The sequence below is a fragment of the Nonomuraea dietziae genome, from assembly GCF_014195505.1.
In the GTDB taxonomy this organism is placed as follows: Bacteria; Actinomycetota; Actinomycetes; order Streptosporangiales; family Streptosporangiaceae; genus Nonomuraea; species Nonomuraea roseola.
Map to the genome: position 1 here is coordinate 4,988,264 of NZ_JACIBV010000001.1, position 54,560 is coordinate 5,042,823.

58 protein-coding genes and 3 tRNA genes (2 of these 61 running past the window's edge) are annotated in these 54,560 nt (G+C 69.7%); 25 read left to right on the plus strand and 36 right to left on the minus strand.

The annotated features are described in order from the left end of the window. The 3 genes in view from FHR33_RS23690 to FHR33_RS23700 are tightly spaced (at most 48 nt apart) and all read right to left on the minus strand, a layout consistent with a single transcriptional unit that may run on beyond the window. Positions 1-770 carry the 5' portion of an ABC transporter permease gene (locus FHR33_RS23690; protein WP_183651659.1) on the minus strand. 157 nt of this gene lie to the left of the window's left edge, so the window shows 770 of its 927 coding nt (coding positions 1-770); the start codon lies at positions 768-770; its stop codon lies off the left edge, out of view. 48 nt (positions 771-818) lie between these two features. After that, positions 819-2,381 carry an ABC transporter substrate-binding protein gene (locus tag FHR33_RS23695; protein ID WP_221241214.1) on the minus strand — a complete coding sequence of 521 codons (1,563 nt, stop codon included), beginning with the start codon at positions 2,379-2,381 and terminating at the stop codon, positions 819-821. Further along, on the minus strand, positions 2,378-3,601 hold the full coding sequence (locus FHR33_RS23700) for a C45 family autoproteolytic acyltransferase/hydrolase (RefSeq protein ID WP_312896012.1): 1,224 nt from the start codon (positions 3,599-3,601) through the stop codon (positions 2,378-2,380). Before FHR33_RS23700 ends, FHR33_RS23695 begins: the two co-directional genes overlap by 4 nt. Before the next feature lie 15 nt (positions 3,602-3,616). Between FHR33_RS23700 and FHR33_RS23705 the strand changes: the two genes are divergently transcribed. Beyond that, positions 3,617-4,501 carry a MurR/RpiR family transcriptional regulator gene (locus FHR33_RS23705; RefSeq protein ID WP_221241215.1) on the plus strand — a complete coding sequence of 295 codons (885 nt, stop codon included), beginning with the start codon at positions 3,617-3,619 and terminating at the stop codon, positions 4,499-4,501. Between the two features lie 37 nt (positions 4,502-4,538). Then, positions 4,539-5,363, plus strand: coding sequence for an undecaprenyl-diphosphate phosphatase (locus FHR33_RS23710; RefSeq protein WP_312895691.1), 825 nt, complete (start codon positions 4,539-4,541; stop codon positions 5,361-5,363). On the opposite strand, the gene FHR33_RS23715 is transcribed toward FHR33_RS23710, so the two are convergent. Together FHR33_RS23715 and FHR33_RS23720 are read right to left on the minus strand one after the other, a co-directional pair. Further along, on the minus strand, positions 5,326-5,682 hold the full coding sequence (locus tag FHR33_RS23715) for a hypothetical protein (protein ID WP_183651665.1): 357 nt from the start codon (positions 5,680-5,682) through the stop codon (positions 5,326-5,328). The two genes, FHR33_RS23710 and FHR33_RS23715, sit on opposite strands and share 38 nt — an antisense overlap. Before the next feature lie 22 nt (positions 5,683-5,704). Continuing rightward, positions 5,705-6,850: an MFS transporter gene (locus FHR33_RS23720; protein ID WP_183651669.1), complete on the minus strand. Its 1,146-nt coding sequence runs from the start codon at positions 6,848-6,850 to the stop codon at positions 5,705-5,707. Between the two features lie 65 nt (positions 6,851-6,915). On the opposite strand from FHR33_RS23720, the gene FHR33_RS23725 reads away from it, so the two are divergent. From FHR33_RS23725 to FHR33_RS23735, 3 genes are read left to right on the plus strand one after another with little or no spacing between them, the layout of a single operon-like run. Continuing rightward, on the plus strand, positions 6,916-7,224 hold the full coding sequence (locus tag FHR33_RS23725) for an ArsR/SmtB family transcription factor (protein WP_183651672.1): 309 nt from the start codon (positions 6,916-6,918) through the stop codon (positions 7,222-7,224). Further along, positions 7,224-9,746, plus strand: a complete 2,523-nt coding sequence (locus FHR33_RS23730) for an ATP-dependent RNA helicase (RefSeq protein ID WP_183651674.1) — start codon at positions 7,224-7,226, stop codon at positions 9,744-9,746. Before FHR33_RS23725 ends, FHR33_RS23730 begins: the two co-directional genes overlap by 1 nt. A 9-nt stretch (positions 9,747-9,755) precedes the next feature. Then, entirely contained in the window at positions 9,756-10,610 is an 855-nt protein-coding gene (locus FHR33_RS23735) for a helix-turn-helix domain-containing protein (protein WP_183651677.1), read from the plus strand. A 109-nt stretch (positions 10,611-10,719) separates the two neighbouring features. Here FHR33_RS23735 and FHR33_RS23740 read toward each other — a convergent pair whose 3' ends face one another. From FHR33_RS23740 to FHR33_RS23780, 9 genes are all read right to left on the minus strand, one after another. Beyond that, positions 10,720-12,108: an MFS transporter gene (locus FHR33_RS23740; RefSeq protein WP_183651680.1), complete on the minus strand. Its 1,389-nt coding sequence runs from the start codon at positions 12,106-12,108 to the stop codon at positions 10,720-10,722. 84 nt (positions 12,109-12,192) lie between these two features. Then, positions 12,193-13,272, minus strand: coding sequence for an amidase family protein (locus FHR33_RS23745; protein WP_183651682.1), 1,080 nt, complete (start codon positions 13,270-13,272; stop codon positions 12,193-12,195). 55 nt (positions 13,273-13,327) lie between these two features. Further along, entirely contained in the window at positions 13,328-13,483 is a 156-nt protein-coding gene (locus tag FHR33_RS23750; protein WP_183651684.1) for a type II toxin-antitoxin system antitoxin, read from the minus strand. After that, positions 13,476-14,327: an SPFH domain-containing protein gene (locus tag FHR33_RS23755; RefSeq protein WP_183651686.1), complete on the minus strand. Its 852-nt coding sequence runs from the start codon at positions 14,325-14,327 to the stop codon at positions 13,476-13,478. Before FHR33_RS23755 ends, FHR33_RS23750 begins: the two co-directional genes overlap by 8 nt. Positions 14,328-14,442: 115 nt before the next feature. Further along, entirely contained in the window at positions 14,443-15,288 is an 846-nt protein-coding gene (locus FHR33_RS23760; protein WP_183651688.1) for an aldehyde dehydrogenase family protein, read from the minus strand. After that, positions 15,285-15,461 (minus strand): hypothetical protein, encoded by a 177-nt coding sequence (locus FHR33_RS23765; protein ID WP_183660644.1) that lies wholly within the window; start codon positions 15,459-15,461, stop codon positions 15,285-15,287. The genes FHR33_RS23760 and FHR33_RS23765 overlap by 4 nt, the downstream gene beginning before the upstream one ends. Beyond that, on the minus strand, positions 15,451-16,866 hold the full coding sequence (locus FHR33_RS23770; protein ID WP_183651689.1) for an aldehyde dehydrogenase family protein: 1,416 nt from the start codon (positions 16,864-16,866) through the stop codon (positions 15,451-15,453). The genes FHR33_RS23765 and FHR33_RS23770 overlap by 11 nt, the downstream gene beginning before the upstream one ends. 5 nt (positions 16,867-16,871) lie before the next feature. Then, positions 16,872-17,813, minus strand: coding sequence for a deoxyribose-phosphate aldolase (gene deoC / locus FHR33_RS23775; protein WP_183651692.1), 942 nt, complete (start codon positions 17,811-17,813; stop codon positions 16,872-16,874). Between the two features lie 81 nt (positions 17,814-17,894). Then, complete coding sequence (locus FHR33_RS23780; RefSeq protein WP_183651695.1) at positions 17,895-18,935, minus strand: hypothetical protein; 1,041 nt, start codon at positions 18,933-18,935, stop codon at positions 17,895-17,897. Between the two features lie 164 nt (positions 18,936-19,099). Here FHR33_RS23780 and FHR33_RS23785 point away from each other — a divergent pair, with 164 nt between their 5' ends. After that, a complete protein-coding gene (locus FHR33_RS23785; RefSeq protein ID WP_183651698.1) occupies positions 19,100-19,252 on the plus strand; it encodes a hypothetical protein in 153 nt (50 codons plus the stop codon). A gap of 101 nt (positions 19,253-19,353) precedes the next feature. After that, entirely contained in the window at positions 19,354-22,221 is a 2,868-nt protein-coding gene (locus tag FHR33_RS51865; RefSeq protein WP_312895693.1) for an ATP-binding protein, read from the plus strand. Positions 22,222-22,228: 7 nt separating this feature from the next. Here the strand turns inward: FHR33_RS51865 and FHR33_RS23795 are convergent, their stop codons facing one another. Then, positions 22,229-22,795: a TMEM165/GDT1 family protein gene (locus tag FHR33_RS23795; protein ID WP_183651704.1), complete on the minus strand. Its 567-nt coding sequence runs from the start codon at positions 22,793-22,795 to the stop codon at positions 22,229-22,231. Positions 22,796-22,982: 187 nt separating this feature from the next. On the opposite strand from FHR33_RS23795, the gene FHR33_RS23800 reads away from it, so the two are divergent. Further along, positions 22,983-23,363, plus strand: a complete 381-nt coding sequence (locus FHR33_RS23800; RefSeq protein WP_183651707.1) for an ester cyclase — start codon at positions 22,983-22,985, stop codon at positions 23,361-23,363. On the opposite strand, the gene FHR33_RS23805 is transcribed toward FHR33_RS23800, so the two are convergent. The 3 genes from FHR33_RS23805 to FHR33_RS23815 form a co-directional block, all read right to left on the minus strand. Further along, positions 23,360-24,379, minus strand: a complete 1,020-nt coding sequence (locus FHR33_RS23805) for a UDP-N-acetylmuramate dehydrogenase (RefSeq protein ID WP_183651710.1) — start codon at positions 24,377-24,379, stop codon at positions 23,360-23,362. The genes FHR33_RS23800 and FHR33_RS23805 overlap by 4 nt on opposite strands. A gap of 11 nt (positions 24,380-24,390) precedes the next feature. Beyond that, a complete protein-coding gene (locus FHR33_RS23810; protein WP_183651713.1) occupies positions 24,391-25,482 on the minus strand; it encodes a glycosyltransferase family 2 protein in 1,092 nt (363 codons plus the stop codon). 228 nt (positions 25,483-25,710) lie between these two features. Continuing rightward, a complete protein-coding gene (locus tag FHR33_RS23815; protein ID WP_183651716.1) occupies positions 25,711-29,049 on the minus strand; it encodes a S8 family serine peptidase in 3,339 nt (1,112 codons plus the stop codon). A gap of 369 nt (positions 29,050-29,418) precedes the next feature. On the opposite strand from FHR33_RS23815, the gene FHR33_RS23820 reads away from it, so the two are divergent. Together FHR33_RS23820 and FHR33_RS23825 are read left to right on the plus strand one after the other, a co-directional pair. Then, complete coding sequence (locus tag FHR33_RS23820) at positions 29,419-31,008, plus strand: FG-GAP-like repeat-containing protein (RefSeq protein WP_183651719.1); 1,590 nt, start codon at positions 29,419-29,421, stop codon at positions 31,006-31,008. A 64-nt stretch (positions 31,009-31,072) separates the two neighbouring features. After that, positions 31,073-31,843 (plus strand): AfsR/SARP family transcriptional regulator, encoded by a 771-nt coding sequence (locus FHR33_RS23825; RefSeq protein WP_183651721.1) that lies wholly within the window; start codon positions 31,073-31,075, stop codon positions 31,841-31,843. Positions 31,844-31,858: 15 nt separating this feature from the next. Here FHR33_RS23825 and FHR33_RS23830 read toward each other — a convergent pair whose 3' ends face one another. The 5 genes from FHR33_RS23830 to FHR33_RS23850 all read right to left on the minus strand — a co-directional run bounded on the left by FHR33_RS23830 (position 31,859) and on the right by FHR33_RS23850 (position 35,928). Further along, positions 31,859-33,460: an ABC transporter ATP-binding protein gene (locus FHR33_RS23830; protein ID WP_246453055.1), complete on the minus strand. Its 1,602-nt coding sequence runs from the start codon at positions 33,458-33,460 to the stop codon at positions 31,859-31,861. 253 nt (positions 33,461-33,713) lie between these two features. Further along, positions 33,714-34,232, minus strand: a complete 519-nt coding sequence (locus tag FHR33_RS23835; RefSeq protein ID WP_183651727.1) for a MauE/DoxX family redox-associated membrane protein — start codon at positions 34,230-34,232, stop codon at positions 33,714-33,716. A gap of 303 nt (positions 34,233-34,535) precedes the next feature. Continuing rightward, the gene (locus tag FHR33_RS23840) at positions 34,536-35,030 is read right to left on the minus strand and encodes a S26 family signal peptidase (RefSeq protein WP_183651730.1); all 495 of its coding nucleotides are present in this window, start codon (positions 35,028-35,030) and stop codon (positions 34,536-34,538) included. Then, a complete protein-coding gene (locus FHR33_RS23845; RefSeq protein WP_246453056.1) occupies positions 35,027-35,545 on the minus strand; it encodes a TlpA family protein disulfide reductase in 519 nt (172 codons plus the stop codon). Before FHR33_RS23845 ends, FHR33_RS23840 begins: the two co-directional genes overlap by 4 nt. Before the next feature lie 191 nt (positions 35,546-35,736). Beyond that, on the minus strand, positions 35,737-35,928 hold the full coding sequence (locus tag FHR33_RS23850; protein ID WP_183651736.1) for a hypothetical protein: 192 nt from the start codon (positions 35,926-35,928) through the stop codon (positions 35,737-35,739). A 103-nt stretch (positions 35,929-36,031) separates the two neighbouring features. Here FHR33_RS23850 and FHR33_RS50505 point away from each other — a divergent pair, with 103 nt between their 5' ends. Both FHR33_RS50505 and FHR33_RS23860 read left to right on the plus strand, forming a co-directional pair. Then, a complete protein-coding gene (locus FHR33_RS50505) occupies positions 36,032-36,154 on the plus strand; it encodes a helix-turn-helix domain-containing protein (RefSeq protein WP_183660255.1) in 123 nt (40 codons plus the stop codon). Continuing rightward, the gene (locus FHR33_RS23860) at positions 36,151-36,720 is read left to right on the plus strand and encodes a site-specific integrase (RefSeq protein ID WP_183651739.1); all 570 of its coding nucleotides are present in this window, start codon (positions 36,151-36,153) and stop codon (positions 36,718-36,720) included. The genes FHR33_RS50505 and FHR33_RS23860 overlap by 4 nt, the downstream gene beginning before the upstream one ends. 110 nt (positions 36,721-36,830) lie before the next feature. Here the strand turns inward: FHR33_RS23860 and FHR33_RS23865 are convergent, their stop codons facing one another. Beyond that, entirely contained in the window at positions 36,831-37,322 is a 492-nt protein-coding gene (locus tag FHR33_RS23865; RefSeq protein ID WP_183651742.1) for a YajQ family cyclic di-GMP-binding protein, read from the minus strand. Between the two features lie 142 nt (positions 37,323-37,464). Between FHR33_RS23865 and FHR33_RS23870 the strand changes: the two genes are divergently transcribed. Continuing rightward, positions 37,465-37,546, plus strand: a tRNA-Tyr gene (locus tag FHR33_RS23870). Positions 37,547-38,046: 500 nt separating this feature from the next. On the opposite strand, the gene FHR33_RS23875 is transcribed toward FHR33_RS23870, so the two are convergent. Genes FHR33_RS23875 through FHR33_RS51870 form a run of 4 tightly spaced genes read right to left on the minus strand, consistent with a single transcriptional unit; the run spans position 38,047 to position 40,569 of the window. Continuing rightward, on the minus strand, positions 38,047-38,493 hold the full coding sequence (locus FHR33_RS23875) for a DUF6640 family protein (protein WP_183651745.1): 447 nt from the start codon (positions 38,491-38,493) through the stop codon (positions 38,047-38,049). A gap of 54 nt (positions 38,494-38,547) precedes the next feature. Beyond that, a complete protein-coding gene (locus tag FHR33_RS23880; protein ID WP_183651748.1) occupies positions 38,548-39,651 on the minus strand; it encodes an FAD-dependent monooxygenase in 1,104 nt (367 codons plus the stop codon). A 38-nt stretch (positions 39,652-39,689) separates the two neighbouring features. Next, positions 39,690-40,439, minus strand: coding sequence for a siderophore-interacting protein (locus FHR33_RS23885; protein ID WP_183651751.1), 750 nt, complete (start codon positions 40,437-40,439; stop codon positions 39,690-39,692). A 1-nt stretch (position 40,440) separates the two neighbouring features. Next, a complete protein-coding gene (locus tag FHR33_RS51870; RefSeq protein WP_281388178.1) occupies positions 40,441-40,569 on the minus strand; it encodes a hypothetical protein in 129 nt (42 codons plus the stop codon). Between the two features lie 94 nt (positions 40,570-40,663). On the opposite strand from FHR33_RS51870, the gene FHR33_RS23890 reads away from it, so the two are divergent. Beyond that, entirely contained in the window at positions 40,664-41,407 is a 744-nt protein-coding gene (locus FHR33_RS23890) for a TetR/AcrR family transcriptional regulator (protein ID WP_183651754.1), read from the plus strand. A 61-nt stretch (positions 41,408-41,468) separates the two neighbouring features. On the opposite strand, the gene FHR33_RS23895 is transcribed toward FHR33_RS23890, so the two are convergent. The 3 genes from FHR33_RS23895 to FHR33_RS23905 all read right to left on the minus strand — a co-directional run bounded on the left by FHR33_RS23895 (position 41,469) and on the right by FHR33_RS23905 (position 44,497). Continuing rightward, a complete protein-coding gene (locus FHR33_RS23895; protein ID WP_183651756.1) occupies positions 41,469-42,050 on the minus strand; it encodes a hypothetical protein in 582 nt (193 codons plus the stop codon). 403 nt (positions 42,051-42,453) lie between these two features. Then, on the minus strand, positions 42,454-43,824 hold the full coding sequence (locus FHR33_RS23900; RefSeq protein ID WP_183651760.1) for a phenylacetate--CoA ligase family protein: 1,371 nt from the start codon (positions 43,822-43,824) through the stop codon (positions 42,454-42,456). A 43-nt stretch (positions 43,825-43,867) separates the two neighbouring features. Continuing rightward, positions 43,868-44,497 carry a TetR/AcrR family transcriptional regulator gene (locus FHR33_RS23905; protein ID WP_183651763.1) on the minus strand — a complete coding sequence of 210 codons (630 nt, stop codon included), beginning with the start codon at positions 44,495-44,497 and terminating at the stop codon, positions 43,868-43,870. Between the two features lie 124 nt (positions 44,498-44,621). On the opposite strand from FHR33_RS23905, the gene FHR33_RS23910 reads away from it, so the two are divergent. Continuing rightward, the gene (locus FHR33_RS23910; RefSeq protein ID WP_183651766.1) at positions 44,622-45,452 is read left to right on the plus strand and encodes a hypothetical protein; all 831 of its coding nucleotides are present in this window, start codon (positions 44,622-44,624) and stop codon (positions 45,450-45,452) included. A 56-nt stretch (positions 45,453-45,508) separates the two neighbouring features. Here the strand turns inward: FHR33_RS23910 and FHR33_RS53345 are convergent, their stop codons facing one another. The 3 genes from FHR33_RS53345 to FHR33_RS23925 all read right to left on the minus strand — a co-directional run bounded on the left by FHR33_RS53345 (position 45,509) and on the right by FHR33_RS23925 (position 47,532). After that, positions 45,509-45,892, minus strand: a complete 384-nt coding sequence (locus FHR33_RS53345) for an imine reductase family protein (protein ID WP_344841114.1) — start codon at positions 45,890-45,892, stop codon at positions 45,509-45,511. Between the two features lie 165 nt (positions 45,893-46,057). Further along, positions 46,058-46,444, minus strand: a complete 387-nt coding sequence (locus FHR33_RS23920) for a DNA-binding protein (protein ID WP_312895694.1) — start codon at positions 46,442-46,444, stop codon at positions 46,058-46,060. Between the two features lie 431 nt (positions 46,445-46,875). Further along, on the minus strand, positions 46,876-47,532 hold the full coding sequence (locus FHR33_RS23925; protein WP_183651775.1) for a TetR/AcrR family transcriptional regulator C-terminal domain-containing protein: 657 nt from the start codon (positions 47,530-47,532) through the stop codon (positions 46,876-46,878). A 129-nt stretch (positions 47,533-47,661) separates the two neighbouring features. On the opposite strand from FHR33_RS23925, the gene FHR33_RS23930 reads away from it, so the two are divergent. After that, on the plus strand, positions 47,662-48,645 hold the full coding sequence (locus tag FHR33_RS23930; protein ID WP_183651778.1) for an NAD(P)-dependent alcohol dehydrogenase: 984 nt from the start codon (positions 47,662-47,664) through the stop codon (positions 48,643-48,645). Between the two features lie 17 nt (positions 48,646-48,662). Here the strand turns inward: FHR33_RS23930 and FHR33_RS23935 are convergent, their stop codons facing one another. Continuing rightward, entirely contained in the window at positions 48,663-49,199 is a 537-nt protein-coding gene (locus tag FHR33_RS23935) for a GNAT family N-acetyltransferase (protein WP_183651781.1), read from the minus strand. Positions 49,200-49,308: 109 nt separating this feature from the next. Here FHR33_RS23935 and FHR33_RS50515 point away from each other — a divergent pair, with 109 nt between their 5' ends. The 9 genes from FHR33_RS50515 to FHR33_RS23980 all read left to right on the plus strand — a co-directional run bounded on the left by FHR33_RS50515 (position 49,309) and on the right by FHR33_RS23980 (position 53,337). Continuing rightward, positions 49,309-50,322, plus strand: a complete 1,014-nt coding sequence (locus FHR33_RS50515) for a lysozyme (RefSeq protein ID WP_312895695.1) — start codon at positions 49,309-49,311, stop codon at positions 50,320-50,322. Between the two features lie 35 nt (positions 50,323-50,357). Next, positions 50,358-50,801, plus strand: a complete 444-nt coding sequence (locus FHR33_RS23945) for a C40 family peptidase (protein ID WP_183660646.1) — start codon at positions 50,358-50,360, stop codon at positions 50,799-50,801. A 146-nt stretch (positions 50,802-50,947) separates the two neighbouring features. Next, positions 50,948-51,148, plus strand: coding sequence for a transposase (locus FHR33_RS23950; RefSeq protein WP_183651783.1), 201 nt, complete (start codon positions 50,948-50,950; stop codon positions 51,146-51,148). Between the two features lie 49 nt (positions 51,149-51,197). Then, a tRNA-Thr gene (locus FHR33_RS23955) sits at positions 51,198-51,273 on the plus strand. Positions 51,274-51,448: 175 nt separating this feature from the next. Then, positions 51,449-51,522, plus strand: a tRNA-Met gene (locus FHR33_RS23960). Between the two features lie 69 nt (positions 51,523-51,591). Then, positions 51,592-51,756, plus strand: coding sequence for a 50S ribosomal protein L33 (rpmG, locus tag FHR33_RS23965; RefSeq protein WP_181616146.1), 165 nt, complete (start codon positions 51,592-51,594; stop codon positions 51,754-51,756). 236 nt (positions 51,757-51,992) lie between these two features. After that, entirely contained in the window at positions 51,993-52,442 is a 450-nt protein-coding gene (locus tag FHR33_RS23970) for a MaoC family dehydratase N-terminal domain-containing protein (protein ID WP_183651786.1), read from the plus strand. A 2-nt stretch (positions 52,443-52,444) separates the two neighbouring features. Further along, positions 52,445-52,873, plus strand: a complete 429-nt coding sequence (locus FHR33_RS23975) for a MaoC family dehydratase (RefSeq protein WP_183651790.1) — start codon at positions 52,445-52,447, stop codon at positions 52,871-52,873. Between the two features lie 2 nt (positions 52,874-52,875). Next, complete coding sequence (locus FHR33_RS23980; RefSeq protein WP_221241218.1) at positions 52,876-53,337, plus strand: NUDIX hydrolase; 462 nt, start codon at positions 52,876-52,878, stop codon at positions 53,335-53,337. Here the strand turns inward: FHR33_RS23980 and FHR33_RS23985 are convergent. Further along, positions 53,312-54,560, minus strand: the 3' portion of a protein-coding gene (locus FHR33_RS23985; protein WP_183651792.1) for a hypothetical protein. Its footprint extends 236 nt past the window's final position; the window shows 1,249 of its 1,485 coding nt (coding positions 237-1,485); its start codon lies off the right edge, out of view; its stop codon occupies positions 53,312-53,314. The two genes, FHR33_RS23980 and FHR33_RS23985, sit on opposite strands and share 26 nt — an antisense overlap.

Consider the following 54,560-nt stretch of genomic DNA (forward strand, 5'->3'; position numbering starts at 1 on the left):
CTCAGCTGGAAGGCGCTCTCGACGGTCACCGTGCCCGCGAGCAGGCCCGCGGTGACCAAGCCGCACATCGTGACGATGGGCCCGAGCGCGCCGCGGAAGACGTGGCGGACCACGATCAGCCGCTCGGACAGCCCCGAGGCGCGGGCGACGGTGACGTGGTCGAGCTCGCGCTGCTCGACCATCGCCTGGCGGGTCACCCTGCTGATGATGGCGAGCGCGCCGAGCGCCAGCGTGATCGCCGGCAGCGTGAGGTGCCACAGCGACCCTCCGCCGCCGACGGGGAACCAGCCGAGCTGCACGCCGAACAGTGAGATCAGCGCGGTGGCCGCCACGAACGGCGGCACCGAGGTGGCGAACGTGGTGCCGGCCACGACCGCCGCGTCGGTGCGGCCGCCGCGCACGGCGGCCAGCACGCCGAGCGCGACGCCGAACACCACGAACAGCACCGCCGCGTAGGCCACCAGCCCGAGCGTGGTCGGCACCCTGGCCGTCAGCAGGTCGCCCACCTGGTCGTTGTACTTCAGCGAGCGGCCGAGGTCGCCGGTGACCGCGTCGCCGAGCCACCTGAGGTACTGCACGAGGAAGGGGTCGTCCAGGTGGTACTGCGCCCTGATCGCCGCGAGGTACTCGGGGGTGAGGTTCTCCTTGCCGCCCGCCAGGAACGTGACGGGATCGCCGGGGGCGGCGTAGGCGGCCCCGAAGATCACGAACGACGTGGCCAGCAAGGTCGCCACCAGGCCCGCCACCTTGCGGGCCACGCGTGTCACCATGTCAGCCCTTCGCCCCCAGGTCGACGGCCCACGGGTAGCCGAAGTACGTCATGGAGGCGGGCGGGGCCCCGTCACCTTGCCGCCGAGCACGACCGTGGAGGGCACCTCGACCAGCGAGATCCACACCATGTCGGAGGTGAAGCGCTGCTGCAGCTCGATCACCTGCCTGGCGCGGGCCGCCGCGTCGGTCGTCTCCAGCGCCTTGGCCACCAGCGCGTCGTACTCGGGCGAGCTGAAGCCGACCCAGTTGTTCGACGAGCCGCTCAGGCCGTTGTCGTAGAAGCCGATGGGGTCGTTCTTGGTGATGTACCAGTCGTCGGGCACCAGGTCGACCTGTGCCCGCTTGTCCTTGTCGGTGTAGAAGGTGCCGAACTCGGAGCCGGGAATCGTCTTGATCTCCGCCTTGAGCCCGATCTTCGTGGCCGCGTCGACGACCGCGTTGGCGATCACCGAACGGGCCTGGTCGCCGTCGGAGGCGACGACGATCGGGGTCTGCGGTGCGCCCGCCTCCTGCACGAGCTTCTTTGCCGCCTCGAGGTCGGGCGCGGCGGGCGCGCCCTGGAGCTGGTCGTAGGCGCTCTGGAAGCTCTGCTTCTCGTAGGACCATGCGCCCGCGCCGACGGGCACCTTCCACGGCCTGGCCAGCCCGGCGAAGCCCGACTTGGCGATGCCCGACCTGTCGACGGCCAGCGAGAGCGCCCTGCGGATCTTCGCGTCCTTGAGGACGCCCCGATCGGTGGGCAGCAACACGAACACCCTGGTCGTCGGCCCGTAGGCGACGTTGACCGCCGGGTTCTTCGCCAGCGCGACGGCGGGGCCCGTCTCCGCCAGGTAGGCGCCGTCGGCCGCTCCCGTGGTGAGGCTGTTGACCATGGCGCCGTCGTCGGCCCACCTGAAGGTGACGGCCTTGGTCAGCGGCTTGACGTCCTTGTTCCAGTAGCCGTCGAAGCGGTCGATCGTGATCTCGGTGCCCGACTTCCACTCGGCGAGCCTGTAGGGCCCCGAGCAGGCGTCGGGGTGGCCGGGCGTGCCGTAGTCCTTGCCGAGCCCGTCGACGACCTTCTTGTTGAGCACGATGCCCGCGTCGCCGGCCATCGCCTGGATGAACAGCGCGTTGGCCTTCTTGAAGGTGACCTTGACCTGGTCGTCGCCGACCTTGGTGACGGCGTCGACGTCCTCGAACTCGTCGGACTCGTTCATCCCCTCACCGGCGTGCCGCTGGAGGCTCCACACGACGTCGTCGGCCGTCAGCGGGCTGCCGTCGTGGAAGGTGACGCCCTTCCTGACCGTGAACACGAGGGTCTTGGGGTCGGGCTGCTCGGCCTTCTCCGCCAGCCATGGCTTGATCGTCATGTCGGGCTGGGTCTGCATGAGGCGCTCGCAGACGTTGGCCATGATCGTGCGGTTGGGCGTGCCGCCGTCGCTGTCGAGGTCGAGGGTGCCAGGCTCCTCACCCAGCAGCCATGTGGCCTTCTCCAGCGCGCCCTTGGCCTTGGGGGTCTGGTCGACCAGGGTCAGCTTGGCCACGTCGGGCGCCTTCGTCGTGGCCGCGGGTGCGCCACAGGCGGCGGTGACGCCGATCAGGCCCACGAGGGCGAGAATCTTCTTCACAGGGTGTCTCCGTCGTAGAGGTTCCATGGGACGCGCTCGTACTCGTGGTCGCAGGGCGTGCCCGCAGCGATCAGGTAGTCGCCCGTGGTGAGGTCGACGCAGCTCGACAGCAGGGTGGCCCACCGCTTCACGGCGGGCTGGCCCTCGTCGGGGTGGGTGCACAGCGACTCGGGGTGGCCGAGGTGGTCGGACATCGCGGTGTGGATGAGCTTGCGCGCCTCGTCGCGACCCGAGGCGTGCCGTACGGCCCGCAGCCCCGCCTCCGCGCGAGGCACCCGGTAGAGGGAGTCGGCCGAGCCCGGCCTGTAGGTGGCGGCCAGTTGCGGCGGCATGAACGCCTGGTAGTGGTTGCCGTGGACGAGCAGCCCCTCGGCCGGGTACATCCAGCCCACCGCGCCGGGCGTCGTCTCCAGGTCGATGGCGAAGCCGTCGCGGTGGGTGACCAGCGCGTTGCTGGCGATGTGGGCGCGCGACCTCGTCAGAGCCTCGAGCGCGGCGTTGAGGTTGTCGCTGTCGAGCACGCGCCGCCTGACGAGCGTCTGCGGCACCCCCACGGAGTCGTCGAACCTGCCGCCGAGCCCGTTGGCGTTGAGCGCGATGCCCGCCGAGTTGGCCCCCTGCCGCCCGACCTGCCCCGCCTCGACGTGCATGATGACCGTCGGCCTGCCCGGCTGGACCACGCGCAGGACCATGACGGTGTCGGCGACGCCGTAGCGCCAGTCCCAGTTCTGGCCCGCGTAGACGTGGCCGTCGCCCGACGCCTCGGGCAGCAGGGCGAAGGAGGTGCAGCCGTCGGGCTCCATCGAGCCGAACGTGCTGTCGTAGATGATCTCGCCGCGCGCGTTGAGCGCCAGGATGTCGAGGAAGGAGAGGGCCCCGCGCCCTCGGCGATGCCCTCCATCTCCTCCACCAGCTCGGGGGCGAAGGCCCTGGACGGCGCGACCCAGCGCCCCGCTCGCTGCGTGACCTGCTCCCAGGTGAGGCCGCTGGAATGGGCGAACGCCTCCGCGTAGTAGGCCAGCGCCCTCTCGATCAGCTCGCGCGTCTGCTCGCCGTACTGGCGGCCGCGTTCTCGCGGTGCGCCCGAGATCTCGACGAGGGGCAGAGAGGTGAGGCTCAATGGTGCTCCTTGGACCTGGCAGGCCATGTAATGTGCGTTCCAGAGACCGCAGAACTCTGTAACGCGGGTTTCTGAAGCCAGGGTAATGAGGGTTACGCAGGAGTCAATAGCCGTAATGGAAAATTCACAGAGTCCGATCGAGCAGCTCAGAGCGGTGGTCCGGCAGGTGTGGGAGGAGCTGTCCCCCGCCGAGCGCGCGGTCTGCCACTACCTGATCTCCGCGGCGCCCGAGCAGATCCTCTTCGCCAGCGCCGCCGAGCTCGGCGCCGCCACGGGCACCAGCAACGCCACCGTGATCAGGACCATGCAGCGGCTCGGCTTCGGCGGCCTGCCCGGTCTCAAGCGGGCGCTGGCGGCCGAGTTCAGCTCGGCCGTCGCCCCCGACATACGGCTGCAGCAGCGCATCAGCCACGTCGGCCACGACCTGTCCGACATCTGGGCGAGGGTCTTCGACGAGGCCTTCGAGCGCATCGAGCACTGCAAGCGCCTGTTCGACCAGGAGGCCTTCACCCGCGCGGTCTCCGTCGTGGCGGCCGCGGGCTCGGTGCTCGTCTACGGCGCAGGGGCCTCCGAGCCCGCCGCCCGCCACCTGGCGCTCAAGCTCGGCCGCCGCGGCCACCGCGCCCGGCCCAGCTCGGCGACCGGCTTCGCGCTGGCCGACGAGCTGCTCTGGCTCGGGCACGGCGACGCCGTGGTCATCTTCCAGCCGGGGCGGCGGCTGCGCGAGATCGAGGTGCTGATCGACAGGGCCCGCGCGGTCGGCGCGGGCGTCGTGCTGGTCTCCGACGAGCTGGGCGCGGCTTTCTCCGGCAGCGTCGAGGCGGTCCTTTCGGCGCCCCACACCCCCACCGGCATCACCGCCGAGCCGCTGACCGGCATGATCGTGGCCGACGCCCTGCTCCTGGCCATCGACTCCCTCGACGAGAACCGATCGGTGGAGTATTCGCACCAGTTGACCGCTCTGCGAGAGCAGCTCCTGGGCCCCCGTAAGGTCCAGTAGCCTCACCTCGTCGTCTTTTCAACGGAAGGTGCGTCTCGTGATCGGCTGGTTCGAAGCGGTGGTCCTCGGGTTGCTCCAAGGGCTCACGGAGTTCCTGCCGATCTCGTCGAGCGCGCACATCAGGGTCGTCTCGGCCTTCTTCGGGTGGGACGACCCTGGAGCCGCGTTCACGGCCGTCATCCAGCTCGGCACCGAGGCCGCGGTCCTCATCTACTTCCGCAAGGAGCTCTGGGAGATCATCTCCACCTGGACCCGCTCCCTGTGGACGCCCTCGCTGCGCGGCGCCTTCCCCGCGCGCATGGGCTGGTACGTGATCGTCGGCACGCTGCCCATCGCCATCCTCGGGCTCACGTTCAAGGACCAGATCGAGACCGTCTTCCGCGACCTGCGCCTGATCGGCACCACGCTGATCGTCTTCGGCGTCATCCTGTGGATCGCCGACCGCACCGCCCGCACCAAGCTGACGCTCGACAAGCACCTGTCCTTCACCCACGCCCTGCTCTTCGGCCTGGCGCAGTCGCTCGCGCTCATCCCCGGCGTCTCCCGCTCCGGCGGCACGATCACCGCGGGGCTGCTGCTCGACTACCGCCGCGAGGAGGCCGCGAAGTACTCCTTCCTGCTGGCCATCCCCGCGGTGCTCGCGTCGGGTGCGCTGGAGCTGTTCGAGATCGGCGGCCACGGCACCCCCGACTGGGGCCCGACCATCCTGGCCACGGTCATCTCGTTCGTGGTGGGCTACGCGGCGGTGGCCTGGTTCCTGAAGTACATCAGCACGCACAGGTTCACCGGCTTCGTCATCTACCGCATCCTGCTGGGCGTCTTCGTCATCGCCGCGGTGTCGTTGGGCTGGATCCCAGCGTGACCCTGCTCGCCAGGCAGAAGATCACCGCGAACAGGGCCCAGGCGGCCACGTAGGCCACCGGCTCCCCCACCATCTGCCGCCCCTCGAAGTACACGACCAGGCCGACGACGGCGCCGGGGATCGCGCCCCACCAGCGCCGCCACCACACCTCGTGCACGACGACCTCGAACGCCACCAGGGCGATCGGCCCGAACAGCAGGATCTTCGCGTTCAGCTGCTGGGGCAGGAAGTGGTCGAGCGCCATCACCGCCACCGCCGACAGCGTCGTCAGCAGCACCACTGCGCCGAACGGGGCGGGCTCCTCACGTGGATCGGTCACGCTCTCATTCTGGGCAGGAGCCTCACACGGCGACATCCGTCTTTGGTCTACGCGTGACGGCCGGGTAGGTGGCCATCGTGAACAGCAGCGTCACCACGCCGAGGGCGCTGGCCAGCACGATCACGCCCGTCCTGCCGTACCACTCGAGGGCGAGCCCTCCGGCGATGCCCGCCACGAACAGTCCCAGATACTGGCTCGAGGCCAGCAGCCCGAGCCCGACCGGGACGTTGCCAGGCACCGCGGCGACCGTCCTGTACTGCTGCGAGGGACCGATCAACCAGCCGAGCGCACCCCAGACGAAGGCCCACACGAGGGCGACGCCGAGGTTGAGGTTGGCCACAGGGAGCAGGGCCATCAGCACGGTCGCCCCCGCGATCCCGAGGAAGACCATGCGGCGGGGACCGTAGGCGTCGGTGAGGCGTCCGCCGACCGCGTTGCCGACCACGCCGCCGACCCCCCACGCCCACAGCACCGCGGCCAGCGGCAGATCGATCAGCGAGCCGAGGTAGGTGTAGGCGCTGAAGCCCCCTGCGAAGATCAGCAGCTGCGTCAGCAGGACGGCCAGCACACCGCGGTCGGCCAGCGGCGTGAAGCGATCCCTGATCCTGGTGGAGGCGGGCAGGCGCACGTCGGGAACCACCAGGGCGACGGCGGCGAACCCGACGGCGGCCAGGCCGACCACCAGCCACAGCGCCGAGCGCCATCCCGCCACGTCGCCCATCCAGGTGCCGAGCGGGACGCCGATCGCCGAGGCCACGGTCAGCCCGCCCATCACCAGCGCGAGCGCGCGGCCCCGCCGTTCGGGGCCGACCAGGGCGGTGGCGACGGCGGAGGCCACAGGGGTGACCATCGCCGCGCCCGCCGCGGCGATCACCCTGGTGCCCAGCATGAGGCCGAAGGTGGGCGAGAGCGCCGTCAGCGCGTTTCCGGCGGCGAGCACGCCGAGGCCGATGAGCAGCAGCCGCCGCTTGGACAGCTTCGCGGTCAACGCCGCCAGTACGGGTGAGAGCAGGGCGTAGGCCAGGGCGAAGACGGTCATGAGCTGGCCGGCGGCCGACGGCGAGATGCCCAGGTCGCCCGCGATCGGCAGGACCAGCCCCGCCGTGACGAACATGCCGGTGCCCACGGCGAAGTTCCCAAGGGCCAGGGCGTAGAGCTTGGGGGTCATGAGGACCAAACTCGCCTATTGTTGGACTGTTGTCAAACTTTCAAATCGAGAGGCAGGCTGGAGAGATGCGCGTGTTCCCACAACCGGCGACCGAGGACATCCAGCTCACCGAGGTGCTGCACGCGCTCTCGGATCCGGCGCGCCTCGAGGTCGTCACCCGCCTGGCGGTGGAGCGGGAGCTCACGTGCAGAGGGGTCGGCGACGAGATCGGACTGCACAAGTCGACGATGTCCCACCACTACCGGGTGCTGCGCGAGTCGGGGGTCGTCTCGAGCCGTCAGGAGGGCAGGCAGAAGTTCATGACGCTGCGCAGGGACGACCTCGACGCCCGCTTCCCCGGCCTGCTCGACTCGATCCTCGGCGCCACGCTCTGATGCTGCCCATCCACGCGGCCCTGCCGGACCTGATCGACGTGCTGGACAAGGGCGGCTGCGCCGTCCTGACCGCTCCGCCCGGCACCGGCAAGACGACCGTGGTCCCGCTCGCGCTGGCCGATGCGGGGCTGCGCGTCGTGGTCGCCGAGCCCAGGCGGCTGGCCGTACGGGCCGCCGCGCACCGGATGGACGTCGGCTACACCATCAGGGGCGAGCGCCGCACGGGGGCCAGGAAGGGCGTGGAGGTCGTCACGACGGGCGTGCTCCTGCAGCGCCTCCAGCGCGATCAGGAGCTTCCCGGCGTCGACGTGGTGATGATCGACGAGTGCCACGAGCGGCACCTCGACGCCGACACCGCGCTGGCGTTCCTGCTGGACGTCCGCGAGACGCTCAGGCCCGATCTGCGCCTGGTGGCCGCCTCCGCGACCGCCGACACCGCGCCGTGGTCGCGGCTGCTCGGCGACGCCCCCGTGGTCTCCGCCTCCGGCGTCACCCACCCCGTCGAGATCGTCTGGGCGCCGCCCGCCCGTCCTGTCGCGCCGCCGCACGGCCTGCGCGTCGATCCCGCGCTGCTGGCCCACGTCGCCGACGTCGTACGGCGGGCGCTGGCCGCCCACGAGGGCGACGTGCTGTGCTTCCTGCCGGGAGTCGGCGAGATCACCAGGGTCGCGGGGATGCTGCAGGACCTCAACGTCCTCCAGGTGCACGGCCAGGCCCCCGCCCGCGTCCAGGACGCCGTGCTCAGGCCCTCCTCCACGCGCAGGGTCGTGCTCGCCACCTCCGTCGCCGAGTCGAGCCTCACCGTGCCCGGCGTCCGCGTGGTGGTGGACTCGGGGCTGGCGAGGGAGCCGAGGACCGACCACGCCAGAGGGCTCGGCTCGCTGACCACCGTGCACGTCTCGCGGGCCTCCGCCGACCAGCGGGCGGGACGGGCAGGACGCGAAGGCCCCGGCACCGTCTACCGGTGCTGGACGGCCGCCGCCCACGCCCGCCTCGCGCCGCACGCGCCCCCCGAGATCGCGCTGGCCGACCTGACGGGGTTCGCGCTGCAGGCGGCCTGCTGGGGCGCGCCAGGCGCCACCGGCCTCGCGCTCCTCGACCCGCCCCCGCGCGCCGCGATGTCCGCCGCCACTCGCACACTGCTCACCCTCGGCGCCCTCACCCCCGTCTCCGCCACCCCTGTCCCCGCCACCCCTGTCCCCGCCACCCCTGTCCCCGCCGCCCCGGCACCCGAGGCGCCTTCCGAGAGGGCAGCCTCTCCGGCAGGAAACGCGGGCTCTCCCGCCGAGGAGGCCTTCGGGGCCGCGGGAGGCGGGCCCGCGGGCGACGACGTGACAGCGGTGCGGGTGACCGGGAGGGGGCGGCGGATGGCGCTCGCCGGGGTGCATCCCCGCCTGGCCAGAGCCCTCATCGACGGCGGCCCCCGCGCCGCCGAGGTCGTCGCGCTCCTGTCCGAGCAGCTGTCCCGCGACGCGGGCGACGACCTCGTCGAGATCTGGCGCAGAGCCAGGCGCGACAACGACCCTCGCTGGCTCCGCGAGGTCAGACGCCTGACCAAGGAGCCCGTCAAGGGGCCTGACGACGCCGCCGCCGGGCTGGCCGTCGCGATGGCCTTCCCCGAACGCGTGGCCCGCAGGAGGGGCGGCGGCTACCTCATGGCCTCGGGCACCCAGGCCCAGCTCCCTGAGGGCTCCAGGCTCGCCACCGCCGAATGGCTGGCCATCGCCGTCGCCGACCGTCCCACCGGCGCCGCCTCCGCCAGGATCAGGCAGGCCGTCGTCATCGACGAGCCGACCGCCAGGCTGGCCGTGCCGGTGACCGTACGCGAAGAGGTCGCCTGGCGCGTGCCGCCGGGCGAGCGGCGCGGCGACGTCTCCGCCCGCGTGATCGAGCGCCTGGGCGCCATCGAGCTGTCGGCGACCCCGCTGAGGAACGCCGACGTCCGCGCGGCCCTGCTGGAAGGGCTGCGCACCGAGGAGATCCTCACCTGGACCCGCGAGGCCGTCGCGCTCAGGGACAGGATGGCCTTCTGCCACCGCGCCATCGGCGAGCCCTGGCCCTCCATGGACGACCTGATCGGCCTGGCCGACCGGTGGCTCGAGCCGGAGCTGTCCAGGGCCCGCCGCCGCGCCGACCTCGAACGGCTCGACGTGGTGGCGGCCCTCAAGCGCCTCGTCCCGTGGAGCCGGCGGCTGGAGGACGACGCGCCCTCGCATCTGGAGGTGCCGAGCGGCTCGCGGATCCGCCTCGACTACTCGGGCGAGCAGCCGGTGCTGGCCGTCAAGCTGCAGGAGCTGTTCGGCTGGCAGGAGGCCCCGCGCATCGCGGGCGTCCCTCTGCTGATCCACCTGCTCTCGCCCGCGGGCCGTCCCGCGGCCGTGACCGCGGACCTGGCCTCGTTCTGGCGCGAGGGCTACCGCTCGGTCCGCGCCGAGCTGAGGGGCCGCTATCCCAGGCACCCGTGGCCTGAGGACCCGCTCACCGCGACCCCGACCCGCCGGGCCAAACCCCGCCAGGGCTAGAAAGGAGGCATGTATCCAAGCTCCGCCCTCGGCGAGTTCCTGCGTTCGCGCCGCGCGAGGGTGACCCCCGAAGCGCTGGGCCTGCCTGAAGGCGTCAGGCACCGCAGGGTCCCCGGCCTGCGCCGCGAGGAGCTGGCCCCGCTCGCCGGTGTCAGCGTCGGCTACTACACCCGTCTGGAGCAGGGCCAGAGCCCCAACGTGTCGGCCGAGGTGCTCGACGCCATCGCCCGCGTGCTCGGCCTCGACGACGACGAGCTGGCCCACCTGCACCGCCTGGCCCGCGCGGCGGCCTCGGGTCCCAGGAGGGCCGCGCCCGAGCGGCTGCGCCAGGGGATCAGGCTGATGGTGGAGTCCATGACCGAGGTGCCGGCATGGGCGGTGGGCCGCAGGGGCGACGTCCTGGCCTGGAACCGCCTCGCCCACGCCCTCTTCGCGCCGCACCGGGAGTTCGAGGGCCCCGAGCTGCCGAACTTCGTCCGCATGGACTTCCTCGACCAGGAGTTCACCCGCGGCCTCTACGCCGACTGGACGCGGAAGGCGCGCGACGACGTCGCCTACCTGCACGGCTCACTCGGCCGCTTCCCCGGCGACGAGGGCCTGACCGCCCTGGTCGACGAGCTGCTCGAGCTCAGCCCCGACTTCGCGCGCCTGTGGACCGAGCACCCTGTCAGCAACTGCGCCTCCATCGCGCGCGACCACCTGCATCCCGAGCACGGCGTCCTGTCGCTCACCGCCGAGTTCCTCCGCACGCCCGACGACGAGGGCCAGGGCGTCACGCTCTTCCAGCCCGCCCCCGGCTCTCCCTCCGCCACCCGCCTCCGCGCCCTCGCCGCCGAGCTGACCCGCTCAGCCGCCCGCCCCTGAGACCGCCCGACGCTGAGGCCGCCCGATCCTGGGACCGCCCGCCCCTGAGGCCGCCCGATCCTGGGACCGCCCGACCCGCTCACGGCTGACCCGCTCAGGCTCGATCCGCTCAGGCCGTCACGGGCCGGTCGGCGGGGCGGGCGAGCACCAGCGGAGCCACGAGAGCGCCCAGCAGCGCGACCGCCCCCGCCACCAGGAAGGCCGCGTGCAGTCCGCCGAGCGTCGCCAGTGACGCCGGGGCTTCGGGCGCGAGCGCGGCCGAGCGGGCGGCGGCGACGGCGGTCAGCCCCGCCACGCCGATCGCCCCCACGAACGTGGGCATCTGCGCCAGGCTCCCCGCCACCCCCTGATCGTCGTCGGAGAGCCCCGAGGTGATCGTCGTGATGGTGGCCACCACGGCGAGCACGTGCCCGAACCCCATCGCGGCCGACGTCGCGAGCAACACTCCGACGCCACCGCTGACCGGCAGGAACGCCATCGCGGCCGTTCCCACGGCCTGGACGGCCAGCCCCGCGGTGAGCACCCGCACGGTGCCGATCGTGGACATCAGCCGGGCCGCGACGGCCCCCGCCGCCAACGCCGCGACGCCCTCCCCGAGGAAGCCCAGCCCCGTCTGCAGCGCCGAATACCCCAGGACGTCCTGCATGTGGATGCTGAGCAGCAACGTCGCCCCTCCGCACATCCCGAACGTGACGAGGCCGAGCGCCATCCCCCACTTCACCGTCGTACGGCGCAGCAGCCCGAGCGGCACGAGCGGGGCGACATGCCTGCCCTCGGCCACCAGGAACAGGCCGAGGAGCACGACAGAGGCTCCCACGGAGAGCCACGAGCCCGCCGAGATGCCGTAGACGAGCGCGAACAGCCCTGCGCTCGCCAGGAGGGCGCCGGGCACGTCGAGCCTGGCGAGGCTCCTGCTCTCGCTCTCCCGCACGACGCTCACCGCGCCGAGCAGCACGAGGGCGCCGATGGCCATGAGGATCAGCATCGTCCATCGCCAGTTCAGTCCGGAGGTGATGAGGCCGCCGCCGATCGTGCCGATCACGAAGCCGAGCGAGAGCAGCGCGCCGTTCACCCCCATGGCCCTGGCCCTCCTCGGCCCCTCGGGAAAGGCGGAGGTCATCAGCGCGAGCGAGGTCGGGCCGATCATGGCCGCGGCCACGCCCTGCCCCGCCCTCGCGGCGACCAGCACGCCGGGGAGCTCGGCGAGCGCCGCCACCAGGGAGAAGGCCATGAAGGCGACCACCCCTGCCATGAACAGCCTTCGCCGTCCCACGACGTCGGAGGCCCTGCCGAACAGCGGCATCAACGCCGCCGTGGGCAGCAGGCAGGCCGTCACCACCCACTGCAGCCCCGAAGCGGTGGCGAAGCCGAGGTCCCTGCCGATCGCGGGCAGCGCCACGGTGATGATCGAGTAGTCGAGTCCTGTCATGAAGGTGGCGCCGCACAGCGTGGTGAGGACCAGCCGGCCGCGGGCGCCCAGTGAGGTGTCGTCCGTCATGCCGGCCAGCGTGGTGCGGACGCGATCGGCCGACCAGCGCCCTGCTGGAGGTACACCTGTCAGGTGCAGGCTGCCGTCCGGGGGTCAGGCGAGCTGGGCGGCGAGCAGCAGCAGGTGCGGCTCGGAGCCCGGAGGAGCGACGAGTTGCACGCCCCCAGGACGGGCGCCGAAGGGCAGGGAGAGCGCGGGCCAGCCCGACAGGTTCCACGGAGCCGCGACGGCGATGTCGCGCAGGCGGGTCCTGCCCTCGGGCAGGGGAAGGGCGGCGAGCGCGGGCACGATCAGCACGTCGGCGTCGCCGAACCACTGGTCGGCGCCGTAGTCGCGCCAGCGCTCGCGACGACGGCGTCCCGGCCTGCCGTCCCTTTCTCGCGCGCGGCCAGGGGAGCCCCCGCCGGCGATCGTGGCGAGGACGAGGAAGGAGGGCAGCCTGGCGGGATGGTCGACGACCGTGTGCCCCGCCTCCCGCAGGCGTTCAGCTGCCGCCACGACCGCCGCCCTGAAGCCGGCTCGCACCCCGAGCCCTCGAGGCAGCGGCTGGGGAGCGGCGGCGACGCGCAGCCCCGAGCGCCTGGGCGGGACGCCACGGGGCGGCCTGAGCAGCCAGTCGTCGTCCTCGAAGTCGGGAAGGCCCCACTGCCCTGCGGGGCCGGGATCGCGCCAGGCCGAGGCCAGCTCGGGCTCGCCCGCGAGCACCGACAGCACCAGCGCCAGGTCCTCGGCCGTGCGGGCGAGGGGAGCCCACTCCCGCCACTCGCCGGTGGCCTCGGGGATCACTCCCCTTCCCGGCTTGAGCGCGAGCACCCCGTGACAGGCGGCCAGGGTGCGCAGCGAGCCGAGCTCGTCGCTCCCGAGCGCGAGCGGCACCAGCCCCGCCGCCACGTCCTCCGCGCAGGGCCGCCCCGTCTCGACGAGCAGCGCGCCCGCCGCCCGCAACCTCGCGTGCGCGGGCCGCTCCCCGGCCGACGAGACGGCCACGGGCACCCCCGCCAGCGGCAGCTCATCGAGATCGGCCCTCTTCTGTAGGGCACGCGCCTCGTCGGCCAGGCGCTCGCCGCCCGCGCCGACCGCGCGGAGAAGGTCGTCGGCGATCGCGGCGGCCGTGGCCTCCCCCTGGCGTACGGCCTGCGCGATCTCGATCGCGGACCTGCCTGCCCACACCATGAACCGATTCTGGCCCCACGGGGAGGCGTTCACCAGAGGCCGGGGCCAGGCCCGATCAGGATCTGGGCTCCCTGCCCGCCTGTTTGAGCGCGGCGCGCAGCGCGTACTCGATCTGCGCGTTGACGCTTCTGAGGTCGTCGGCGGCCCACTTCGCGATCGCCTCGTAGACCGCGGGGTCGAGGCGGAGCAGGAGCTTCTTCTTCTCAGGCATACAGGCTGCCGGCGTTCACCACCGGCTGGGTCGCCCGGTCACCGCAGAGCACGACCAGGAGATTGGAGACCATCTGCGCCTTGCGCTCCTCGTCGAGGTCGACGACCCCCTCGGCGGCGAGCCTGTCCAACGCGAGCTGCACCATGCCGACAGCGCCCTCCACGATCTTCGTGCGAGCCGCGACGACCTGGGCGGCCTGCTGGCGCACGAGCATAGCCTGAGCGATCTCGGGGGCGTAGGCCAGATGCGTGATGCGGGCCTCCAGCACCTCGACCCCCGCCAGCTCCGTGCGGTCGCGCAGCTCGGTCGTCAGCTCGGTGGCGACCTCGGCGCCGTCACGCAGGCTGGTGCGGGCCGGCTCGTGCGAGTCGTAGGGGTGGGTGGTGGCCAGGTGCCGCACGGCGGCCTCCGACTGGATCGCGACGTACTCCTCGTAGTCGTCGACCGAGAACGTGGCGCGCGCGGTCTCCACGACCTTGTAGACGACCACCGCGGCGATCTCCACCGGGTTGCCGTCGGCGTCGTTGACCTTGAGCTTGGTGGTCTCGAAGTTGCGCACCCTCAGCGTGATCTTGCGCTTGCTGGTGAAGGGCAGCACCCACTGGAAACCCGCCTCGGCCACCGAGCCGACGTAGCGGCCGAGGAACTGCACGACCTTGGCCTCGTTCGGGTTGATCACCGTGAAGCCCGTCAGGATCACCACGGCGAGCACCACCCAGGCCAGGCCCAGGCCCATCAGCGCGATCTCGCCCGCGTTGACGCCCACGAGGCCGGCGGCCACGCCCAGCACGATCAGCACGGCGAGGACGAGGAACCCGTTCAGCCGGAAGGCCCTTTTCTCCATCGTGTCCCCTTGCTATTGAAGTGATATCACTACGATAGCCCATGAAACCGGCGGAGAGAACGCCGAAGGGGACCGGCGGCGCCAGAGACGCCGCCGATCCCCTTCGATGTGTCGATCAGACCCCGGCGGGATGCCAGACGGTCTTGGTCTCCATGAACGCCGTCATCCTGCCGATGCCGGGATCGGCCGACCAGTCGGGCGAGCTCGGGCGGATGACCCGCTTGAGGTTCTCGGCCGCCTCCTGCTCGCACCTCAGCGCCAGGTCGGGATCGGCGACCCCGGTGAGGTCGAGCCCGTTGACGTCCATGTGCGCGGCCAGCCACGGCGCCAGCTCGGCCTGGTGCCCCGTCAGGATGTTGACCACCCCGCCCGGCAGGTCGGAGGTGGCCAGCACCTCGGCCAGCGTGATGGCGGCGAGCGGCGAGCTCTCCGAGGCCACCACGACCGCGGTGTTGCCCGTGACGATGACGGGAGCCACGGCCGAGACCAGCCCGAGCAGCGGATCCGAAGGTGCGATCACGGCCACCACGCCCGAGGGCTCGGGCGTGGACAGGTTGAAGTACGGCCCCGCCACGGGGTTGGCCGATCCGCGGACCGAAGCGATCTTGTCGGACCAGCCCGCGTACCAGACCAGCCTGTCGATGGCCGCGTCGACCTGCTCGAGCCCCGCCTTCTTGCCTAGAGGCAGCTCCTCGGCGAACTGGCCTCGGCGCCCCTCCAGCATCTCGGCGATCCGGTAGAGGATCTGCCCCCTGTTGTACGGCGTGGCCCCCGACCATCCGGGGAACGCCTTGCGCGCCGCCGTCACGGCGTCACGCGCGTCCTTGCGCGACGCCCTCGAGGCGTTGGCCAGGAAGTCGCCCTTCGGGGACGTCACGACGTACGACCTCCCGCTCTCGGAGCGCGGGAACGCCCCTCCGATGAACAGCTTGTAGGTCTTGCGCACGCTGAGCCTGCTCATCGCTTCTCCTCCGCCGGCCGTACGGTAACGAAGATCTGGCCGCAGCGGCTCACCCCGCAGCGGTGGGCGAACCAGCCGGTCCTGGTCGGGCGCCCGGTACGGGCGTAGGCGTGGCCACGGGTGGCCTGGGCGCGCCTGGTCCGCCTCCTGGTCAGGCGATGATCACACGTCAAGGTAGGCCTCCAGCCCCGCGAGCCCGCCTTCCCGGCCGTAACCGGACTCCTTGTAGCCGCCGAAGGGGGACGTGGGGTCGAACCTGTTGAAGGTGTTCGCCCAGACGACCCCGGCGCGCAGCCGGTCGGCCATCCAGAGGATGCGCGAGCCCTTCTCGGTCCAGACGCCCGCGGACAGGCCGTACGGAGTGTTGTTGGCCTTCTCCACGGCCTCGGCAGGCGTGCGGAAGGTCAGCACCGACAGCACGGGACCGAAGATCTCCTCGCGCGCGATGCTGTGCGACTGCGCCACGCCGGTGAAGATCGTCGGCGGGAACCAGAAGCCCTTCTCGGGCAGCTCGCAGGCGGGAGACCAGCGCGAGGCGCCCTCCTGCTCACCGAGGTCCGACAGCTGCCTGATCCTCGCCAGTTGGTCGGCGGAGTTGATCGCGCCGATGTCGGTGTTCTTGTCCAGCGGGTCGCCGAGCCTCAACGTGCTGAGACGCCTGCGCAGGGAGTCGAGCAGCTGGTCCTGCACGGACTCCTGCACCAGCAGGCGCGAGCCCGCGCAGCACACGTGCCCCTGGTTGAAGAAGATGCCGTTGACGATGCCCTCGACCGCCTGGTCGATGGCGGCGTCCTCGAAGACGATGTTGGCCGCCTTGCCGCCCAGCTCCAGCGTGAGCTTCTTGGACGTGCCCGCGACGGTCCTCGCGATGATCCTGCCGACCTCGGTGGAGCCGGTGAAGGCCACCTTGTTGACGTCGGGGTGCGCGACGACCGCGGCGCCCGTCTCGCCCGCGCCCGTCACGATGTTGACCACGCCGGGCGGCAGGTCGGCCTGCTGGCAGATCTCGGCGAACAGCAGGGCGGTCAGCGGCGTGGTCTCGGCCGGCTTGAGCACGACCGTGTTGCCGCAGGCCAGCGCCGGAGCGATCTTCCACGCGAGCATGAGCAGCGGGAAGTTCCACGGGATGACCTGGCCCGCCACGCCGAGCGGCCGGTCGCCGAACCCGGCGTAGGCCAGCTTGTCGGCCCATCCGGCGTAGTAGAAGAAGTGCGCGGCGACCAGCGGCACGTCCACGTCCCGCGACTCGCGGATGGGCTTGCCGTTGTCGAGCGATTCCAGGACGGCCAGCTCGCGGGCGCGCTCCTGGATGATGCGGGCGATGCGGAAGAGGTACTTGGCCCGCTCGGCCCCCGGCATCGACGACCAGACCCCGAAGGCCTTGCGCGCGGCCTGGACCGCGCGGTCCACGTCGTCGGAGGAGGCGACGGCCACCTCGGCCAGGACCTCCTCGTTGGCGGGGTTGACGGTCTTGAAGGAGGAGGAGCCGGGGACGAACTCGCCGTTGATGAACAGCCCGTAGGACGGCTTGATGTCCACGACATCGCGCGACTCGGGCGCAGGTGCGTACTCGAACATCTCGATCAGTCCAGGGTGAAGTAGTCGGGACCGGCGTACCGGCCTGTGGCGAGCTTCTGGCGCTGCATGAGCAGGTCGTTCAGCAGGGAGGAGGCGCCGAGCCTGAACCAGTCGGGGCTCAGCCAGTCGTCGCCGACGGTCTCGTTGACCAGCACCAGGTTCTTGATGGCGTCCTTGGTGGTGCGGATCCCGCCCGCGGGCTTCACGCCGACCTGGCGCCCCGTGACGTCACGGAAGTCGCGCACGGCCTCGAGCATGATCAGGGTGACGGGAAGCGTCGCGGCGGGCGACACCTTGCCGGTGGAGGTCTTGATGAAGTCGGCGCCGGCGATCATCGCCAGCCACGACGCCCGCCGTACGTTGTCGTAGGTCGCCAGCTCGCCCGTCTCGAGGATCACCTTCAGGTGCGCCTCGCCGCAGGCGGCCTTCACCGCGACGATCTCCTCGAAGACCTTCTGGTAGTCGCCCGACAGGAAGGCGCCCCTGTCGATCACCATGTCGATCTCGTCGGCGCCGGCCGCCACGGCCAGCGCGGTGTCGCTCACCTTGACCTCGAGGGAGGAACGGCCGCTGGGGAAGGCGGTCGCCACCGAGGCGACCTTCACCCCCGAGCCCTTCAGCGCGGAGACGGCGACGGCGACGAGGTCGGGGTAGACGCAGACGGCGGCCACCCGGGGCGCGCCCTCAGCGGTGTGCATCGCCTTGGCGCACATCGCCCGGACCTTGCCGGTCGTGTCGGCGCCCTCCAGGGTGGTGAGGTCGACCATCGAGATGGCCAGGTCGATGGCCTGAGCCTTGGCGGTCGTCTTGATGGAGCGGGTGCCGAGCATCGCCGCCCGCTGGTCCGCGCCCACCCGGTCGACACCTGGAAGGCCGTGCAGGAAGGCCCGCAGCGTGGCGTCCGAAGAGGCCACGTCCGCGAGCGAGGTAGTCACAGTTGACACCATCACAGCATCGCCGACCGGGATGGGTACTTCCAAACCGGAGCTGCCCGAATGTTCGCTCGTTTTTCGTCAGCATCATCTGTTTCACCTGTAGGTAAGCACCGCGCTCGTGCCGCCGGCGTCGACCGTGGCCCACATCTGGGAGGTGCCGGGAACGTTGGCCAGCCCCCGCACCTCCGCGTGCGTGGAGCCCTCGGGCAGGACGGAGATCTGCGACCAGGAGCCGTCCACGAAGCGCACGAGCGCGCCGGGGAGCCCCGTCCGCGCGGCGGCCAGCCACATCCCGCTGCCGCCGTCCGTGGTCACGTGGGTGTAGGCGGTCGCCGGGGGACGGTGAGGCAGCCGCTCCCACGCGACGCCGTCCCAGCGCAGCACCACCGCCTCCAGCGGCGCGCCGCCCACCGTGATCGCCCCCACCGCGTAACCGAGACCGGCGTACGGCATGGCGAGGTCGTTGAGTTCCAGGTGGCCGCCCTCGGGCAGCGCGATCGCCGGGATCGGGGTGCGCAGCCACTCCCCGTCCGTCCAGCGCAGGATCGAGGCGGCGCGCTCGCCCCCGTAGCCGAGGTTGGACACCCCCGGGCTGCTGAGCGCCCAGACCTGCCCGTCTGGAGCCGCGGCGAGGTCGCTGATCGGCAGCGGGGCGGCGACCGGGCGCCACGCCTGCCCCTCCCAGTGCCAGAGCCCGTCGGTCATGCCCTCGCGCGAGAGCCTGAGCCCCGCCGCCCAGCAGTCGTCGGCCCCCGTGGCCGCCGCCGCGGTCACGTGCGCGGACTCGGCCTCGATCGGCAGCCTGCTCCACCGGCCCTCCGCCATGCGCCGCACGTCCACGCGGGCGGGACCGTCGGTGAAGGTCCAGGTCACGCCCTGCCCCGCCTGCCTGACCAGGTACGGCCCCGCCTTACCCGTCGCGCCGTGCCACTCCGCGCCGTTCCACCGCAGCGGCGGCAGTCCCGCGCGCATCACCCACGCGTCCTGCGGCCCGCCGGAGGAGACCTCGCGAAAGCCGCCCCACATACCGGTCTCGCCGACCAGCGATACCTGCCACCCATGCCTGTGAGCTGCGGCGGGAGCGTCCGCGATGAGGAGCACGCAGGCCGCCACGATGATCGTCCATAGCTTCACGGCGCACCATCGTCGCCGGTCTAAGGCGGCCCCCAGGCGTGTCCTAGGTAGTCGTAAGCCGATGGTTCGGCAGAGATAGGGCATCCGCCTGATGTGGCGGGGTGGGCCTTAGCCGGATTCTTGAACATGTCAGCAAGTCGCATGAAGAAACAGGAGATCCGGCCGTGAACCCGGAAATTGAGTACCAGCTCATGCAGTCCCATGCCAAGGAGCTTCGTCAGGCGGCGGCCATGCACCGCCGAGTACGCGAGGCGCAGAAGTCGGGTGAGTCCGAGCGTCGCCACCGCTCGCTCTTCAGCAAGTTCAGGAAGTCGTGACCGCCCCCAAGGAGCCCGGCCGCATCCTCCCTCGCGGCCGGGCCCCACAGCCCCCCTAAACCGGTCGTAACCTCTCTAAAGGGCATGCCATGCTTGAGGACGTGATAGGTCGATCGGTCAGTCCCGTCTTCGTGGGGCGGGAAGCTGAGCTGACCGTCCTGACAGAGTCCTTCGACGAGGCGCGTAAGGGCGCGGCCACCGCCGTCCTGCTGGGCGGCGAAGCAGGGGTCGGCAAGACCAGACTGGTGCAGAGCTTCGCCGAGCGCGCGGCGGCCGACGGCGCGCACGTGCTGTTCGGCGGCTGCGTCGAGCTCTCCAGCGACGGCCTCGCCTACGCTCCGTTCACCGCCGCGCTCCGCCAGCTCGTCAGAGAGATCGGCACGGCCAGGATCGGCTCGCTGCTGCCCGAGGGCGCCGAGCGCGACCTGGCCAGACTGCTGCCCGAGTTCGGCGAGCCGAGCGCGGACGGCGACACCAACACCGGCAGGGCCAGGCTCTTCGAGCAGTTCCTCACCCTGCTCGAACGGCTGGCAGAGCCGCGGCCCGTGGTGCTGGTCGTGGAGGACATCCACTGGGCCGACAGGTCCAGCCGCGACCTGATCGCCTTCCTCAGCCGCAACCTGCGCGAGTCGCAGGTGCTCATGGTGCTGACCTACCGCTCGGACGACCTGCACCGCCAGCATCCTCTCCGCCCCGTCCTGGCCGAGCTGGGCCGGGTGGCGGGCGTGCTCAGGCTCGATCTGCCGCGCCTGTCGCGCGACGAGGTCGCAGGGCAGATGGCAGGCATTCTCGGCGTCCCGCCGCTCTACTCCCGCATCGAGACCGTCTACCAGCGCAGCCAGGGCATCCCGCTGTTCGTCGAGGCCCTGATGGAGTGCGACGACGGCGCGGGCGAGGTGCCCGACTCCCTCACCGACCTGATCCTCGGCTCGGTCGAACGCCTTCCCGAGGAGACTCAACGCGTCCTGCGCATCGCGGCCGCGGGCGGCATCCGGGTCGGCCACGCCCTGCTGTCGGCCGTCAGCGGCCTGTCGGAGCTCGACCTCGAGGCCGCGCTGCGCCCCGCCATCGCGGGCAACGTCCTGCAGATCGCCGACAACCGCGCCTACGTCTTCCGCCACGCGCTGATCCGCGAGGCCGTCCACGACGAGCTGCTGCCCGGCGAGCACCAGCGCCTGCACGGTCGCTACGCCGAGGAGATCTCCCGCGACCGCACCCTCGTGCCCCCCGGCAGGGCGGCGGTCGAGATCGCCCACCACTGGTACGGCGCGCGCGACGACCACTGGGCGCTGATCTCGGCGTGGGAGGCGGCGCAGAAGTCGTTCAAGGCCTTCGCCTACACCGAGGCCATCCCCCTGCTCGAACGCGTCCTCATGCTGTGGGACAAGGTGCCGGGCGCCTGCGGCGACATCGGCGTCGACCACACGGCGGTGCTGGAGCGGGCCTCCGAGGCCTCCCACGCCTGCGCCGACATCGACAAGGGCGTCAAGTTCGTCAAGGCCGCGCTCAGCGAGCTGGAGGAGTCGGCCGAGCCCGAACGGGTCGCCGCGCTCCTGGTGCGGTGGGGCGCCTTCAAGCTGGCCAAGACCAAGCCCGGCGCCCTGGAGAGCTTCCGCCGCGCTCTCAGCCTGGTCCCCGAGCCGAGCAGCACCCGCGCCGACGTGCTCGTGAAGCTCAGCCGCCACCTCATGCTCACCGGCCAGGTCGCCGAGGGCACCATGCTGGCCGAGGAGGGCCTGGCGCTGGCCAGGCAGCTCGGCGACAGGGTCATCGAGGGCGAGCTGATCATCAACCTCGCCCTCGGATACTCCCTCGACGGAGAGATCGAGCGCACCTTCGAGGCCAACACGCGCGCCATGCGCCTGGGCGAGGAGGTCGGCTCGGGCCAGCTGATCCTGCGCGCGGTGGCCAACAACATCGACGCGCTCAACGAGCTGGGCCGCTCCCGCGAGGCCATCGAGCTGGGCCGCGAGGGCGAGGCGCTGGCCAAGAAGTACGGCAGGGTCAGAGCCTCGGGCGCCTTCATACTCAACAACCTGGCCGAGGCGTTGGAGAGCCTGGGCAGGTGGGAGGAGGCCGTCCAGGTCATCGACCACGCCCTCAGCCTCGGCCCCACCCAGAGCACCCGCCACCACCTCATGAGGGTGCGCGCCGACATCGCGCTGGCCAGAGGTGAGCTGGACCTGGTCGAAGGGATACTGTCCGAGCTCGGCGTCCTCAAGGACCGCCAGGAGGACTTCATCCAGGACATCACCAACAGCAGCCGCCTGCACATCGGCTGGCACATGCTGAAGGGCGAGCCCGACCACGCGCTGGCCGTCGCCGAGCGCCTGCTCAACAGGCCGAACCAGGCGCACAAGGCCGCACTGGCCTGGCGAACCCTCTCGATGATCCGCACCGTCTGCGACGCCGCCGGGCCAGGACTGCCCGAGAGAGCGGCGCGGGTGCGGGCGATGGCCGCCGAACTGGCCGCCACGCTGGCGGTCAGCGGCCCGGTGTCCGAGGCCTACAGGCTCACCTTCGACGGCGACTTCGACGCCGCGGCGGAGGCGTGGGAGCGGCTCGAAAGGCCGCACGCCCGCGCGAAGTCGCTGCTGAGGGCGGCGACCGTCCGGGCACGCGCGGGCGACAAGGAGGGGGCCGCCTCCCGGTTGCGCGCCGCCCATCCCCTCGCCACCGCGCTGCTGGCCGCGCCGCTGGTCGCCGAGGTCGAGGGACTGGCCCGCCGTCTCGGTGTCACGCTGCTGGAGGAGCCCACCGCGCCCTCGCCCGACCTGCTCACCCCGCGCGAGCTGGAGGTGCTGCGCCTGGTCGCGCTCGGCCGTACCAACAGGGACATCGCGGCCGAGCTGTTCATCTCGGCGAAGACGGTCAGCGTGCACGTCTCCAACATCCTCGCCAAGCTGCGGGTGGCGACGAGGGGCGAGGCCGCCGCCGCCGCACACAGGCTGGCGTTGCTGTCGGCGTGACGCCGTCCTAGAGCAGGGGTTCGACCAGCAGGGCGATGCCGAAGACCGCGAAGGCGGCGGCGGCGCCGTACCGGATGGCCTTCTCCGGCAGGTGCCTGCCGAGCAGGCGCCCGACCACGATGGCCAGAGCGTCGGCGGCGACCATGCCCACGGTGGAGCCGATCCAGGTGCCGAGCCATCCGTGCTGCGTGGCCAGCGTGATGGTGGCCAGCATGGTCTTGTCGCCCAGCTCGCTCAGGAAGAAGGCCACCGTCACGGCGATCACGGCGTTCCTGGTCGTCCGCTGGGCCTTGCGCGACTCCTCCTCTGTCAGCTCGTCGCCGCGCAGGGTCCACAGGGCGAAGCCGAGGAAGGCGATGCCCGCGACGATCGAGATGGCCGTGGTAGGCAGCGCGTCGCCGATCAGCCCGCCGACGGCCACGCTGGCCAGGTGCACTGCCGTGGTGGCGATGGTGATGCCGGCCAGCACGGGCCAGGTCTTGAAACGGGTGGCGAACGTCATGGCCATCAACTGGCTCTTGTCGCCCAGCTCGGCCACGAAAATCACGCCAAGACTGATCCAGAACGCTTCCAACGGTCCTCTTTCGTACAGCCGGACCTGAAGCGACCTGGGGGAGCACGACTTCGGCCCGGCATGGCTGCCAGGCCGAAGGTCTCGTCCGCCTGTTACAGGCTCGCGTAGCCGGGCAAAAGTGCCAGCATGTCGACCACGCGGATTGTGGACTACTCCCCTTCGGGCATATCGGACTGAGGATATCACCATGGTCAAGCTGTACAGACGCTGGCTGCTGGAGATGTGGAACGGCGACTTCGACCTGGCCGACGAGCTGGTGTCGGACGACTTCGTCGGCCACTGGCCCGGCATGGACGTGCACGGCCCCGACGGGCTCAAGCGCGCCCTGGAGCAGGGCCACGCGCCGTTCACGAACGTGATGGTCACGCTCGACGTCGGCCCGATCGTCGAAGGCGACATCGTGGCCGCCCGCTGGACGTTCGAAGGCGACTACAAGGGCGGCATCCCCGGCGTGGCCCTTCCCGAGAACGCCCGCGTCGCCTTCAGCGGCCACGACATCCTGCGCGCCGAGAACGACAGGTTCGTGGAGTACTGGGTGATCTCCGACACCCGCTGGATGCAGGGCTAGAGCGCGCAGCCGACCATCACGGGCTCGTTGACCAGCGTGACGCCGAACTTCGCGAGCACGCCGTCGCGCACCTCACGGGCCAGCGCGATCAGGTCCGCGGTGGTGCCGCGGCCGTGAGGATTGGTCAGCGCGAGCGTGTGCTTGGTGGAGATGCGCACGGGACCGCGCGTGTACCCCTTCGGGAACCCCGCCTGCTCGATCAGCCACGCCGCGGGCACCTTGACCGAGCCGTCCGGCATGTCGAACCGGGGGGATCCGTCGCCCAGCGTGGCGGCCTGCTCGGCGGAGACGATCGGGTTGGTGAAGAAGGACCCCGCGCTGCGGGAGTCGGGGTCGGCGGGGTCGAGGACCATGCCCTTGCCCCTGCGCAGCCCCAGCACCGCCTCGCGCACCTCGGCCAGCGCGGCCCGCTCGCCCACGCGGTTCACCAGCTCCTGGTAGGTGAGCGGGCCAGACGTCTCCGAGACGTCCAGCGCGAAGGTGACGCCGAGCACGACGTAGCGTCCCAGGTCTCGCTTGAAGGCGCTGTCGCGGTAGGAGAACCCGCACCTGCGCGCCTCCACGTCGGCCACCTCGCGCGTGCGCCGGTCGAAGACCCGCACGCACCGCACCGTGTGGGCGACCTCCTGGCCGTAGGCGCCGACGTTCTGGATCGGCGTCGACCCGACCAGCCCAGGGATGCCCGACATGCACTCGAGCCCCGACCAGCCCTCGGCGACCGCCCGCGCGACCAGAGGGTCCCAGTCCTCGCCCGCCTCGGCCTCGACCACCACCTGGCCGCCGTCGCGCGAGACCGTCACCCCGCGCGTGGCCACCTTGACCACCAGGCCGTCGAAGCCCTCGTCGGACACCACCAGGTTGCTGCCGCCACCCAGGATCAGCGTCGGCTCACCGCGCCTGTCAGCCTCGGCCACCAGCGAGACCAGCTCCTCGGCGGTCGTCGCCTCCTCGTAGGCGCGAGCGGGCCCGCCCAGGCCCAGCGTGGTGTACGGCGCGAGCAACCTCAGGTCTCCCATAAGCGACAAGCCTACGAGGAACGCAGCATGCGCAACACGGCCTCGTAGTTCCTGCGCGCCTCCCTGTCCCTGTATTCAGGGGAGACGTCGTGGTAACCGTGGTGACGCTCCTGCCGTACGGGCAGCCGCTCGTCGGGCACCACCAGCGGCCCCTCCAGCGCGAGCGACAGCACCAGGTCGGCGTTGCGGTAGTAGCGCACCTTCTCGGGGAAGGCCCGCAGCGCCGCGCCTCTCCGCACCGCCATCAGGTACCCGAGCAGCGCCCGCACCCGCCCTGGCCCCGACTCGTTCCACTCCGTGTCGTTCTCTCCGGGATCCACGCCCTTCCACCCGGCCGCGACCGCCCCGTCCTTGACCGCCTTCACCAGCGGCGTCAGCGCGTCTCCCTCCAGGACCGTGGAGGTCTCCATCAGCACGTGCACGTCCGCGGTGTCCAGCTGCATCAGCTTGGTACGGGCCGCACCCCAGCCCGCCGTACCTCCCTGCCAGTGCGGCTGCTCGGCCACGTGCCACGCGGTGATCCGCTCGGGGTGACGCTCGGCCAGCTCGTGCAGCGCCTCCCCCGCGCCGTGCACGTTCCCGAGGTCGAGGGCGAGGATCGGGGCGCTGGTGTGCTCGAGGACCGACTCCAGGCACCTGCGCATGTCGTCGGCCCATCCGTCGACGATGACCCCCACGCTGGCGGTCACGCCGGAGATCTCGACCCGCTGCCGCTCCAGGTCGACACCCGCGATGTCGAGCCTGTTCGTCGCGAGGCCGGCGTCCCAGGTCCGCTGCGCGTGCAGCATGTCGTCACCGGGGTCGCCCGTCTGGCCAGGGTCGCCCGAGAAGCCGAGCTCGGCGGCGGGGTTGATCTTGTCGAGGCCGCCGCCCTTCTTCCCCTCGGGCTCCGTCATGGCCGAGACCGGAATGGAGCGCACCGACGGCCACTGGTCGAAGGGGGGTTTCACGGTCAGTTCGTAACCGTCGGCCGAGTCGCGGACCTGCCAGCCCGCCTGCTCGATCTCCTGACGGAGTGCGTCGGCGGCGGCGTAGTCGCGCACCGCCCTGGCCTTGACTCGCCGCTCGGCGAGCTCAGTGACGTGTCTCGGGGCTTCACTCATATCCCACGACTACCCACTCCCCCTGACGAAAGTCAGCGATCACCCGAGATGGTTTCCGTCCGCGGGGCGGGCACACCGTACCCGCCGCAGGATGGACGGCAGGCACAGCACCCCGTCCCTCACGCGGACGGAAGGCGCAGATTCCTCAGCGGCTCGAACCGGGAGCACGGGCACCCCGCCCGTGCCGGAGCAGCGGGCGACGGACATCGAGCATGCGGACCGGCCGGTTCACCCCGTTCGGTAGGCGCGGATGATCGTCTGTTCGACGGTGTTGCCGGAGACGTCGGTGGCCTTGGCCCGCAAGGACACGTGCCCCGTGGCCGGGTTGCGCAGGAACACCACCCCGCCCGCCGGCGTCCTGACCAGCTTGGGGACGCTCCAGGTCGCCCCGTCGTCGGTGGACACTTCCACGTTCAGGTCCTTCAGCCTCCCGCCCGCGCCCGTGCCGGGTGTCTGCCACACGGTGACAGGCATCGTGAACGACACGCCACCACGGGCGACGTTCCGGTTGTCCAGAGCGGGCGCGAAACTGATCACCGCGGACGGGAGCTGCACGGTGCCGGGGGCGTGCTCGGACCTGAACGTCCATGCGGCGAAGATCCGGGTGGAGGTGAAGGGCTCGTCTCGTTCTGCCTCCGTCTCCACCCGGTAGGTCGCCGCCTCAGGCGGGACGGGGAAGGGCTGGGAGTGGACCGCTTCGCCTTCCGCCACCAGCCGTCCGTCGCGATAGAGCGCCGAGCGCTGCCGCGGCGCCTGGGAGTAACCCGGCTGACCCTGCCCGTCACCGTGGTAGTAGTTGAAGTTCACCGAGATCCGGTCGCCCGTCCTGGTGAGCGCGTCGCGCGTCGCCTCCGAGGCGCCTGCGGGGGCGAACACGCCGCGGTTCCAGTGCTCCGCATGAGTGCGGCCGCGCTGGTAGGTGGCGGCTCGGCCGAAGATGGCCTGGACCTCGTCCTCGCCCTGGACGTCCGTCTCGTGGAACCAGCGCTGCCACCGGATCCCGTCGTCCGTGTTGACGTACTCGGTCTGGACGGAGGGCAGCGCGATCCCCTTGCCGGCGTACCAGTGCGGGAAGAGGAAGTCCCGGGGTTGCGGACCGGCGGCCGTGCTGCCCGCCGTACCTGCGAGCTGCTGGGCGTAGTCCACCTTGACCGTCGCCAGCTCCTGCCGGGTCACCGCCCGTTGGAAGCCGGTGACCATCCGGCCGGCGGTGAAGTAGCCGAGGTGGTAGAGGTAGGGGCTGTTGTCCGTGCCGCCCTCGGGCGAAGGAAGGGCCCAGGTGCCGGAGACCTTGCTCATGGCATGCGGATAGGTCTGGTCGCCGCCGAGCTGCGCGCCGTAGAGCGTTTCGAACGAGGGCCTGGATATCACACTCGAGAAGGGCGATCCGTCGGCCAGTTGTCCACGGTAGCCGAGCTGGGCGTCGACCTGCTTGACCTTCGGATCCGGCGGGGTGATGGACAGGGGCAGACCGAGCCTGGCGTCCAGGTCGAGCGTCCGCGGCCCGGTCAGCGCCAGCCCGGGATGCACGAGGAGGGTTCTGGCTGCGCCCAGGAACGTCGTGCCGACGGCCCAGGTGCCCTTGGGCAGGCGTAGCGTGGTGCCGGCCTGCGAGCCCCTCAACACGATCACGTCGTCGTAGGCGCCTTCCAGTGGTCGCAGCACCGTCGTGACGCTTGTCGCCGGCCGGCCGTCGCGGTCGTTCTGGTTGAGTGTGAGGTCGTAGCTCTCCACCTCTCTGTCGACGCCGAGCGGCGTGCTGACCGTGATGCCGCCGCCGGTCGCCGTGAGGTACCCGCCGAGCGGAGCGTCCGGAAGGTCGCCGCGCGTGTCGGCGGTCACCGACACCTCGGCGCTGCCGCCGGCGGCAACCGTGACGGAGCGGGGGGTCACGGTGAAGAGCGCCGCGTCGAGGGGTCGTCCCGCACTGTCGAGGGCACGTACGGAGAGGTCGAGGGTGACCGGCGCCGAGCCCGCGTTGGTGTAGGTCAGCGTCCTGGTGATCGGCTCGTCGTCGGTGTGCGGCCAGCGCTGCTGACCGAACCCCATGCCGGGAGGGTTCGCCGTGATGAACTGGGTGGTCGCCCGCGCGACGTCCACGCGGCCGGCTCCTTGGCCGAACACGCCGATCGGCCCTGGCCTGGCGGAGGCCATCAGCGCGGCCTTGAGCTGAGCAGGAGTCCATTCGGGGTGCTGGGCGGCCACGATCGCCGCCGCTCCCGCGACGTGCGGCGCGGCCATCGACGTGCCGGACATCGCGTGGTAGGGGCCCTGGCCCTCCTGCGCATGCGTGCTCCGCGCGGCCACGATGCCGACGCCTGGAGCGGTGATGTCGGGCTTGAGCGCGTGATCTCCGACGCGCGGCCCCTGGCTGGAGAACGCGGCGCGCTGTTCGTTCCTGTCCACCGCACCGACGGTCAGCGCGGAGTCCGCGCTTCCCGGGCTGCCGACCGAACGCTCCGTGGCGTTGTTGCCCGCCGACACCACGAACAGGGTCCCGTGCCTGGCGGTCAGGTCCTCCAGCGCCTGCTCCACCGGGTCGACGCCGGGGCCGTCCGCTCCGCCCAGGCTGAGATTCACCACCTTCGCGCCCTGCTCGGCGACCCACTGCATGCCTGCGATCATTGCGGACTCCTCGCAGGACCACGCCATGCACACCTTCGCGCTGAGCACCGTCGCGCCGTGCGCGACACCGCGGTTGCGCCCGCCGGACGCCTCTCCTCCGCCGACGATGGTGGAGGCCACGTGCGTGCCGTGGCCGACGACGTCGTCCTCGTCGGGGTCGGAGGTGAAGTTGCGCTGCCCCGCGATCCGCCCGACGAGGTCGGGGTGGGTGGCGTCCACGCCGGTGTCCACCACGCCGACCTTCACTCCGGCACCGGTGAGCCCGCGCTCCCACGCGGCCGGTGCGCCGATCTGCGGCACGCTCGTTTCGAGGGTGGGCCTCATCCGGCCGTCCAACCACACCCTTTTCACACCCGCGGCCTTGAGGCCGCGCGCGGTCAGCTCTGCCCAGAACCTGGTGCGGTCCTTCCCTTCCGCGTGTACGGCGAGGGCGTCGATAGTGGGCAGCTCACGTACGACGCGTGCGCCTGCGGCGGCCGCCCGGTCGTGTACGCGACTCTTGGCCGTGGAGCCGTCATAGGAAATGATCAAGGGGAGGTGCCGGTGACGGTCGTAGTCGAAGTCCAGGAGGTCCGACACGTCGAACAGGCGGCTGTCGAGCAGGCCGGATGCGAGGAGCGGCGCCGCGTCGCTGGGCACCACCCGCAGCCGGTCCCCGACCTGGTCGATGGCGAAGGTGATGTTCTCGCGGCCAGGGCCTCGCTCGATGGCGTGGCCGCTGCCCTTACCCAGGCGGACCGTGTCCCCGGTGATCAGTGTGATGGCACGCGCCCGGCCCTTGGCCGCCGTCACCGCGTGCGCGGGTCCCCCGGCCGGCCCTATGGCGAACGCCGCGCCATAGGCGCTGTTGGTAGCCCCTGCCAGGTGCGGGGTGCCGTCGGCCGCTGTCAGGGCCGGTGCTGGGAGTGCCAGCAGGAGTAAGGCGCTGATGGCGAATCTCAATGGGAGACCTCTCGGTGATGGGACGGATTCAGCGTGTCCGACCTTGATCACGCACGAGTGCGGCGAAAGGTTGCTTGACGGCGATCCAGCGATTGGATCAGGCGGGACAGATCACCGCCGACCAAGCATCACGCTGCGTGTGAGTCCGTCTGCCGGGGATCGGGGAAGCACAGCCACTGCAAGCGGACTCCCGAACAGGTCCACACCCTCGCCGAAGCCTTACCCGCCCGCTTGGCCAGCGTTCGCGTTGAGCGGAGCCTACGAGATGCTGATGGGTCAGATCCGGCAGCATCACACAGACCGCATGCTGGGCAGCTCGCGCACGGCGACATACCGCCGACATACCGCCGCCCTCTATCTTGCTCGTTCGTGACATGGACGAGAATCGGCCTTTTCGCCGCCCTGATAGCGATATCAGCGGCCATAGCCGTCCCGGGGGCCGCCACCGCACAGCAGAGCGGGCTGAGCCCGTACGACCAGCTGGTCCTCTCGCACAAACCGGCCGCCTACTGGCGGCTGTCCCACCCGTCGGCCGGCACGGAGACCGACCGCACCGGCAACGGCCACAAGGGCACCTTCCGCGGCGTCACGAGCTCGGTGCAGCTCCCCAACAGGGACGGCGCCGCCGTCTTCAACGGCACCTCGGGCTACTTCGAGGTCCCCAACGCCAACGCCTTCCACATCTCCACCACCGGGAAGTTCACCGTCGAGGCGTGGATCAGGCCCCGCACGCTGGAGTTCGCCGACGACGAGCAGGACGGCTACGTCTACTTCATGGGCAAGGGGACGAAGTCCGGCACCGGCGGCGACCGGGAGTGGGCCGGGCGCATGTACAACAAGTCCCACCCCGACCGTCCCAACCGCATCTCCGGTTATGCCTGGAACCTCGACGGCGGCTTCGGGGCCGGCGCCGCCTTCCAGCACCCGCTGACGGTCAACCAGTGGATGCATGTCGCGCTCACGTTCGACACCTCCGAGGGCACGTACGGGAAGGTGCGCATCTACAAGAACGGCTTGCCCGCCGGCTCCGACAACCTGGTCTTCCGCCCCGGCCAGGCCGACGAGGTCATCGTCAAGCCCAAGCCCGGCTCGGCTCCCGTCCGGGTGGGCACCCGGGACTTCAGGTCGTATTTCAACGGGGCGATCGGAAAGTTCGCGATCTACAATCGCGCGCTCACGGCTGCCGAACTCCGCTCGCACTACGCGGTGATGACCGGCGCGAACACGGACTTCAACGCCGACGGGGGCGGCGACATCTTCTCGGCCGCCACCGGGACGCTGACCATCTGGAACGCCGATGGCGCCAACAGGTTCGCCACCGCCGCGCCGATCGGCCCCGGGTGGGACGCCTACAGCCGGCCGATCGCGGGCGACTTCAACCGCGACGGACTCAGCGACCTGGCGGCGGTCAGGAAGATCGACCACACCCTCGTCATCTGGAACGGCAGGGGCGCCAACAACTTCACCTCCGCCCAGGACATCGGGCCGGGCTGGGAACCGTACGCGAGCACGCTGACCTCGCTCGGCGACATCAACCAGGACGGCCACGACGACATCGGGGCCACGCACAACGGCACGCTGTACGTCTGGAACGGCAAGGGCGACAACCAGTTCGGAGCCGCCCAGGCCCGCGGGCCGGGCTGGGACGCCTACAGCCGGCCGATCGGGGGTGATTTCAACGGCGACAGCATCGGCGACCTGGCGGCGGTCAGGAAGTCCGACCACACCCTCGTCATCTGGAACGGCAGGGGCGCCAACAACTTCACCTCCGCCCAGGACATCGGGCCGGGCTGGGAACCGTACGCGAGCACGCTGATGTCGCCCGGCGACATCAACCACAACGGCCGCTCCGAGCTCGCGGCCACCCGCGACGGCATCCTCTACATCTGGAACGGCAGGGGCGACAACCAGTTCGGAGAAGCCCTGTCCCGCGGGTCGGGCTGGGCGGGGCACTTCTGACATTCCATGCGGGGAGGGGAGAAGGCCTCCCCGTGACGTTCTCGAAACGCCTGGAGGCGAGTGGATGTTCTCATTGCTGGGGCCGCTACAGGTGATGGATTCCGCGCGAGAGATCCCTATTCAGGCCGCCAAGCAGAGGGCCATCCTGGCCGTGCTTCTGCTGAGACCGAATCGGGTGGTCACCTTCGACCTTCTCAAGTCGGAGCTGTGGGCAGCCGGTCCGCCGACCACGGCCAAGACGAGCCTGCAGACCTATGTCTACCGCCTCCGGCAGGCGATCGCCCCTCTCGTCACGCGAGGCGTCGAGCTTCAGACCCAGGGCTCCGGATATCTGTTGACCGTGCCGGACGGCGTCGTCGACCTCAGGACATTCGAGGATCTCACCGCCGCCGGCGCCGAAGCCTTGGCCGCGGGAGACCCCGGCGGGGCGGCCAAATGCCTGCGAGAAGCGCTCGGGATGTGGCGCGGGCCGTTGCTGGCCGATGTGGATGTCGAGCTCGTCCGCCAGGAACGCCACAGGCTGGAAGAGATCTGCCTGAACACCTATGAGATGTGCCTGGAGGCGGAGCTGCGGCTCGGTCGCGGAATCCACGTCGTCCCGGAACTGGAGCAGTTCATCGCCGCCCACCCGTTCAGGGAGACCCTGTGGATCAGGATGATGCGGGCGCTGAATTCTGGAGGCCGCCGCATGGAAGCGCTCGCCGCGTACCGGAGGCTCTACCGGATCCTCGACGAAGAACTCGGTATTCGGCCGAATGCCGAAGTGCAGCTGCTTTACCAGGACATCCTTCACGGGCACCCTGCCAGCCCGCTCCTTTCGAGCGGCCAGCGCTAGGGGGGAGCGCCCGCATCACCGGGCCGCCGTCTGCTCCGGCTCGCGGTATCCGGTGGCCTGGAGGGTGAAGAGCCGCGCATAGTGGCCGCGGGCGGCCATGAGGGCGTCGTGCGTTCCGGATTCTCCGATGGCGCCATGCTCCAGGACGACGATGAGATCGGCGTCGCGAACGGTGTTGAGCCGGTGGGAGATGAGCAGGCTCGCAACGCCGTGGCGCCGGCGTCGGGTCCGGGCATGCAGGTCGGCCTCGGCCTCCGGGTCCAGCCCGGCGGAGGGCTCGTCGAGGATCACGAGATCGCGATGGCCGCGGAACATCGCGCGGGCCAGGGCCGTGCGCTGCCACTGCCCGCCGCTGAGTACGACACCCGTCTCGGGGTCGTCCTTGTCCTCTTCGCCGAAGAACGTGCGCGTGAGCAGGGTGTCGTATCCGCGGGGAAGAGCGGAGAGCTTGTCGTGGATTCCGGCCTCGTGCGCGGCCGCACGGATCCGGCTCTCATCCTCGCGGGCGGGGACGAAGCCGATGGAGATGTTGTCGGCCGCGGACATGTCATAGGTCATGTAGTCCTGGAACACCCCGGTGATGCGGTGCCGTAGATCGTCGGGATGTACGTCACGGATGTCGACGCCATCCCACGTGATGCTTCCGTGCTGCGGGTCGTAGAACCGGCACAGGAGCTTGACCAGCGTGGACTTGCCGGCGCCATTCAGGCCGACGACGGCGACCGCCGCGGCGGCGGGGATGAACAGGTTCAGGCCACGCAGGATCCACGGGTGATCCTCGCTGTAGCGGAACCACACGTTCGTCAGCTGGATCCCGTGTTCGAGACGTGGCAGTGGCACGGGCTCGGCGGCGATGGGGAGGTCTGGTTCGGCCGAGGTCACGGCCACGTAGTGGCCGAACATGAGGAGATCCTGGTGAAGGGCGGCGATACCGGAGATCAGACCGTTGAGGGAGGCCTGGACCGCGGCCATGGCGGCGATCAGCAGGGACACGTCGCCGACGCTCAACACTCCGGAGCCTGCGGCGATGACGGCCCAGGTCAGCCCGCCGCCCGCGACCACGGCGCCCAGCAGCGTCAGCAGTCCCTCGACGGACAGTTCCTTGATGTCCATCCGGCGGCGTGCGGCGTTGGACGTGCGGAGTTCGGTCATCATGCGGCTTCGCAGGAAACGTCCGCTATTGAACAGGCGGATCTCCTTGGCCGCCGCCACCGTGGCGAGCAGGTCGCCGTAGAACATCTGGCGTCGTTCGGCCGGGCCGATGTCCCACATCATGGCGGCGCGGCGACGCGACAGCCGTAACTGTGCCACCAGCGCGGGAGCGCCGGTGGCCAGCACGATCCCGGTGAGAACCGGACTGATCATCAGGAGGGACCCGACCATCCCAGCCAGTGTGATCATCGCGCTCACCACTCCGAGGGATCCGGTGACGATCTCCTGCCCCGTCGACAGGCTGTTCTGTGCCAGCCGCAGCCGGTCGTGGAAATTGGGGTCCTCAAACCGTCGCAATCCGGCGAACCGCAGCGTCGCGGAGAACAGCTGTGCGGTGGTGTGGGCGATGAACACCCTGCCCATCTCGCTGCTGAGGTACTGCAGCAGCTGCGGCAGCGCCGCCATCAGCACGCCCGCGCCAGCCAACCCCACCGCGAGGGTGCTCAGCTCGGCTCCCGATCCCTGTCCCGTCAGGGAGTCGACCACCAGCTTGGTCAGCCACGCCACCGCGATCGGTGCGATCGCCTCGACAAGCATGATCAGGACGTAGACCGCCATCAGTCCCGGGGCCGCGCGAAGGGCGACCCCGGTGGCCGTCCTCGCCAGTCCGATCATGCGCTGACCGTAGCGGGCGACGTGGCCGAGGTCATGTTGGGCATCACGAACTCCCCGAGATTTCCATGAACAGATCGGCGATGTCGTCGAAGATGATCAAGAGGGCGGCGGCGGCCAGTCCGACCGGCACCGCCAGAGCGAGGCCGGCCACGGTCACCGGGTCGCCGGGGAACATCAGCGTCGCCCACCCCAGCGCGACGACGAGCAGCAGGAGCCCGTTGCGGATCAGATGCACCGGCCCGAGCGGTGTCGCGGACGCGCCGAAACACTGGCATGGCTCGCGCCGGCCTCCGCGAAGGGAAACGGCGATCCACAGGGAGAAAGCGATCAACAGCATCCCGCTGACGGCCAGCCCGATGGGCGGGAACACCATCATGGTGGCCGCCGCAGCGACCTCCGCAGCCGCGGTCGCCGCGGCGGCCGGCAACCGGGCCGGGCCGGGCAGCATGCCCAGGGTGGCGGCGAAGGACCTCAGTGCGGTACGGCTGCGCAGCTTCGAGAACGCGGAGACGACGAAGATCACGGCGAGCAGGACTTGGCTCGCCACCAGCACATGGGACATGTCCACAGATGTTCGCCGGGCCTGCTAGCCCGGTGCTAGCGCGCCGGTAGCACCGCTCCGCTTCTCACATACTCAGATGTAGCAGCAGTAGTTCGTGTTCCTCCACGGCCCCGCGCCGGCCTTCCAGCAGTTCCTCCTGACCTGCTTTCTGACCTTGTAGTCCATGTACTTGGTGCAGGCGTACGGACCGCAGCGGTACTCCGTGACGCAATCGTCCGCCGCAGCGCGGTGCTCCGGAACGACCAATGCGAGTAGACGGTCTCCGATGTTCGCGATGGAGCGCATCATTTGTTGGTTTCCTCTCTATGTTGCCGGTCCGATTTCTGACATGAAATTTTCTGCGGAATCGCTCTCCATTCCGCCGGTGACTCCGGCGGGGGTCAGCTTCCGTAGGGCGATGGCGCGAATGTCGGCGACGGGGAAGTAGCCGTGGTCGCGGGAGTCGAAGCTCGCGTCGGTGTTGTCGCCGATCAGGATGAGTTGCCCGTCGGGCACACGGGCATCGGATACGAGCGGTCGCACGGCTTGGGGGACGGGATCGCCGGGCAGTGCGACGATGCGCTTGATGAGGAACGGGCCGCCCATCGGCAACGGGCTGAGCACCACGGCGATCTGGCCGCGTCGCAGTGCCGACGGGGTCGCCCGGCGGGCCAGGAGCCGATCGCCCTCGGTGAGGGATGGCTCCATGCTGTAGCCGTCCACGCGGATGACCGAGTACGTACGGCGCAGCCATACGATCACCGCGATGAGAACGACGGCGGTGCACCCGGCGGCGGCTGCCTCCACGGACTGGATCATGATTCCACCAGGACCTGTGCGTCCAGGTTGGTGCCCACGACCGTGCCGTCGGCGTCGATCACGTAGACGGTCGGGTACCCCTGGACCTTGAAAGCCCTCTGCAGGTCCCCCGTCGGCGCCTCGACCACGACTCTCGCCACTTCACGCAGCCGCTCGACCTTCTCGGCGACGTCCTCCCCGGGATCGGCGACGACCACGGCGAAAGCCTGGCTTGACGACGTGCGGGCTCGTGCGATGAACCGCGGCAGCAACTCCTCACAGGGCGGGCAGCCTGGGGAGAAGAAGGCGATGAGCGCGGGGCCGCTCACGAGCTCGTGCGTGACCGGCTCGCCAGCAGTGGTCATCGCCGCGAACTCCGGCATCCTCTCGCCGACGAGAAGGCCGTCCATCATCGGCGAACCGAACTCGGACTGCGTGGCCATCTTACGAAGACGACGGATCACGCCGACCATCAGCAGCAGATTCGCCATCGACAGCAGGCCGACCACGACAACGGCCGCGGCAAGAAGCTCCATCACACACGCTCCCGTATCTCTCTTTGAACAGATCGTCGAAGACGATCAACAGGTGGCTGCCGCGATCGCCGGCCCGGCCCAGCGGGACTGCGCGTTCCACCGGCCTGCGGCCGCGTCCCGGCAGCCAAGACCGTGAGCTGCCCGGAACTCGAGGCGACCGGGCTCCTCCGATGAGCGCGAGCGCTTGCCTGTCAGGGTGTCGCGCAGACGGAACCGATGCGCACCCAGCTGTAGCAGTTCTCCACCCCGCCGGGAGAGGAGCAGCACCGCCGCCGGTACCAGCCTCCGGCGAGCGGGCACCTGTACTCGTACCGGCAGTTGGCGGCCGACGCCTGGCGTTCCCGCAGGACGTACGCCAGCGCCTTATCAATCAGATTTGTCATGCGCAGATCGTCGGAGAGACCGTTAGCGCCTGGATAGCCCGCGACTAGCGCGGAATCGGATCGTTGTGCGGATACCGTCGATGAGGTCGCGACCTTCCTCGGTATCCCGGCCGCCACCCTCTATCAGTGGCGCTGCCGCCGCATCGGCCCGCCCGGTCGCCGCATCGGCAAGCACCTGCGCTATCTCCCAGACGAGGTCCGCGACTGGGTGAGGGAGCAGCGATGACGGTCTACGACCGCTGGCACAAGTCGCGGCCCAAACCCGGCGCGGCGGTCGTCTACCTCGCCGCTGCCTGTGGTCTTCGTGGTGGTGAGATCTTCGGCCTGGAACTCGACCAGATCGACCTCGACCGCCGCGAGGTCGACATCAGTCAGCAGCTGGTCTGCGTGAATGGGCGCAAGCCGTATCTCGGTCCTCCCAAGACGAGGACCTCGGCCCGCACGATCGAGCTGCCCGATCTGGTCTGCAAGGCCCTCCGCGAGCACCTCAAGCGCTTCGCCATCGTCGAACAGGAGATCGACGACGAGACCGACCCGCGCAAGCCGCTGCGCCGTACCGCCAAGCTGCTGTTCACCACGAACCTACTGCTTCCGATGCACCGGGCGACCTGGTCGCACATCTGGTCCCCGGCGGCCCGTACGGCAGGCATCCCGCCTCGCATCGGCCTGCACTGTCTCAGGCACTACTTCGCGACCCTGCTGATCCACAAGGGCGCCTCGGTCAAGACCGTACAGCTGGCCCTCGGTCACTCCACGCCGATGGTCACGCTCAACACGTACATCGGGGAGTAGCCCGAGGCACACGAGAAGACGCGTGCCCTCGTGGACAGCGCGCTCGGCCGTGTGCCCCGGATGTGCCCTCCAGGCTCCTCCCGGCGATGCCGGCGAGGTCAGGGCCTGGGTCAGCGGTAGTTCGTGAACTGCAGGGCGATGTCGAGGTCCTTGCCCTTGAGCAGGGTGATGACGTCCTGCAGTTCGTCCTTCTTCTTGGAGCTGACCCTGAGCTCCTCGCCCTGGATCTGCGCCTTGACCCCCTTGGGGCCCTCATCCCGGATGATCTTGGAGATCTTCTTCGCGTGCTCCTGGTCGATGCCCTCCTTGAGGGCGACCAGCATGCGGTACTCCTTGCCGGACAGCCTCGGCTCGTCGGCGTCAAGGATCTTCAACGAGAGGCCGCGCTTGACCACCTTCTCCTTGAAGACGTCGAGGGCGGCGTTGGCGCGCTCCTCGCTGTTGGCCTTGATCTCGATGTTGTTCTGCCCGGACCAGCTGATCGCTGCCCCAGTGCCCTTGAAGTCGAAGCGGTGTCCGATCTCCTTGACCGTCTGGTTCAGCGCGTTGTCGACCTCCTGGCGGTCGATCTTGCTGACGATGTCAAAGCTGCTGTCGGCCATCGGTGTGAGTGTCCTCTCTTCGTCCCCTCCGACCTTAGCGACCAAGGGGGTCCGAGGTGGGGATCGGGCATGGGACAAACCGATGTCACGTGCGGCTCGAAAGTCCGCTATTCTTCTGTCTGTCGCCGCGAGCGGATGACACGGCAGGTTGCCCGAGTGGCCAATGGGAGCGGACTGTAAATCCGTCGGCTTAGCCTACCCAGGTTCGAACCCTGGACCTGCCACAGGGAATTTTCCCAGCTAAGAGCCCCTTCGGGGGCTCTTTTGCTTTCCAGGCCACGCAGCCGTAGGCCATCGTATGCAGCCTCATGACGGTGGTCGCGGGATATATGTGGGCTGATTCTGGGCGTGTTTCCCCTACTCGCAAAGGTCGGAACATCGCAGGGCCCCGGAGGCTCTCCATGACCCTTGGTAGCCGATGCGTGATCATGCGGCTACAGCGTCGGTGGGCGATCTCCTGGTGTCCGTCAAGGCACTGTGCGCAGACCCGCAGCAGGACCTCCACCCCGTGACCCGCACGCTCGGCGACGTCGGAGGCCGATACTCCCGCGTTGAGCCAGAGAGAGACCGCCGCGTGCCTCAGGTCGTACGGCCTGCGCGCCAGCGGTGAAGCGGCCTGTTCGGGGTGAAGGCCCGCATCCGGGCTTGATGCCAGACCTCGGTGAGGCCGTCGAGGCAACCACGCTCCCGGCCCGCCCCCGCCAGGGCGTGGTCGTCCTGTGGCTCACGATCGAGCCGTCGTGCTCCCGAGGTGGCGGAGGGGCGCGGCCGCCGCGCTGAGCAATGTCACCAGCAGGACGAGCGCCATGAAGACCTGCTCGTGCATGCCGAGCACGAAGACGGTCTTCTCCGAGAACTCCGGGTCGTAGGTGGCGGTGCCGGGGAACAGGAGCGCTCCGAGCATGCCGAGCCATGGGGTGGCGAGGATCGCGGCGGCGCAGAGCAGCCGCGAGTGGACGTTGCCGTCCCGTTTTGTGACGAGCACGAGGCCGATGAGGCCGAGCAGCACTGTCATCACCATGTACTGGGCGTCGTGGAACTTCGCGTGTGGTGGCCAGGCCTCGTTGAAGGCGTGCTGTGCCGCCAGATCGGGGATCACCAGGTCCGCGAGCACGGCACCGGCCGTCGTGATCACCCCGACGGCGGCGATGAGGATGCGCGGGAGAAGCACGGTGAAGCGACCTTTCCGTCATAAGGGCAAGAGGGTCGGAGTGGGCCCGCTGTACTAGGGCGTCCAGTCGTACGAGGGAGCCAGCGACCGCTCGAAGACCGATCTGGGCAGGAGGGGGAGGGCGGCGTCCCGTACGGCGGTCAGCGCGGAGGAGGTCCAATGCGCGGCCGAGCCGACCTGGCGGGAAAGGCGGACGATCATCTGCGTCCGTGGCCTGCGGGCGCGGTCGTAGGCCTCCAGCCCGGCGCGCACATCCCCGCCGTCCACCGCGGCGGCCAGCGTGACCGCGTCTTCGATCGCCTGGCAAGCCCCTTGCCCCAGGTTGGGGGTCATGGCATGGGCGGCGTCGCCGAGGAGCGCGACCTTGCCCGCGACGTAGGTGCTCAGGTCAGGCATCTCGTAGGTGTCGCGCTGGATCACGTGGTCCTCGCGGGCGGCGTGCAGCAGGGCGGGTATCGGATCGTGCCAGCGGGCGAAGCGTTCGCGCAGGTCGTCCAGGCCGCCTTGGGAGCCCTGTGGGGCGTTGGCCATGATGTAGCAGTAGACGCGGCCGTCGGGCATGGGCATGTGTCCGAACCGTTCGCCTGCGCCCCAGGTTTCGGTGCTTGCCTCGACAGGCTGGGGCGGGGCGAGGAGTCGCCAGGTGGTGTAGCCGACGTAGCGGGGTCCGCGTGCGTGCGGCCACAGTGATCGCCGGGTGATGCTGTGCACGCCGTCGGCGCCGACCACGAGATCCGCGGTGGAGACACCGCCGCTGTGGATGACGGTGCCGTCGGGCCGTACCTGATGCACCTCGGTGCCCGACCGCAGCGCCGCCGAGGGCACCGCGGTACGCAGCAGGTCGATCAGGTCGGCCCGGTGCACGGTCGCCCACTGGCCGAAGCGGCGTTTCAGGTAGTCGAGGTCGTTGCGGATCAGCCAGTGCCCGTTCCTGCGCCGGATCCCCGCAGGCGGGTCGGCCGGCCCCTTCGAGCGCAGGAGGTCGCCCAGGCCGAGCGTGTCCAGTGCGCGGAGCCCGTTGGGTTGCACCGCCAGCCCGGCGCCGACCTCGGTGAACTCGGGGGCGCGTTCGAGGACCTCGATCTCCCAGCCGCGCTGGTGCAGAGCGGCGGCCGCGGTCAGCCCGCCGATCCCGCCACCCACAATGATCGCTTTCACTGTTCGGTCTCCATCTGTGGTCATCGCGGATGCCTGCCTCAGTGCAGGCCCCGTTTGTCCGGCGTCCAGAACGGCTTGACCTTGACCGAGGCCCGCGGCCAGTTGCGCTGCCTGACCAGGAAGTCCCGCACCATCTGACAGGTCCTGGCTTCTCCGGCCACGTAGGCGGCCCCGGTGTTCCCCGGCAGGTCGAGTTCGGCCACCGCGGCGAGCAGCAGTGGGGAGGCGGCGGCCGAGGCGCCGTGGCGGTGCACCCGGCGCAGCCGGTGGGGCCCTGGCATGGGCAGGTCGCGCTCGGGGGTGTCGCTCTCCAGGACACCGTGGACGCTCGCCGCCTCTCCCAGCGCCCGGATCATGGGGCCGAAGGCGGCGCTGGCGCTCTCCTCGCCGATGAACACGTGGAAGTCCGCCTCGCGGGTGAAGAAGTCGCCTTCGGGCCACCAGAAGGTCACCGCGTCGCCCGGCCTGGCCTGGCGCGTCCATCTCAGCCCGATGCCGTCGCCCTCGTAGAGGTGCACTCGCAGTTCGAATGCCTGCTCGCGGGGGTCGAAGTCCCAGATCGTGTAGGTGCGCAGTGTCTCGGCCGGCCGCAGGATCCCCGAAACCGACAGCGGATCCTTGAGCTGGATCCTGATGTGCTGGCCGGGTGTGTAGGAGAAGGTGATGGGCCGGTCGGTCTGGAGCCGGATCCGCTGCATCGCAGGTGTGACCGGCTCGACGTGCGTGATGGTCGCGTTCATCGCGTACTTGCCGAAGACGGCGATCAGCGGGTTGCGCGTGCGCGGCATGTCAGGACTTCTCTCGCGTGCCGTACGGCTCGCGCAGGCCACGCCGTACGTGCGCGGACCTGGACAGCCGCCACCACACGGCCGTCGCGAGCGTGAGTGACGCGAGGAGGATCCACCACCGAGGTTCCACAGCGACTCCTAATGGCTCTAAATTTGCTTAGAGCTATTAAGGAAACATAGATGCCCTAGGATGTCAACGGCGTCACAGCGAGCGAAGGGGAGCCATGTCAGCGCACACCACGAGCCGGCGGGACAGGCTGCGGCAGGCCACCGTGGAGGAGATCCATGTGACCGTGCGCAGGCTGCTGGTCGCGCAGGGATCCGCCGCGGTGACGATCAACGCGGTGGCCCGGGAGATGGGCATGAGTGGTCCGGCCCTGTACCACTACTACGCCAGCCACGACGAGCTGGTCGGCGCGGTGACCGCGGGCTTCTTTCGCGAGCTGGCCGAGACGATGGAGCAGGCGCGCGACGCTCACGCCGACGCGCCGATCGGCGACCGGCTCCTGTCCGTCTGCCGCGCCATGCGCGCCTGGGCGATCGCCCACCCGGCCGAGTTCGGCTGGATCTTCGCCAGCCCGATAGCCCCGCCGAACAGGCGGCAGGACTCGGTCCGCCATCAGGCCGCGCTGCGATTCGAGCAGGTCCTGCTGGACCTGACCGTCGAGCTGTGGCAGGCGCAGCCGTTCCCGGTGCCCGACCTGGCCGGCCTGCCCGCGTCGTTGCGCGAACAACTGACCGCCTACTCGGCCACCATCGAAGGACGGCTGCCGCCCGAGGCGGCCCACGTCTTCCTGACCTGCTGGATCAGGCTGTACGGCCTGCTGTGCATGGAGGTTCTGCACCAGCTCGACTTCGCCTACACCGACCTGGAGCCGGTCTTCGAAGAATGCCTACGCGACCTGAGCGCCAAACTCTCGCTGGACTACTCCGAACCACCACTCACGGAGGGCCGGCGGCCTTCGTAGGCAATTCGGTATGCCGCCTGCAGGGGGAACGGCTCGCGAGTGACGGTCACCCCGGAGAAATTCATGAGTGGCCGAGGACAGCTTCCGCGACGCCGATGAAATACCAGTCGAGATCATCACCGGAGATCGTAGTGATCGTCCTCTTCGTCCCGCTGTCCCTGTGCTGAACCAATTCCCCGCCCTGAGGACACCAGGAGACATAGCTGTCCGCTGTCGCGGCAGCCATGCTGCATCCACGCCTGTCGCGCCGGTTGGTGACCTTTCCTGACTCCACGTCCACAGCCAGCCACTCCTGTCGTGTTTCCACCTCAATACGGCCGCTGTCGCGCCAGAATATCGCGGACACGTTCTCCGAAAGATCGATCTTACCGAGAACCTTGCCTTTCATATCCACTAGGTGAATCGCGCTGGACGCGCTCTCGTTGTCATTGCCCAGCAGAACGGCGAGGCGACTCGTGCCCGCGTCGAAGTCGATCGCCGTGACGGGGCGACCAAGGTCACCGACTACGGAGATCTTCGGATCTTCACCCGAGAAATCGACAAGCCGGAGAACCCCGCGCTCATCGACAAAAAGGGCTCGCCCTTGATCTGTCCAGGTGGCGTGAGACGCGTCGATATCCATCACCACTGTCTCGCTATTCACCAGAGCATTGACAACGGACCCCCCATCGCCGTCGCCGTTGTGACACCCGAGAAGCAACAGAGCGCGTCCTTCGCTACTGAGAACTGGTTGCGCAGATCCGGAATCCACGCCGCAGTCATTCAACTCCAGCCGGGTGGATCCATCACTGGACAACAAGTAGGTTCCGCGGTCCCGTACGAGAGACTCATCCTGTACGGCGAGCAGCCATTGGTGGTCACCGGGTTCCGTGAATCCACATGAGCCGGACGCCCCGATGAGTACGGCCAGGAATACTGCAGTCCACCGGTTCAGCGTGGCGGGCTTTCGAGTGTTGCGCACAGTCGCACGCCCTTTGTCGGAGAGTCACGGGACGCCTTCCTTCGAGCATCAGTCGCGGCACCCCAGATGCGGAGGTGCTCCGTCGTCACGGCTTGACCAGAGGGATGATCCTTCGGTACTTGCCGCCGGGTGACTGCTGCGGCGGTTCGTCGGCGCGTTCGAGGGTGATGTTCCCGGCCTGGCGCTCGGCGAGCAAGTGGGTGATCTTGTCGCTCACGATCTGCCACAAGCCGTCGATGTCGGCGCCGGCTGCGGGCAGCAGGCGCATGCGCAGGGTGGTGGGCGCGGTCTGGACGAGCTGGAACTGCTCGATGCCCGGAACGTTCAGTGCGGCGCCGAAGGCCATGGGTGAGATGTTGACGTGCTCGCCGCGACCGGTGGGGAAGGTGAGCAGGTCGGCCACGCGGCCACGCACCCGGATGGCGGGAAGCGGGCTGCCGCAGGGACAGGGGTCGGGTCGGACCAGGACGCTGTCGCCGAGGTCGTAGCGCAGGATCGGCTGGACCCGGTTGGCGAGGTTGCTGATCAGAACGGTGTGCGAGTCCTGACCTGGCGGAACAGGCCGGTGATCGGCGTCGACCGGCTCCAGGACGGCCCAGTCGCTGTTGACGTGGTACCAGCCGTGCGCGCAGCCGGAGCTGAGGAAGCCGCACTCGGTGGAGGCGTAGGAGGCGCGGACCTTGGCCTGGAAAGCGGTGGTGATCCGCTCCCTGACCTCCGGGGTCAACGTCTCACCTCCGGGGATGACGACCGCCGGGCGGATGCGCAGACGGCCCGCTTCCTGCTCGCCTGCCAGCAGCGTGAGCATGCCCACGAAGCCGGCGAGACTGGCGGGATCGAACCGGTTGAGCTCGTCGACCAGCTCCGCCATCGGCTGGTTGATCGAGAAGACCCGCATCATCCGGCCGAGCCACGGCCTGTCCACGCCGAACCTGGCCGCCCCCGCGACGGTGGCGAAATGGCCGCCTGGTGCGGTGACTATGGCGGTACGGCCGGCGCGGGCCAGGGTCCTGAGGACATCGCGGGCCGCCATCCCACCGCCGGCGCGCAACCCGACGGCGGTGCCCACGGCCAGGTTCCTGTCGTCCAGCACGAAGAGGCCGCGCAGGCCGCTGGTGCCCGTGCTCGTGGCCACCAGGTACCGGTCCTGGAAGCGATGCCCCACGAGGCTCGGGTCGGCCACGAACGCCTCGACCCGCTCGAGCGTCACCTGGCGGTCGGTGACCCAGTCGTCGAAGCGGGCCGTCAGCGTCTTCTTGTCGGTGACAGGGAGCGCCTCCGGGTCGTCCACCCGCTCCGGCAGGTTCCGGTACAGCTCTCGGTAGTAGGGCGAGTGGGCGCGGGCGTAGGCCACCATCTCGGCCAGGCGGGCACGCTGCCGCCGATCGATCCCCGGGTGGCCTTCGCGCAGGGCGCGTCGTGCGTCGAGGGCGAGCGATCGGACGTTTTCCTTCATGAAAGGCTGATCCTTTCTGCTGCGAGCAGGACCTTCAGGCGGTTCATGGGCTCTCTGTGGGCCGCCGCACCGAGAGCAGGCCGCTCATGGCGATGTCGAGGCCGCGCCTGGACGCCTCCCACAGCTCGTCCTGCGACCGGCCGAGCCGGACGCTGGCCAGGCCGGCCTGCTGGATGGCGCCCATCAGGGATCCGGTCATCGCGGCCGCGGTGATCGGGTCCAGCTGGTCGGGGAACGCTTTCAGGAGCTCGTCGGCGATCCGCTGTTGCAGGTCCAACAGCAGGTACAGCCCTTTCGCCTGAAGCGTCGGCGTGCTCATGACCAGCCGGAGCGCCGCCGACAGCTCCTCAGGCTCCCTGCGGGGGACCTTGGGACGGCGGTGGGCGGCGTACTGCTGGACCATCCTCGCCAGCACCTCACCAGGGCTCTCGTGCGGCCCACGTTCCGCGATCGCCGCGAGCAGCACGTCGAAGTCCCGATCCATGCCGACCCACAGCACCTCGTCCTTGCCGCGGAAGTAGTTGGAGAACGTCTTGGGGTCGACATCCGCCGCGGCGGCGATCTGCGCCATCGTGGTCTGCTCGTACCCCTGCTCCTCGAACAGCCGGATGGCCGCCATGACGATCCGCTGCCGGGTCAGCTGCTTCTTTCGTTCGCGTCGCGACTCCTGCATGGCCCAAATGTACGCCTACAAGAAATTTCCCGGCAACCGGAAAAATACCTCCGAACGGAATCGGCGTAGGCACGACGCTGATGGGCACCACAGCCAAGACGAGAACCCCCGAACTGGATGACTCATGTCCGAGGCGCTCCCCCGCCCCGCCACGCTCACCGATCTCTTCGTCGACGACCCGATGGCCGCGCCGCTGACCTACCCCGGCCGTCTCCCCCGCACTTCGGGCCTCCTCCAGGACGACAGCTTCGTCCCACTGGCGGAGGTCGCGGGCGCGCCCGCCGAGGACTGGCACGCCCACGTCGGAGGCCAGGCCGTACGGCTCGGCGACCATCTGGAGGCGCTCGGCGCGGCGCCCATGTCGGCGCGTCACGCCGTCCTGGCGGTCGGCTCCAACGCGGCCCCGAGCCAGCTCTACCGCAAGTTCTTCGACGGCGCCCTGCGACCGGTCGTCCCCCTGACGCAGGCGACGGTGCAGGGCATCGCTGCCGGGGTGTCCGCCCACATCAACCGCCATGGCTACGTGCCCGCCGCGCCCATCGCCGCGCCCGGTCCGTCGCGGCTGTTCGTGCTGTGGGTGGACCAGGCCCAGCTGGTGGCGCTGGACGTGACGGAGCCCAACTACTACCGGCGCCTCCTGCCCACCGAGCGGCACCCGGTCACGCCGGCGTCCGGTGTGGCACTTCCCACCTGCTGGGTGTACGTGAGCAGGCACGGGTGCCTCACAGACAGGACGGGCGAGGCCATGCGGCTCGAAGCCCAACCGCGGCTGATCGCCCGCCTGCTCTCCCGCTCGGCGGAGCTGCGCACGCTGTGCGGGCCCACGCCTGAGACCTTCGTGGCGCGGGTCAGGGAGCCTCTGGTGCGCGAGGCCGCCTGTCACCTGTTCCGGAGCCTGGGCCTGGCCCGCGAGCAACCTGAACTGCTGGGCCTGCCCACCCGTACCGCCTGCTGAGCGGCTCCCTCAACCGCAAGACTCCGCCGGGCAGCGCGCCGACGAACGACAGAGGCTCAGCGCCTCTTGAGGATCTCGAACACGGCCATGTAGTTGTCGCCTCCGTGACCCTCCGCGATCCCCCGCTCGGCGATCTCCTTCATCAGCCGCGGCTGGCCGGAGTGAACGCCCTGCTCCACGCTGGTGTGGGCGATGTGCTCGAGCGCGTTAAGGTTCATCTCCGTGGTGCCGAGAGCACCGGGGTAGTTTCGGTCGTCCGGCGCGGGCGCCTGCGCGGCGAGGGTCTGACCCACCACGGTGGGTATGAAGCAGCCGAGGGCGAGGTCGGCGAAGTCGACCGCCGAGACGCCCGCCGAGCCGACGAGCGCGGCGGCGTGCAGAAAGCCGTTGACGGTTAGGCCACCGAGCCCTTGGAGCCCGCCGACCCTGCGGCGTGTCAGCCGGTGGCCGGCTAGTGCTGTGGCCGCATAGGTTCACCGTGTTGGTCGTCATTGATTGAGTTCCCTGCAGATCACCTCCAAGGTGTGGAGCGTTGGCATCCGCTCGGGCGCCGCAGCCCCAGATCCCCGGCCTCTGGCTGGCGAGCAGTCCGGGGCGGACCCTTCCTATTCCGGGCCCTCCTCATCGGGTGCGGCGCGGCTGGCCAGTCGTTCGTATCGCTGTCTGGCTGCTTGCGGAGTGCCAAGCCCGAGACCGAAGGCGATCTCTTGCCAAGTCATGCCGCGGCCACGTGCCATCTCGAGGAGCCCGGTTTCCAGTGCGTCCATCTCCCCGCGAACCAGTGGGACGAGGCTCAACGCAGCGGTGATGTCGGCGTGGTCCACCTCCGGCTCAGTGTCGTCGAGCTGTGCGGCCCCACTGAGCAGGAACGACACGAGCCTGACGGCTTCGTGCGGCCCGATGACCGAGGCATGAACCTGTCGGTGGCGTTGTTCGTCGGTTGTCGCGTGTCGCTCGGCGATGCGAAGCAGGGACGCGTAGACGCGGTGCACTCGCGCCTGCTCCGGATGTGGGGGCGTGAACGGGTCAGTGTGCTGTGCAGGAGTCGACGACATAAGAAGAGGATGAGGCAGCTCATCGACCGTTGTCAACCAATCGTTTTAAACGATCCGTTCAATCACTTGGATGCCCTCTGATGCTGAGACCGCATAGGTTTGCCGGGTTGAATCAAGCTGCGGTTTCGAGTGGGCGTCCGCCCCAGCGGTTTGCGGATGCCGTTATTCGACCGTCCAGGTCAAGCTGCATGCTCGTACTCCCTGAGGATGCCGCCAAGCCGATCATGTCGGCGGATGCCCAGGCGGCGATCTCGTCGGGGATGGTGCGCGGCTTAGGTAGCAGCCGGAGGGGAGCTACCTAGTGTCATGCGCCTGAAATTCGGCGGATAAGTTCTTGTCCCTGGCATATGGAAATTCAGGCCATGACACTAGGTGGCCTGCGACTGCGCGGCCAGGAGGCGTTCGAGGCTGTCGAGGATGAGGTCGAGGCCGAACGTGAAGGCGTGCACGCCGTCGTAGTGACCTTCCATGACGTACAGGGCCATCTCCGTGAGGTACGGGTACCGGCCAGGGGGCAGTTGCGGCAGGTAGGTGCCGGCCTTCTCGGGATACTGCTGCGGCTCGAAAGGGAAGGTCAGCTTCTGCAGCGTGAACCCGTAGACGTGGCTGTCCATGGCGTTCCACGCGTGGTCGGCCAGTTCGATCGAGAAGCCCGCCTGCCGCAGGGTGCCGACGGTGGAGTCGACGTAGCGCAGCATCGCCGGCCCGACGTTCGGACGCGACATGAGCAGCCGGCACGCCCAGGGGTGCCGTAGCAGCACCTCGTGCGCCGAGATCCCCCGCCGGCGCATGGACTGCTTCCAGTCGTCCCCCGGGGACGGCAGGGCGATCTCGCCGACGACGAGGTCGACGATCCCGTCCAGGATCGCGTCCTTGTTGGCCACATGTTTGTACAGCGACATCGCCTCGACGCCGAGCTCCTGGCCGAGCCCGCGCATGGTCAGCCCGTCGGTGCCGCCGGAGTCGGCGAGTTCGAGGGCTGCGCGCAGTACCCGCTCGGTGCTCAGCGGTTCACGTGCGGCCATCCGGCCACCTCGGCGTGTTGACATGTCGGCCATGGCTGTCTAGCTTACGTGGTAAGCCCGGCTTACACCGTAAGCCTACGAGGAAAGCGGCCCGGCATGCCTGCTCCTGCCACAACCACACGCGAGCCGATGAAGGCCGTCGTCCATCACGCGTACGGCTCACCCGACGCGCTCGACCTCAGGGAGATCGACAAGCCGGTCCCCGCCGCCGACGAGGTGCTCATCAAGGTGCACGCGGTGGGGCTGAACGCCGCCGACAGCTTCCTGCTGCGCGGCGAGCCGTACGCCATCCGCCCCATGGCGGGCGGCCTGCGCCGGCCGAGGGCGAACCACGTCCTCGGCAGGGCCGTGGCCGGGCTGGTCGAGGCGGTCGGCGAGAAGGTGACAGGCGTGCGGGTGGGCGACGCGGTGTACGCCGAGTGCCCTGGCGCGCTCGCCGCCTACGTCCGGGCCGCCGAGCGGCTCGTCGCCCCGATGCCCGCCACCCTGACGTTCGAGCAGGCCGCCGCGATCCCGGTGGCCGCGACCGCCGCCCTGCAGGGCCTTCGCGATCGGGGACAGGTCCGGCCGGGGCAGCGCGTGCTGATCAACGGCGCCTCGAGCGGCGTCGGCACCTTCGCCGTCCAGATCGCCGCGTCACTGGGCGCACACGTCACCGCGGTCTGCGGCGGGAGAAACGCCGACCTGGTCGGCTCGATCGGCGCCGACCACGTCATCGACTACACCAAGGAGGACTTCACCAGGGCGGGCCTGCGGTACGACGTCATCTTCGACCTCATCGGCAACCACCCCGTCTCGGCGCTGCGCCGGACGCTGAGCCCCACGGGAACCCTGGTGCTGTCCTCGGGAGGCGGCGGCCGGTGGCTGGGGCCGGCCAGGCGCATCGCCGTCTCGCTCCTGATCAGCCCGTTCGTACGGCAGCGGCTGCGCCCGTTCGCCGCGAAGGAGGACAGGGCCGACCTGCTCGCCCTGAACGACCTCGTCGAATCGGGAGCCGTCACGCCGGTCATCCAGCACGTCTACCCATTCGACGAGGCGCTCGAAGCCATCCGCCAGATCGACGGCGGCCACACCACCGGCAAGATCGTCGTCAGCCTCCTACCGTCACCCTGAACTGGTGCGGCAGGGTCTCAGGCGAGTCGGGAGTAGACGTACATGTCGCGTCGTTCACCACCCACCTCCTGCCAGCTCCGCAGCAGGCCCTCCAGCGTGAAGCCGGCGCGCTCCGCCGTCCGTGACGAGGCGGTGTTCCACGGCTCGACGTGCAGTTCCACGCGCGGGATCCGCAGCCGCGTCAGCCCCCACGACGACAGCGCCAGCAGCGCGGCCGCCGCGGCGCCCTGCCCGCGGCCCGACGGCGCCACCCAGTACCCCACCGAGGCCCGCCCGTGGACGCCCGGCCACAGGCCGATCTGCCCGACCGCGCGTCCGACGGCGAGATCCTCGATCACGAAGGAGTAGCCGATCCCCTCCGCCGCCCTCTCCCACTGCCGCCGGACGAACGCGGCGCCCTCGGCCTCGGTGTAGTCCGACGGCACGCTGGTGACCAGCGGGATGTACGCGTCCGTCGACGCCTCCCTCACCGCGTCGAGGTCGTCCAGCGTCCAGGGGCGGAGCCGGTGTTTCGGGCCTGCCTGGAGCTCGGGAACGACGAGCGGTGCGTCCATGCGATCATCCTGCCAGGTCCCTGGCCTGCTGTTCCGATCAAGGCACTTGCGGGCTTCTGCCGTACTCCGGGAGGATCTTCCCCACTTGTCACCCCCCGGAAGGACACCCGTGAGACGCCTGTCCCTGGTGGCCATGATCGCTGTGGCCGGCCTGATGATTCCCGCGAGCGCCCAGGCGGCGGACGGCGTGGCAGGGGTCGACGTGAGCAACTGGACGGGCGACATCGACTGGGCCAAGGTCCGCGACGCCGGAGGCAGATTCGCCTTCGTGCAGGCCACCGAGGGCGTCGACTACCGCAACGCGCGTTTTGACGCCCAGTACGGCGGAGCCGCCGCCGTGGGTCTCATCAGGAGCGCCTACCACTTCGCCCAGCCGCACGAGACGGACGGCGCCGCCCAGGCCGACTACTTCGTCGACAACGGCGGCGCGTGGATCTCCGACGGCCAGACGCTGCCCGGCGTGCTGGACGTCGAGGACAACCCGTACAAGGACAAGAACGGCAAGAACACCTGCTACGACCTGTCCCCCGAGGACATGGTCACCTGGATCCGCGACTTCACCACCCGTTACCACCAGCGCACCAAGCGTCCCGCGATCATCTACACCACGACGAGTTGGTGGAAGACGTGCACGGGCGATTCGACCAAGTTCGGGAAGAATCCGCTCTGGCTTGCCCGCTGGGGCGCCGAACCGGGCGAACTGCCTTCAGGATGGAAGAAGCACACGTTCTGGCAGTCGGCTGACAAGGGCCCCATCGTCGGCGGCCAGGACTCCTTCAACGGAACCGAGTCGCAGCTCAAGAGCCTGGCCAATCCCCCTGCGGAAGTGACGGTCTCGGGCGCGGCCAAAAGCAGGAAGCTCTACACGATCACGCTGAAGAACACCGGCCCTCACGCGGTCACCGACGTCAGGCTCGCCGGACGCACGTTCGGCGGCCAGAAGGTGGTCAAGGCGGGTCCCGGCTGCTCGTTCAGCGGTACGGCGGTGCGATGCGTCATTCCCAAGGTCAACCCCGGACACTCGATCAGGGTCACGATCGCGACCAAGCCCTCGAAGGCGAGGGGCACGGTCGGGATCAACGTCACGGTCGGCTCCGTCAAGGTCTCGCTCAAGGCGCGCTGACCCTCTTAGTCCTGCTGCTGGCGGTGCCGTCGTCGATGCCGCTCCGCCAGCTCACCATGCCCCGGATCGTGGTCCTGGCCTACGAGTACCAGGGCATCCCCTACTCGTGGGGCGGCGGGCACAAGGAGCGCCCAGGGCCGTCGACTGGAACGTGCCAGGGGTACTCGGGCAAGATCAAACCGTGCCCTGCCAGGCGGACGCGCGGCCTCGACTGCTCGGGGCTGACCCGGCTCGTCTACGCGCGCGCCCACGGCTACGACGTGCTCGGCCCCGGCAACACCGACGACCACCTGCGCAGGATGCGCAAGGTCACCGACCCCCGCCCCGGCGACCTGGTCTTCTTCGGCAAGCGCAGAACCCACCACGTCGGTATCTACCTCGGCGACGGCAAGATGATGAACGCCCCCGAGACGGGCGCGGTCGTCCGCGTGGACGACATCGCGGGGCGCAAGCACCTCAGGGGTTACTACCGCCTGTGAGGACGGCGGAGCAGCCGCGTGTCGCCCGGCCTGCGGGGCGGAGGCCCGCTACGTTGGCTTTGCCTCGGCATGCAACCCAGTTGGTATGGCTGTAACGCGTGTCAACCAACGGAAAATGAGAGACCTGAGGTCTACTCTGTGCCGCTATGGACAGGCGGTGGGTTGGGCCGGAGGGTCTCGAGATCGTCCCGGCGGTGCGCGCGGGGCAGCAGGTCCTTCGCATTCGCAGGCACGGATGGATCGTGGCCGACTGCTTCTCGGTGGAGGCGGTGGCGATGCACGTCGATCTCGCGGAGCTGTGCGAGGTGGTCGATTTCATGGCTCGGACGAGTTCGCATCATCGCTGAGTGCCGTGTATGGTTACACCTGTCCGCAGCGCAGACGCAAAGCGGACAGGCCCCTATAGCTCAGTCGGCAGAGCGTCTCCATGGTAAGGAGAAGGTCAACGGTTCGATTCCGTTTGGGGGCTCCACAGCCAACGCCCGCTCCGGTCTCGGGGTCGGGCGTTTCTTGTATGGATTTCAGGTCAGGATGGTTCCTGAGGCATACTGGGGGGCACCTCACTCGATCGGGCGAAGTTCTGGCGTGTTCGTGACTAGTCCGCGGGTCGGGTATCCTTCATTGGCCGGGAGTTTCGACCGGCATAAGGCGGAGTAGCTCAGTCAGGCAGAGCAAACGGCTCATAATCGTTGTGTCGCCGGTTCAAGTCCGGCCTCCGCTACTACCCAAACCCGAGTCATCGCTCGGGTACGGGTGTGTCCCAGTCCCAAACGTAGAAAGGCACTCCCACGTGGCTGCCACCGACGTTAGGCCGAAGATCACGCTGGCCTGCCAGGAGTGCAAGCACCGCAACTACATCACGCGGAAGAACCGGCGCAACGACCCGGATCGGCTTGAGCTGAAGAAGTACTGCCCCAACTGCCGCACCCACCAGGCACACCGCGAGACCCGCTAAGGCGCACCGCGAGACCCGCCAAGGTCCGCGCTGCCAGGCGCAAGAGGCTCGCAAGGCCCGCTGCGGCGGCTGAGGTGGTCCCGGGTAGCCTAGCCCGGCACTCCTGACGCATAACCGAACAAACGGCGTCCTCACTCGAGGGCGCCGTTTGTCGTCTCCAGGCCGCGACAGCCCGAATGTTGTTCTGTTACCGTCGGCTCAACAGCCCCAGAACGCAGCTAAGGAGCAGGGCACTGATGGCCTTGAACCGTGATTTCGTGGGACGGACCTACAAGTCCACCACCTCGTACGAGGTCAGCCGGGTGAAGATCAAAGAGTTCGCCGCGGCTATCGGTGACAACAACCCGATCTACCGCGACAGGCAGGCCGCCCAGGCCGCCGGGCATCCCGACGTGGTCGCCCCGCCGACCTTCCCCATCGTGTTCAGCCTGCAGAGCGGCGGCGAGGCGCTGGCCGACCCCGAGCTCGGCCTGAACTACGCCATGGTGGTCCACGGCGAGCAGCGGTTCGAGTACGTCCGCCCCATCTACCCTGGCGACGAGCTGGTCACCTCCTCAACCATCACCGAGATCCGCAGCGCCGGCCGTAACGAGCTCATGACGATCAGGAGCGACGTCACGACCGTGGCGGGCGAGCCGGTGTGCACCACCTACAACACGATCGTCGAGCGCGGAGGGGCGGGCTGAGCATGGCTGCCACGGTGAAGTACGACGAGGTCGAGGTCGGCCAGGAACTGCCCGCCACCGACTACCAGGTGCGCCGGCTGAACCTGGTGATGTACGCGGGCGCGTCAGGCGACTTCAACCAGATCCACTGGAACGAGCGGTTCGCCAAGACCGTCGGGCTGCCCGACGTGATCGCGCACGGCATGTTCACCATGGCCCAGGGCGGCAGGTTCCTCACCGACTGGGTGGGCGATCCCGCGGCGGTCATCGACTACGGCGTGCGGTTCTCCTCGATGGTGATCGTCCCCGACGACGACCAGGGCGCGACCATCACGGTGAGCGGGGTCGTCGAGGAGAAGCTCGAGGACAAGAAGGTGGTCGTCGGGCTGACCGCGAAGTCAGGTGACGCCCGCGTGCTGTCCAAGGCGAGGGCAGTTGTGCAACTCTCCTGATCGTGACAGAGATCCCCCTTCGCCGGTTCACGGCCCGCGTTCTGCCCGTCGACGCCCGTGGCCGGGTCCTGCTGCTGTACGGCTTCGACCCGGCCCATCCCGACTCGCCCTACTGGTTCACGATCGGGGGCGCAGCGGAGAAGGAGGAGAGCCTCGAGCAGGCCGCCGCGCGCGAACTGTTCGAGGAGGTCGGCATCACGGCGGCGCCGGAGAGGTTCGGCCGTCCGCTGGAGACCCACACGGTCGAGTTCTCCTTCGCCGATCGCGCCTACGTACAGGACCAGACGTACTTCCCCGTCCGCGTCGACACGGCCGAGGTGCGCTTCGACCACATGGAGGAGATCGAGCTGGCCACCACGCTCGGCCACCGCTGGTGGGGCGCGGACGAGCTGGAGGCCAGCGGCGAGGTCTACCACCCGCCGATCCTGCCCGCCCTGATCAGGAGGGCCGCAGCACCCTCGTAGCGCCCGCGATCAGCGCCGTGGCCAGGATCCAGCCCGCGATGATCAGCCCGTAGGCCAGACCCTGCGTCCACCCCGCGGGGTCGAACAGGTCGCGCTGGCCGAAGGCGGGAAAGGGCAGGAGCAGGTCGAAGGTGTAGGCGAAGGGGTCGAAGCCCGGGCTCTCGTCCGGCTTGATCGCTCTGGGCGGCACGAGCCCGAACGTGACGGTCCCCACCGCCAGCAGCAGCGCGAACCACACCCCCGCCAGCCACGGCCGGTAACCGTATCCGACGGTCACATCGAGCAGGCGGCCCCACAGCCGTCCCAGGGGGTTGAAGGTACGGCGGCGGGCGCGCTGCTTGGCGAGCAGGGTACGGCGGGCGAGCAGGTCGTTGCCGTCGCGCAGGTACCAGGCGGCCAGCTGCTCGTACGGCTGGGGCAGGAAGCCGTAGGGATCGCGCGCCACCCACCCGATCCTGCGCTCGATGGAGCCGCCGCGCAGCGTCTCGTAGATGAGCCCGTTGAGCCTCAGCTGCTCGGGCCAGCTCTCCGGGTCGTCACGCATGGTGCCGATGCGCGAATGGGCCAGCGTGACGACGCCCTCGACCGGTTCGGTGTACTTCAGATAGACCTCGCGCGCCTCCATGTGGCTCGCGTGCAGCGCGTAGGGGGTGTCGGGGCTGCGCAGGGCCCCGGTGATCGACAGGCTGGTGAGGCGAGCCCCGCGCAGGCGCACGCAGCCCAGCGCGGTGAAGCCCTTGCCGCACTTCATGACGTCCTCGACGACCATGCTGTCGCCGGTGAACGCGTCGCCGCCCGGATTGCGCAGCGTGGCGCCGTCCATGAAGAGCCCGCCGGTCAGCCGCGCGCCGACCAGCCTGAGCCCGGAGGAGATCTCCGCGTTCTCCAGGTAGAAGCCCGCGTCGACGGTGAGGGCGCCGGTGTGGACCCCACCGTCGATCTTGGTGCCGCCCATCCACAGGCCGCTCTCGAAGGAGGCGCGCGGCAGCCGTACCGTGCCGGTGACGTGCGCCCCCGACAGGCTGAGGTGGCCGGAGACCCGCATGCCGCCGCCGTTGAAGCCCGGCAGCCGGCAGTCGGTGAAGCGCATGGTCCGCGTCACGCTTCCGCTGAAGTCTGGCGCCTCGTCGAGGTAGCAGCCGCTCAGCGCCAGCTCGTAGTCCACGGTGCCGCCGCGCAGCTCGAGGCGGCCGGTGATCCTGGCCCCGCGCAGCCGTACCGCG

Bases quoted from the DNA above. Each gene is read 5' to 3' on its own strand.
- FHR33_RS23705 (WP_221241215.1), top strand. From the start codon at position 3,617: ATGGAAAATTCACAGAGTCCGATCGAGCAGCTCAGAGCGGTGGTCCGG.
- FHR33_RS23720 (WP_183651669.1), bottom strand. From the start codon at position 6,850: ATGACCCCCAAGCTCTACGCCCTGGCCCTTGGGAACTTCGCCGTGGGC.
- FHR33_RS23725 (WP_183651672.1), top strand. From the start codon at position 6,916: ATGCGCGTGTTCCCACAACCGGCGACCGAGGACATCCAGCTCACCGAG.
- FHR33_RS23730 (WP_183651674.1), top strand. From the start codon at position 7,224: ATGCTGCCCATCCACGCGGCCCTGCCGGACCTGATCGACGTGCTGGAC.
- FHR33_RS23735 (WP_183651677.1), top strand. From the start codon at position 9,756: ATGTATCCAAGCTCCGCCCTCGGCGAGTTCCTGCGTTCGCGCCGCGCG.
- FHR33_RS23740 (WP_183651680.1), bottom strand. From the start codon at position 12,108: ATGACGGACGACACCTCACTGGGCGCCCGCGGCCGGCTGGTCCTCACC.
- FHR33_RS23745 (WP_183651682.1), bottom strand. From the start codon at position 13,272: ATGGTGTGGGCAGGCAGGTCCGCGATCGAGATCGCGCAGGCCGTACGC.
- FHR33_RS23750 (WP_183651684.1), bottom strand. From the start codon at position 13,483: ATGCCTGAGAAGAAGAAGCTCCTGCTCCGCCTCGACCCCGCGGTCTAC.
- FHR33_RS23755 (WP_183651686.1), bottom strand. From the start codon at position 14,327: ATGGAGAAAAGGGCCTTCCGGCTGAACGGGTTCCTCGTCCTCGCCGTG.
- FHR33_RS23760 (WP_183651688.1), bottom strand. From the start codon at position 15,288: ATGAGCAGGCTCAGCGTGCGCAAGACCTACAAGCTGTTCATCGGAGGG.
- FHR33_RS23770 (WP_183651689.1), bottom strand. From the start codon at position 16,866: ATGTTCGAGTACGCACCTGCGCCCGAGTCGCGCGATGTCGTGGACATC.
- deoC (WP_183651692.1), bottom strand. From the start codon at position 17,813: ATGGTGTCAACTGTGACTACCTCGCTCGCGGACGTGGCCTCTTCGGAC.
- FHR33_RS23800 (WP_183651707.1), top strand. From the start codon at position 22,983: ATGGTCAAGCTGTACAGACGCTGGCTGCTGGAGATGTGGAACGGCGAC.
- FHR33_RS23805 (WP_183651710.1), bottom strand. From the start codon at position 24,379: ATGGGAGACCTGAGGTTGCTCGCGCCGTACACCACGCTGGGCCTGGGC.
- FHR33_RS23810 (WP_183651713.1), bottom strand. From the start codon at position 25,482: ATGAGTGAAGCCCCGAGACACGTCACTGAGCTCGCCGAGCGGCGAGTC.
- FHR33_RS23825 (WP_183651721.1), top strand. From the start codon at position 31,073: ATGTTCTCATTGCTGGGGCCGCTACAGGTGATGGATTCCGCGCGAGAG.
- FHR33_RS23830 (WP_246453055.1), bottom strand. From the start codon at position 33,460: ATGGCGGCGCTGCCGCAGCTGCTGCAGTACCTCAGCAGCGAGATGGGC.
- FHR33_RS23835 (WP_183651727.1), bottom strand. From the start codon at position 34,232: ATGTCCCATGTGCTGGTGGCGAGCCAAGTCCTGCTCGCCGTGATCTTC.
- FHR33_RS23840 (WP_183651730.1), bottom strand. From the start codon at position 35,030: ATGATCCAGTCCGTGGAGGCAGCCGCCGCCGGGTGCACCGCCGTCGTT.
- FHR33_RS23845 (WP_246453056.1), bottom strand. From the start codon at position 35,545: ATGGAGCTTCTTGCCGCGGCCGTTGTCGTGGTCGGCCTGCTGTCGATG.
- FHR33_RS23850 (WP_183651736.1), bottom strand. From the start codon at position 35,928: ATGACAAATCTGATTGATAAGGCGCTGGCGTACGTCCTGCGGGAACGC.
- FHR33_RS23860 (WP_183651739.1), top strand. From the start codon at position 36,151: ATGACGGTCTACGACCGCTGGCACAAGTCGCGGCCCAAACCCGGCGCG.
- FHR33_RS23865 (WP_183651742.1), bottom strand. From the start codon at position 37,322: ATGGCCGACAGCAGCTTTGACATCGTCAGCAAGATCGACCGCCAGGAG.
- FHR33_RS23885 (WP_183651751.1), bottom strand. From the start codon at position 40,439: ATGCCGCGCACGCGCAACCCGCTGATCGCCGTCTTCGGCAAGTACGCG.
- FHR33_RS23890 (WP_183651754.1), top strand. From the start codon at position 40,664: ATGTCAGCGCACACCACGAGCCGGCGGGACAGGCTGCGGCAGGCCACC.
- FHR33_RS23900 (WP_183651760.1), bottom strand. From the start codon at position 43,824: ATGAAGGAAAACGTCCGATCGCTCGCCCTCGACGCACGACGCGCCCTG.
- FHR33_RS23905 (WP_183651763.1), bottom strand. From the start codon at position 44,497: ATGCAGGAGTCGCGACGCGAACGAAAGAAGCAGCTGACCCGGCAGCGG.
- FHR33_RS23910 (WP_183651766.1), top strand. From the start codon at position 44,622: ATGTCCGAGGCGCTCCCCCGCCCCGCCACGCTCACCGATCTCTTCGTC.
- FHR33_RS23925 (WP_183651775.1), bottom strand. From the start codon at position 47,532: ATGGCCGCACGTGAACCGCTGAGCACCGAGCGGGTACTGCGCGCAGCC.
- FHR33_RS23930 (WP_183651778.1), top strand. From the start codon at position 47,662: ATGAAGGCCGTCGTCCATCACGCGTACGGCTCACCCGACGCGCTCGAC.
- FHR33_RS23935 (WP_183651781.1), bottom strand. From the start codon at position 49,199: ATGGACGCACCGCTCGTCGTTCCCGAGCTCCAGGCAGGCCCGAAACAC.
- FHR33_RS23945 (WP_183660646.1), top strand. From the start codon at position 50,358: ATGCCGCTCCGCCAGCTCACCATGCCCCGGATCGTGGTCCTGGCCTAC.
- FHR33_RS23950 (WP_183651783.1), top strand. From the start codon at position 50,948: ATGGACAGGCGGTGGGTTGGGCCGGAGGGTCTCGAGATCGTCCCGGCG.
- FHR33_RS23970 (WP_183651786.1), top strand. From the start codon at position 51,993: ATGGCCTTGAACCGTGATTTCGTGGGACGGACCTACAAGTCCACCACC.
- FHR33_RS23975 (WP_183651790.1), top strand. From the start codon at position 52,445: ATGGCTGCCACGGTGAAGTACGACGAGGTCGAGGTCGGCCAGGAACTG.